The 57,671-nt window shown below is 54.4% G+C and carries 50 protein-coding genes and 2 pseudogenes (2 of these 52 cut by a window edge); 31 read left to right on the top strand and 21 right to left on the bottom strand.

Going from position 1 to position 57,671, the window contains the following annotated elements:
* The 5 genes in view from G9Q73_RS04935 to G9Q73_RS19455 are tightly spaced (at most 14 nt apart) and all read left to right on the top strand, a layout consistent with a single transcriptional unit that may run on beyond the window.
* Positions 1-586, top strand: partial view of a site-2 protease family protein gene (locus tag G9Q73_RS04935; RefSeq protein ID WP_177418806.1) — the 3' portion only. It extends 101 nt beyond the left edge of the window; only the last 586 of its 687 coding nucleotides appear in the window; the start codon falls outside the window, past its left edge; the stop codon is at positions 584-586.
* Positions 587-588: 2 nt separating this feature from the next.
* Positions 589-1,806, top strand: a complete 1,218-nt coding sequence (locus G9Q73_RS04940) for a tryptophan--tRNA ligase (RefSeq protein WP_177418807.1) — start codon at positions 589-591, stop codon at positions 1,804-1,806.
* Between the two features lie 14 nt (positions 1,807-1,820).
* Entirely contained in the window at positions 1,821-2,639 is an 819-nt protein-coding gene (locus tag G9Q73_RS04945) for a segregation and condensation protein A (RefSeq protein ID WP_177418808.1), read from the top strand.
* 14 nt (positions 2,640-2,653) lie between these two features.
* Positions 2,654-3,481, top strand: coding sequence for an SMC-Scp complex subunit ScpB (gene scpB / locus G9Q73_RS04950; RefSeq protein ID WP_177418809.1), 828 nt, complete (start codon positions 2,654-2,656; stop codon positions 3,479-3,481).
* Positions 3,474-3,689 carry a S4 domain-containing protein gene (locus G9Q73_RS19455; RefSeq protein ID WP_246345023.1) on the top strand — a complete coding sequence of 72 codons (216 nt, stop codon included), beginning with the start codon at positions 3,474-3,476 and terminating at the stop codon, positions 3,687-3,689. Before scpB ends, G9Q73_RS19455 begins: the two co-directional genes overlap by 8 nt.
* Before the next feature lie 252 nt (positions 3,690-3,941).
* Here G9Q73_RS19455 and ligA read toward each other — a convergent pair whose 3' ends face one another.
* The 3 genes from ligA to smc are packed head-to-tail and all read right to left on the bottom strand — an operon-like array spanning position 3,942 to position 9,524.
* Positions 3,942-5,222, bottom strand: coding sequence for an NAD-dependent DNA ligase LigA (gene ligA / locus G9Q73_RS04960; RefSeq protein ID WP_369408837.1), 1,281 nt, complete (start codon positions 5,220-5,222; stop codon positions 3,942-3,944).
* Positions 5,219-6,013 (bottom strand): cell division protein ZipA, encoded by a 795-nt coding sequence (locus tag G9Q73_RS04965; protein WP_177418810.1) that lies wholly within the window; start codon positions 6,011-6,013, stop codon positions 5,219-5,221. The genes ligA and G9Q73_RS04965 overlap by 4 nt, the downstream gene beginning before the upstream one ends.
* A gap of 4 nt (positions 6,014-6,017) precedes the next feature.
* Positions 6,018-9,524: a chromosome segregation protein SMC gene (gene smc, locus G9Q73_RS04970; protein WP_177418811.1), complete on the bottom strand. Its 3,507-nt coding sequence runs from the start codon at positions 9,522-9,524 to the stop codon at positions 6,018-6,020.
* A 175-nt stretch (positions 9,525-9,699) separates the two neighbouring features.
* Between smc and queF the strand changes: the two genes are divergently transcribed.
* Together queF and G9Q73_RS04980 are read left to right on the top strand one after the other, a co-directional pair.
* On the top strand, positions 9,700-10,089 hold the full coding sequence (queF, locus tag G9Q73_RS04975) for a preQ(1) synthase (protein ID WP_177418812.1): 390 nt from the start codon (positions 9,700-9,702) through the stop codon (positions 10,087-10,089).
* 4 nt (positions 10,090-10,093) lie between these two features.
* Positions 10,094-11,368, top strand: coding sequence for an FGGY-family carbohydrate kinase (locus G9Q73_RS04980; protein WP_177418813.1), 1,275 nt, complete (start codon positions 10,094-10,096; stop codon positions 11,366-11,368).
* Between the two features lie 73 nt (positions 11,369-11,441).
* On the opposite strand, the gene G9Q73_RS04985 is transcribed toward G9Q73_RS04980, so the two are convergent.
* The 5 genes from G9Q73_RS04985 to hypF form a co-directional block, all read right to left on the bottom strand.
* Positions 11,442-12,836, bottom strand: coding sequence for a TIGR03013 family XrtA/PEP-CTERM system glycosyltransferase (locus G9Q73_RS04985; RefSeq protein WP_177418814.1), 1,395 nt, complete (start codon positions 12,834-12,836; stop codon positions 11,442-11,444).
* Between the two features lie 206 nt (positions 12,837-13,042).
* The gene (locus G9Q73_RS04990) at positions 13,043-16,594 is read right to left on the bottom strand and encodes an EAL domain-containing protein (protein WP_177418815.1); all 3,552 of its coding nucleotides are present in this window, start codon (positions 16,592-16,594) and stop codon (positions 13,043-13,045) included.
* Positions 16,595-16,832: 238 nt separating this feature from the next.
* On the bottom strand, positions 16,833-17,618 hold the full coding sequence (gene amrB / locus G9Q73_RS04995) for an AmmeMemoRadiSam system protein B (RefSeq protein WP_177418816.1): 786 nt from the start codon (positions 17,616-17,618) through the stop codon (positions 16,833-16,835).
* Between the two features lie 21 nt (positions 17,619-17,639).
* On the bottom strand, positions 17,640-18,722 hold the full coding sequence (gene amrS / locus G9Q73_RS05000; protein ID WP_177418817.1) for an AmmeMemoRadiSam system radical SAM enzyme: 1,083 nt from the start codon (positions 18,720-18,722) through the stop codon (positions 17,640-17,642).
* A gap of 28 nt (positions 18,723-18,750) precedes the next feature.
* Positions 18,751-21,111: a carbamoyltransferase HypF gene (gene hypF, locus G9Q73_RS05005; RefSeq protein ID WP_369408838.1), complete on the bottom strand. Its 2,361-nt coding sequence runs from the start codon at positions 21,109-21,111 to the stop codon at positions 18,751-18,753.
* Between the two features lie 224 nt (positions 21,112-21,335).
* Between hypF and G9Q73_RS05010 the strand changes: the two genes are divergently transcribed.
* From G9Q73_RS05010 to G9Q73_RS05025, 4 genes are all read left to right on the top strand, one after another.
* Complete coding sequence (locus G9Q73_RS05010; protein WP_177418818.1) at positions 21,336-23,624, top strand: tRNA(Met) cytidine acetyltransferase TmcA; 2,289 nt, start codon at positions 21,336-21,338, stop codon at positions 23,622-23,624.
* Between the two features lie 473 nt (positions 23,625-24,097).
* The gene (locus G9Q73_RS05015) at positions 24,098-25,252 is read left to right on the top strand and encodes a toll/interleukin-1 receptor domain-containing protein (RefSeq protein WP_177418819.1); all 1,155 of its coding nucleotides are present in this window, start codon (positions 24,098-24,100) and stop codon (positions 25,250-25,252) included.
* A 448-nt stretch (positions 25,253-25,700) separates the two neighbouring features.
* A complete protein-coding gene (locus tag G9Q73_RS05020; protein WP_177418820.1) occupies positions 25,701-26,627 on the top strand; it encodes an SdiA-regulated/phytase-like domain-containing protein in 927 nt (308 codons plus the stop codon).
* Positions 26,628-26,781: 154 nt separating this feature from the next.
* Positions 26,782-27,171, top strand: coding sequence for an SRPBCC family protein (locus G9Q73_RS05025; protein ID WP_246345025.1), 390 nt, complete (start codon positions 26,782-26,784; stop codon positions 27,169-27,171).
* Between the two features lie 42 nt (positions 27,172-27,213).
* Here the strand turns inward: G9Q73_RS05025 and G9Q73_RS05030 are convergent, their stop codons facing one another.
* A complete protein-coding gene (locus G9Q73_RS05030; protein WP_304956556.1) occupies positions 27,214-28,971 on the bottom strand; it encodes a B12-binding domain-containing radical SAM protein in 1,758 nt (585 codons plus the stop codon).
* A 115-nt stretch (positions 28,972-29,086) separates the two neighbouring features.
* On the opposite strand from G9Q73_RS05030, the gene G9Q73_RS05035 reads away from it, so the two are divergent.
* The 11 genes and pseudogenes from G9Q73_RS05035 (at position 29,087) to G9Q73_RS05080 (ending at position 38,392) form a co-directional block, all read left to right on the top strand.
* Entirely contained in the window at positions 29,087-29,932 is an 846-nt protein-coding gene (locus tag G9Q73_RS05035; protein ID WP_246345027.1) for a hypothetical protein, read from the top strand.
* A 12-nt stretch (positions 29,933-29,944) separates the two neighbouring features.
* The gene (locus tag G9Q73_RS05040) at positions 29,945-30,490 is read left to right on the top strand and encodes a hypothetical protein (protein ID WP_177418822.1); all 546 of its coding nucleotides are present in this window, start codon (positions 29,945-29,947) and stop codon (positions 30,488-30,490) included.
* A 16-nt stretch (positions 30,491-30,506) separates the two neighbouring features.
* Complete coding sequence (locus G9Q73_RS05045) at positions 30,507-31,184, top strand: hypothetical protein (RefSeq protein WP_177418823.1); 678 nt, start codon at positions 30,507-30,509, stop codon at positions 31,182-31,184.
* The gene (locus tag G9Q73_RS05050) at positions 31,150-31,995 is read left to right on the top strand and encodes a hypothetical protein (protein ID WP_177418824.1); all 846 of its coding nucleotides are present in this window, start codon (positions 31,150-31,152) and stop codon (positions 31,993-31,995) included. The genes G9Q73_RS05045 and G9Q73_RS05050 overlap by 35 nt, the downstream gene beginning before the upstream one ends.
* Positions 31,988-33,514, top strand: a complete 1,527-nt coding sequence (locus tag G9Q73_RS05055) for a hypothetical protein (protein ID WP_177418825.1) — start codon at positions 31,988-31,990, stop codon at positions 33,512-33,514. Before G9Q73_RS05050 ends, G9Q73_RS05055 begins: the two co-directional genes overlap by 8 nt.
* A gap of 14 nt (positions 33,515-33,528) precedes the next feature.
* Complete coding sequence (locus G9Q73_RS05060; RefSeq protein WP_177418826.1) at positions 33,529-34,035, top strand: transglycosylase; 507 nt, start codon at positions 33,529-33,531, stop codon at positions 34,033-34,035.
* 37 nt (positions 34,036-34,072) lie between these two features.
* A pseudogene (locus G9Q73_RS20350) lies at positions 34,073-34,453 on the top strand (lytic transglycosylase domain-containing protein); the annotation flags it as partial.
* Positions 34,454-34,475: 22 nt separating this feature from the next.
* Complete coding sequence (locus G9Q73_RS19460) at positions 34,476-34,826, top strand: hypothetical protein (RefSeq protein WP_246345029.1); 351 nt, start codon at positions 34,476-34,478, stop codon at positions 34,824-34,826.
* Positions 34,827-35,013: 187 nt separating this feature from the next.
* Complete coding sequence (gene tviB / locus G9Q73_RS05070) at positions 35,014-36,288, top strand: Vi polysaccharide biosynthesis UDP-N-acetylglucosamine C-6 dehydrogenase TviB (protein ID WP_177418828.1); 1,275 nt, start codon at positions 35,014-35,016, stop codon at positions 36,286-36,288.
* 29 nt (positions 36,289-36,317) lie between these two features.
* Positions 36,318-37,346: an NAD-dependent epimerase/dehydratase family protein gene (locus G9Q73_RS05075; protein ID WP_177418829.1), complete on the top strand. Its 1,029-nt coding sequence runs from the start codon at positions 36,318-36,320 to the stop codon at positions 37,344-37,346.
* A 38-nt stretch (positions 37,347-37,384) separates the two neighbouring features.
* Positions 37,385-38,392 carry an NAD-dependent epimerase gene (locus G9Q73_RS05080; RefSeq protein ID WP_177418830.1) on the top strand — a complete coding sequence of 336 codons (1,008 nt, stop codon included), beginning with the start codon at positions 37,385-37,387 and terminating at the stop codon, positions 38,390-38,392.
* Between the two features lie 317 nt (positions 38,393-38,709).
* Here the strand turns inward: G9Q73_RS05080 and rdgC are convergent, their stop codons facing one another.
* Positions 38,710-39,621, bottom strand: coding sequence for a recombination-associated protein RdgC (gene rdgC, locus G9Q73_RS05085; RefSeq protein ID WP_177418831.1), 912 nt, complete (start codon positions 39,619-39,621; stop codon positions 38,710-38,712).
* 139 nt (positions 39,622-39,760) lie between these two features.
* On the opposite strand from rdgC, the gene amrA reads away from it, so the two are divergent.
* On the top strand, positions 39,761-40,339 hold the full coding sequence (gene amrA, locus G9Q73_RS05090) for an AmmeMemoRadiSam system protein A (RefSeq protein ID WP_177418832.1): 579 nt from the start codon (positions 39,761-39,763) through the stop codon (positions 40,337-40,339).
* Between the two features lie 89 nt (positions 40,340-40,428).
* Here the strand turns inward: amrA and G9Q73_RS05095 are convergent, their stop codons facing one another.
* A complete protein-coding gene (locus G9Q73_RS05095) occupies positions 40,429-41,211 on the bottom strand; it encodes a pentapeptide repeat-containing protein (protein ID WP_177418833.1) in 783 nt (260 codons plus the stop codon).
* Between the two features lie 128 nt (positions 41,212-41,339).
* Between G9Q73_RS05095 and fliK the strand changes: the two genes are divergently transcribed.
* Both fliK and G9Q73_RS05105 read left to right on the top strand, forming a co-directional pair.
* A complete protein-coding gene (gene fliK / locus G9Q73_RS05100) occupies positions 41,340-42,470 on the top strand; it encodes a flagellar hook-length control protein FliK (RefSeq protein ID WP_177418834.1) in 1,131 nt (376 codons plus the stop codon).
* On the top strand, positions 42,467-42,751 hold the full coding sequence (locus G9Q73_RS05105; protein WP_177418835.1) for an EscU/YscU/HrcU family type III secretion system export apparatus switch protein: 285 nt from the start codon (positions 42,467-42,469) through the stop codon (positions 42,749-42,751). The genes fliK and G9Q73_RS05105 overlap by 4 nt, the downstream gene beginning before the upstream one ends.
* A 136-nt stretch (positions 42,752-42,887) precedes the next feature.
* On the opposite strand, the pseudogene fliJ reads toward G9Q73_RS05105, so the two are convergent.
* Positions 42,888-43,256 (bottom strand): annotated as a pseudogene (gene fliJ / locus G9Q73_RS05110) (flagellar export protein FliJ); the annotation flags it as partial.
* Between the two features lie 94 nt (positions 43,257-43,350).
* Between fliJ and G9Q73_RS05115 the strand changes: the two are divergent.
* The 5 genes from G9Q73_RS05115 (at position 43,351) to G9Q73_RS05135 (ending at position 48,424) form a co-directional block, all read left to right on the top strand.
* A complete protein-coding gene (locus tag G9Q73_RS05115; RefSeq protein ID WP_177418836.1) occupies positions 43,351-44,025 on the top strand; it encodes a hypothetical protein in 675 nt (224 codons plus the stop codon).
* 67 nt (positions 44,026-44,092) lie between these two features.
* Complete coding sequence (locus tag G9Q73_RS05120) at positions 44,093-46,012, top strand: hypothetical protein (RefSeq protein ID WP_177418837.1); 1,920 nt, start codon at positions 44,093-44,095, stop codon at positions 46,010-46,012.
* Positions 46,013-46,200: 188 nt separating this feature from the next.
* On the top strand, positions 46,201-47,787 hold the full coding sequence (locus tag G9Q73_RS05125; protein WP_177418838.1) for a peptide chain release factor 3: 1,587 nt from the start codon (positions 46,201-46,203) through the stop codon (positions 47,785-47,787).
* An 89-nt stretch (positions 47,788-47,876) separates the two neighbouring features.
* Positions 47,877-48,119 carry a BolA family protein gene (locus tag G9Q73_RS05130; protein ID WP_177418839.1) on the top strand — a complete coding sequence of 81 codons (243 nt, stop codon included), beginning with the start codon at positions 47,877-47,879 and terminating at the stop codon, positions 48,117-48,119.
* A 95-nt stretch (positions 48,120-48,214) separates the two neighbouring features.
* Positions 48,215-48,424 (top strand): acetyltransferase, encoded by a 210-nt coding sequence (locus G9Q73_RS05135; RefSeq protein WP_177418840.1) that lies wholly within the window; start codon positions 48,215-48,217, stop codon positions 48,422-48,424.
* A 302-nt stretch (positions 48,425-48,726) separates the two neighbouring features.
* On the opposite strand, the gene G9Q73_RS05140 is transcribed toward G9Q73_RS05135, so the two are convergent.
* The 9 genes from G9Q73_RS05140 to G9Q73_RS20755 all read right to left on the bottom strand — a co-directional run bounded on the left by G9Q73_RS05140 (position 48,727) and on the right by G9Q73_RS20755 (position 57,464).
* Positions 48,727-49,563 (bottom strand): EndoU domain-containing protein, encoded by an 837-nt coding sequence (locus G9Q73_RS05140; RefSeq protein WP_177418841.1) that lies wholly within the window; start codon positions 49,561-49,563, stop codon positions 48,727-48,729.
* 87 nt (positions 49,564-49,650) lie between these two features.
* Positions 49,651-50,397, bottom strand: a complete 747-nt coding sequence (sdhB, locus tag G9Q73_RS05145) for a succinate dehydrogenase iron-sulfur subunit (protein ID WP_177418842.1) — start codon at positions 50,395-50,397, stop codon at positions 49,651-49,653.
* Positions 50,397-52,286 carry a succinate dehydrogenase (quinone) flavoprotein subunit gene (sdhA, locus tag G9Q73_RS05150; protein ID WP_177418843.1) on the bottom strand — a complete coding sequence of 630 codons (1,890 nt, stop codon included), beginning with the start codon at positions 52,284-52,286 and terminating at the stop codon, positions 50,397-50,399. The genes sdhB and sdhA overlap by 1 nt, the downstream gene beginning before the upstream one ends.
* The gene (locus G9Q73_RS05155) at positions 52,283-52,915 is read right to left on the bottom strand and encodes a succinate dehydrogenase/fumarate reductase transmembrane subunit (RefSeq protein WP_177418844.1); all 633 of its coding nucleotides are present in this window, start codon (positions 52,913-52,915) and stop codon (positions 52,283-52,285) included. Before G9Q73_RS05155 ends, sdhA begins: the two co-directional genes overlap by 4 nt.
* 213 nt (positions 52,916-53,128) lie before the next feature.
* A complete protein-coding gene (locus G9Q73_RS05160) occupies positions 53,129-53,500 on the bottom strand; it encodes a hypothetical protein (protein WP_177418845.1) in 372 nt (123 codons plus the stop codon).
* A 209-nt stretch (positions 53,501-53,709) separates the two neighbouring features.
* Positions 53,710-54,087: a response regulator gene (locus G9Q73_RS05165; protein WP_177418846.1), complete on the bottom strand. Its 378-nt coding sequence runs from the start codon at positions 54,085-54,087 to the stop codon at positions 53,710-53,712.
* Positions 54,087-55,772: a transporter substrate-binding domain-containing protein gene (locus G9Q73_RS05170; protein WP_177418847.1), complete on the bottom strand. Its 1,686-nt coding sequence runs from the start codon at positions 55,770-55,772 to the stop codon at positions 54,087-54,089. The genes G9Q73_RS05165 and G9Q73_RS05170 overlap by 1 nt, the downstream gene beginning before the upstream one ends.
* Positions 55,773-55,869: 97 nt before the next feature.
* Entirely contained in the window at positions 55,870-57,279 is a 1,410-nt protein-coding gene (gene gorA / locus G9Q73_RS05175) for a glutathione-disulfide reductase (protein ID WP_177418848.1), read from the bottom strand.
* 77 nt (positions 57,280-57,356) lie between these two features.
* Positions 57,357-57,464 carry a thioredoxin domain-containing protein gene (locus tag G9Q73_RS20755; RefSeq protein ID WP_500814661.1) on the bottom strand — a complete coding sequence of 36 codons (108 nt, stop codon included), beginning with the start codon at positions 57,462-57,464 and terminating at the stop codon, positions 57,357-57,359.
* Between the two features lie 146 nt (positions 57,465-57,610).
* Between G9Q73_RS20755 and G9Q73_RS05180 the strand changes: the two genes are divergently transcribed.
* Positions 57,611-57,671, top strand: the start of a protein-coding gene (locus tag G9Q73_RS05180) for a hypothetical protein (RefSeq protein ID WP_177418849.1). Its footprint extends 194 nt past the window's final position; 61 of the gene's 255 nt are visible here — the first part of the coding sequence; the start codon lies at positions 57,611-57,613; its stop codon lies off the right edge, out of view.

Below are 57,671 nucleotides of genomic sequence, written 5' to 3' on the forward strand. Positions count from 1 at the left end.
AGACGGCACCGCGCGTATGCTCGGGCGGGTAACGCTGAATCCTCTCCGGCACATCGATCCTGTCGGTACAGTGGTGGTGCCGATTGCAGTCTATCTGCTTAGCGGATTTATATTTGGTTGGGCCAAACCGGTGCCGGTCAACTGGAACAATCTGCGCAATACCCGGCGGGATGTGGCACTGGTGTCCCTGGCCGGGCCGGGAGCAAATTTCCTGATGGCCCTGATCTGGGCGCTGCTAATCTATCTGGGATTATGGATTTTTAATTCACTTGAATGGGTTGCGCGTCCATTGATCTACATGGGGGTGGCCGGTGTCCTTATCAACGCTATTCTGATGGCGCTGAACCTGCTGCCGGTGCCGCCTCTGGATGGTGGTCGCGTGGTCTATTCACTGTTACCGCCGAAGATGGCGCAGGTCTACTCCCGTCTTGAACCCTATGGCCTGTTTATCGTCGTCCTGCTGTTGGCCACTGGTCTGCTGGGGATGATTCTCTGGCCCCTGATCGGTTTGACCATCTCGATCCTGCCGGCAACAGATATCGTGACTCAACTGATCCCCGTCATCCTCAGTCCCGCAAGGAGTTGATCTTGAATTCTGTCTCCGCACAGCACTCGCGCGTGCTCTCCGGCATGCGCCCTACCGGCCGCCTTCATCTGGGCCACTACCACGGCGTGCTGAAAAACTGGGTGGAACTCCAGCACGAGCATGAGTGTTTCTTCTTCGTTGCCGACTGGCATGCATTGACCACTCACTATGATGACCCCTCAGTGGTTCCAGCGAGTGTCCGCGACATGGTGATCGACTGGCTGGCAGCCGGTGTCGATACTGAGAAGGCGACCCTGTTCGTGCAGTCCCATGTGCCGGAACATGCAGAATTGCATCTGCTGCTCTCCATGATTACCCCGCTGGGCTGGCTGGAGCGGGTGCCCAGTTACAAGGATCAGCAGGAGAAGCTGAAAGAGAAGGATCTGGCTACCTATGGTTTTCTCGGTTACCCACTGCTGCAGTCAGCGGATATCCTGATCTACAAGGCCGGATATGTTCCGGTGGGCGAGGATCAGGTGGCGCATGTGGAACTGACCCGTGAAGTGGCGCGCCGCTTCAACCATATATATGGGCGCGAGGCCGACTTCGAACAGAAGGCAGAGCAGGCGAAGAAGAAGATGGGCAAAAAGAGCGCCAAGGCGTTTGATCGATTCCGTCGCGCCTATCAGGAGCAAGGTGACCTGGAGGCACTGACCTCGGCCCGCGACTTGCTCGAATCCCAACAGAACATCACCGATAGTGACCGGGAACGGCTGTTCGGTTTCCTTGAGGGGGGCGGTAGGATCATCCTGGTGGAGCCTCAACCACTGCTGACCAAGGCCTCCAAGATGCCGGGGCTCGACGGCCAGAAGATGTCCAAGTCCTACGGCAACACCATCTCTCTGCGGGAGAGACCGGAGAAGCTGGAGACCATGCTCAAACGCATGCCCACCGACACCAACCGGGTACGGCGCACCGATCCTGGCGATCCGGCCAAATGTCCGGTCTGGCAGTTTCATGAGGTCTACTCCAACGATGAGATAAAGGCCTGGGTGCAGGAGGGGTGCCGCTCCGCAGGAATCGGCTGTCTCGATTGTAAGGCGCCGGTGATCGAATCGGTGCTGGCGGAACTCAGGCCGATGCAGGCGAGGGCGGAGGCGTTCGAGGCTCAGCCGGAATTGGTGGACGACATTATCACCGCAGGCTGTGAAAGGGCACGGGAAGTGGCGCAAGAGACCATGGCAGAGGTACGCCAGGTAATGTTTCTGGATCGCTTCTGAACCGGCATTCGAAAATGGAACCCACAGAAACGCATCCTCACCACCATCCTGAGCAGGAGGAGATGCCCTTCGCCGTGGTTCAGGGTGAACCTTTGGCAACGCCGCCGACGGATCTCTATATCCCGCCGGATGCGCTGGAGGTGTTTCTCGATGCTTTCGAGGGGCCATTGGATCTGCTGCTCTATCTGATCAAACGGCAGAACCTGGATATTCTCGACATCCCCGTCGCTGAGATTACCCTGCAGTATGTCCAGTACATCGAGATGATGGAGAATCTGCGGCTTGAACTGGCCGCGGAATATCTGGTGATGGCAGCGATGCTGGCAGAGATCAAATCCCGTATGCTGCTGCCGCGTCCGGTCAGTGAGGACGACGAAGGTGAAGACCCTCGGGCGGAACTGGTGCGCCGCCTGCAGGAGTATGAACGCTACAAGCAGGCCGCAGAGGATCTCGATGGCTTGGAGCACATGACCCGCGATAACTTCCAGGGGTATGCCGAACTGGTCGAACGCCATGTTGAGACGAGGGATCCTGATGTGGATCTGAAAGAGGTACTGTTGGCCTTTCGTGATGTGCTCCACCGGGCGGACATGTTTACCAGCCATCGAGTCGAAAAAGAGGCGCTCTCTGTCAGGGAGAAGATGTCTCTGGTGCTGGAAAAGATCAACGGCGAAAGTTTTACTGAATTTACCGATCTATTTGATTTCACCGAGGGCAGGCTGGGCGTAGTGGTCACTTTTTTGGCAGTTCTTGAGTTAATCAAGAGTTCGCTGGTTGAATTGGTGCAGTCGGGGTCCTTTGCCCCAATTCACATAAAAGCGGTGACATCCTGAGGAAATGAACCATCATGTCGTCTAACGAAACACTGAAGCAGATCATCGAGGCTGCGCTGCTGGCGGCAGGCAGACCCATGAGCCTGGATCAGATACAGGCCCTGTTCGAGAAAGAAGATGAGCCGGAAAAGAAGTGTCTGCGGGAGGTGCTCGCCGAACTGACGGAAGACTACCAGGGGCGTGGCATCGAAATCAGAGAGGTCGGCAATGGTTTTCGTATCCAGGTGCGCAGCGAATTCTCTCCCTGGGTCTCCAAACTATGGGATGAGCGTCCGCCAAAGTACTCCCGCGCACTGCTGGAGACCCTGGCGCTGATCGCCTACCGTCAACCGATCACTCGCGGAGAGATCGAGGATATTCGTGGCGTCAGTGTCAGCACCAACATCGTCAAGACCCTCACAGAACGGGAGTGGGTGCGCGTGGTGGGCCATCGTGACGTGCCGGGTAAACCGGCGCTATACGCCACCACCAAAGAGTTTCTCGATTACTTCAACCTGAAGGGTCTGAGTGAGTTGCCGACCCTGGCGGAGATTCGAGACCTCGATTCCATCAATCGCGAACTGGAATTGAAGGACCCCGATAAACTGGATGAAGCACCCGCCGAGTCTGAGCAGACGCCAGACGAAGTCGTGGATGCTCAACCGGTGATGGAGACAGATCAACTGGACGAGAATGAAATCCCGGCAGAAGCTGCCGACGGTATCGATCTCCAGGATGAGTCTGGGCAAAAGAGTGAGCATTCGACGGTATCGGAGACACAAGATACCCGTGTCGATGTAGAAGAAGATGAATTGGAGACTGATCAGATTGATCAGGCTGAAACCGGTCGTTTAGATGAGTGATAAAAAGATAAATTCAGGTGAGCGCCTGCAAAAAGTGCTGGCCAATGCCGGCATGGGATCCCGACGTGAGATCGAAGGCTGGAACAGTGCAGGCCGGATCGAGGTCAATGGGGAGATAGCACAGCTTGGGCAGCGGTGCAAGCCGCGACCGTATCGCGGATGGACGTCCGGTCTCCAGCAAACGGTTGGCAGCTCCCGAACGAAGTGATGGTCTACAACAAACCGGAAGGGAACTGGTTACGCGTAAGGATCCGGAGGGATGCCGCACGGTTTTGAACACCCGGGTTACGACTTAAACATGGCCGCTGGATTCCAGTGGGACGGCTGGACTAACTCATCCGGCCTGCTGCTGAGCTGACCACGGATGGCGAACTGGCCAACCGGCTGGATGCACCCGAGCCGCCAGGTGGAACGCGGGAGCAGTGGTGCGCGTCATGGGGTGGTCACTGGAGGATCAACCTCAAACGGTTGACTCATGGTGTCGAGCTGGAGCAATACGTACGGGGTAGACCGGGCAGTTTGCAGGCAGCGCCACCTTACGGGTTACTGCCGGATACCAACGAGAACACGCGCGACCTCGGAATACATCCCCGCTCCGGCGCACGAACACGGTATCGTCACCCGCATCCTGCGTTCGACCCTCATCCATGTTATGCAGCGTGGCATTGCTGACCGTCACGCCGCCAACAAAACAGGCTGCAGACGAGCCACCGCATTCGCACCGGTGCGCCCCACCTGAAACTCGGATCGGTTTTCTGACTCCGTCAGCACTCTGGGCAGGAAATTTGTAGGCAATGGCCCAGCGCGGCGCACGGGAAACAAAACCGAGAGTTTTCTGCCGGGAGAGGCGATCCACCTTATAGACCACACCGTCAATATCGTATTCAAGACCGTCCCGACGTACGGCGATCTTTTCATAGTAGTCGATACAGCCCTGAGCACCCTGCACTACCTGCAATTCCGGCGACACCGGCAACCCCCACTGTCGCAATCGTAGGATGCTGTCGCTCTGGGTCTCGCCGATAGGCGCCGGATCGATCTCGCCAAATCCATAACAGTAGAAGGTCAGGGGGCGTGTGGTGGTGATCCTGGGATCGAGTTGCCGCAGGCTGCCGGCAGCGGCATTGCGAGGGTTGACGAACGTTTTCCCATCTGCCTTGCGCGCCCTTTCATTGAGCTTCTCGAACCCCGCCTTCGGCATGAAGACCTCCCCTCTGACCTCGAGCACGGCCGGGTAGTCGGTTCCCAACAGACGCAGGGGAATGGCGGAGATGGTGCGAACATTGCTCGTCACATCCTCGCCGCTGGCACCATCACCCCGTGTGGCCGCCAGCACCAGTCTTCCCTGTTCGTATCTCAGGTTGACGGCCAGCCCATCCAGCTTGGGTTCGGCGACATAGGCAATCGACTCATCATCTGCCAGTTCGAGACGTTCACGAACCCGGCGATCGAAATCCTCCAGCTCAGCAGCATTGAAGGCGTTATCAAGAGAGAGCATGGGGAGACGATGTTTGACCGTATCAAAACCTTCCAGCGGCGCGCCGCCAACCCGTTGCGTGGGTGATTCAGGGGTAATCAGATCTGGAAAGTCGCTCTCCAGGGACTGGAGTTCCAGCATCAGCCGATCATACTCGCTGTCAGGAATCCGGGGCTCATCGTAGACGTGGTACTGCTGGTTATGAAAGTTGATTTCGTCTCGTAGCTTGTCGATCCGGCTGGCCGCTTCTTTAACAGATATCACCCACGGCTCCTGGCAAGCCGGAGCAGACGCCGATGTTCCAAAATCTGACTGCGCATGTTTTCGATGGTCTGTTTGGTCAATGAGCTATGTGTTTCATCCTGCAACTCGCCACCCAGGGTCTCTTTCAGACACTCTGCCGTGAACAGCATATCGGAGAAAACCGCCAGCCCATCCTCAGGCCCAGGCAGTTGCGCAAACAGCATCAGACCCGGCGTGGTGAAATCCTCCATCTTTTCGATGGGGAAGATACCGGGCTCCACCATGCTCACCACATTAAACAGAGTCTTCTGGCTGCCATCTTTGGTATAGCGATGAAATATCTTCATCTCACTCACTGCCAGACCACTGGCCTTGACCGCCTCCATGATTGCAGACCCGGTGAAATCATCCCCCTTGGCAGCAAGATTGATCTGCAATATCTTTATCGGCACATCCACAGGAGAGGCTTCGTCCGCACTGAAGCTGAAGAGCTCCTGTTGCGCTACGAAAGGCAGATTGGTTTTGACGAACGGAGTCTCCTCCGCAGATTCATCCAGCTGATCCCTGTCATCAGCGACTATCGTGTCGAGGTGCTCCAACTCCTGTTCGATATTCTCCGGATCACGCGACGCCATATCCCACGGTGCATCCTCAGATTCCTGATCGTCGGAAACTATGTCCATCTCCGGAGTGATACGTGGCTTTGCCTGGATAGTGTCCCGACTACGCCGGGTTCGATCCCAAAGGTAGATACCCACCAGGAAGGCGATACCCAAAAACAGCAGAATCAGTCGCAGTAGTCCACTTTCCATCGTCCTAAATGGCAGCCAGTTGAGCCGCCTCCTCCACATCGACGGTGACCAGTCGGGAGACACCCGGTTCGTGCATGGTGACACCGGAGAGCTGATTGGCGATCTCCATGGTGATCTTGTTATGGGTGATGAAGATAAACTGCACCCGGTCGGCCATCGACTTCACCAAATCGCAGAAACGGCCGACGTTGGCATCATCCAGGGGGGCATCCACCTCGTCGAGCATACAGAAGGGGGCCGGATTGAGCTGAAAGATGGCAAAGACCAACGCCACCGCAGTCAGGGCCTTCTCACCACCGGAGAGGAGATGGATAGTGGAGTTCCGCTTGCCCGGTGGACGCGCCATTACGGTGACGCCGGTATCCAGCAGATCCTCGCCGGTGAGCTCAAGATAGGCGTGGCCTCCGCCAAAGAGACGCGGAAACAGCTCCTTGATGCCGGAGTTGACCTGGTCGAAGGTCTCCTTGAAGCGGGTCCGGGTCTCCCGGTCGATCTTGCGGATGGCGTTCTCCAGCGTCTCCAGGGACTGGGTGATATCCGCATGCTGCTCATCCAGATACTTGATGCGTTCCGACTGCTCCTGAAACTCATCGATAGCCGCCAGATTGATCGGTCCCAAACGCTGGATTCTCATGCCCAGTCTTTCGACCCGCTGCTGCCAGGCCTGCTCAGTGGCATCCTCCGGCATCTCGCGGAAGAGCGCCTCCGCCTCCATACCGGTCTCCCGCAGTTGCTCTTCCAGGGTCTTGCAACGCACCAGCACTTCCTGGCGTTGCAAACGACTCTGATCGAGATGGCCGCGCCGTTCCAGCACCTGCTGTTCTGCCTTGTGGCGCTCCTGCTCAAGGGTACGTAGTTGCGTATCCACCCCTTCAAGTCCTCTACGTACATCGGCGAGCGCCTTCTCCACGATAACACGCTGCGCCAGCTTCTCTTCCAGTTCTGCAATCTGTAACTGCAATGGCTCATGACCGGCAGCAAGCAGCCCCTTGAGTTCATCCCGGCGTTCGGCCAGATGGCTCAGCTGACTGCGCATGCGGTCCAGATTCTGCACCAGGGAGCGCTGTGCGGTGCGCATCGATTCAATCTGCAGTGCCGCCTGATGGGTCTGGCTGCGCTGCTGATTGACCCGCTCCCGGACCTGGACAAGCTGATCCCGCAAGACATCCCGCCGTTGCACCAGCTCCTCACGTCGTTTGCCCAGGGTCTCCATCGCCTCCAGTGCAGCGTGCAGGTGTTGCCGCGTCTGCTCCATTAGTTCTCGATCCGACCCGATCTGTTCACGGATCTCAAGCTGTTCCTGCTGAAGTTGATCCCGGCGCTGGCGCAGATGATCGGCACGGGTGCGTTTGCCGCTGAGATTGGCCCTGATCTCGGAGAGTTTGCGATTGACATCGTTATAGGCGGATTGGGCCTGTTCCCTCGCCTGTTCAATCTGCTGCAGCGCGGCCCTGCCGTTTTCCACCGACTCCAGCAGACTCTCAGCCATCGTCTCCTGTGCCGCCAGTTCTACCTGCAGTCTTCGCAGATCTTCTTCCCTGGCCAGCACACCGGCGCTTTCATCACGCTCTCGGGTAACGCGCAGCCAGTTGGAACCGATCCAGTGGCCTTCCGGTGTGATGATTGAGGCGCCGGCGGGAAGGCTGCTGCGCATCGTCAACGCAGTGTCCAAATCCTCAGCAATGCGCACACTGCCAAGCAGACTCTCCATGGGATAGGGCGATTCGACCTGTGCCAGCAGACTCTCGTTGCCAAAACTCCCGGAAGAGGATGTGGTCAACCTTTCGACTAGCGTCAAGGCGCCTCTCTGCAACCCTTCCAGATGATCTTTCAATTCATCCAGTGTATCGACACAAACCGCCTGCAGATGAAAACCCAGTACGATCTCGACCGCACGCTGCCAGCGGGGCGCTACCTTGAGACTCTGGGCCAGTCTTGCCGCCTGCTGCAGATCGCGCTGCTCCAGCCACTGCGCCACCTCGTCGCCCTTCTTACCAAGCGCCGCCTGCTGCAAGGCTTCCAAGGAGGCCTGCCGCCCTTTTCCCGATTGTAGTTCGGCCCTTGCCTGATCGAGTCGGCGGGCCGACTGGCTGTTGGCTTCACGCTGGGCATTGATCTCCTCGACTTTGCCGGCAAGCTGCTCCTGCAGGGTTTCGACCCGCGCCTCCTGCTCCTGCTCCAGTGCCTCGAGTTCGTCGATCTCCGCCAGCAGTCGGGTATCATCGAGGCGCCCCAGCTCTTCGTCCAGACGCTGCAGGCGGCGCTGCAGGTTATCGCCCTGCTGCTCCAGGTGGTTGATGCGGGTTCGCTCGACCTGTGCGGTTTGCGCCGGTTCCGCCGCCTGTTGATTGAACTGATCCCACTCTGCCTGCCAGGTCTGCATCGCCTGCTCTGCCTGAAGCAGTGCTTCAGCAGTTTCGCTCTCCAGCGCCCGCGCCTCTTCAAGGCGAGGCTCCTCCAGCATCAGGTCGCCGTTAAGCTCCTCCAGTCGTGCCTCATCCTGGGAACGGTGGGCATCCGACTCCTGCCAGGTCTGCTCGACCTGTTCCAGATCCAACTCCTGCTGTCTCTTGGTATCGCGGGCAAACTGGATCGATTGCTCCAGTCCGGAGATCTCTGCGCCCAAGGCGTAGAATTGCCCCTGCACTTCATTGAAGCGATCATTGGCTTCCGTATGTTTTTCCCGGTCCGACTCGATCTCGGCCTCTAACCTGCGCTGACCGGCGAGTGCGGCTTCCAGCAGATTCTCCATCTCCGCCAATTTGCGTTCACTCTGTTGCAGATCCTCATCCAGAGTGCGCCAGCGCAGCGCCAGCAACTCCGCCTTTACCTGTCGCTCCTCCTGCTTGAGATGCTGGTATTTCTCTGCAGTGGCAGCCTGTCGTTGCAGATGTTGCAGCTGTTTCGCGACTTCGTCCCGCAGGTCTGTGAGGCGTTCAAGGTTTTCCCGGGTATGGCGGATGCGCTTCTCCGTCTCCCGGCGGCGCTCCTTATATTTGGATATGCCCGCCGCCTCTTCCAGAAAGGCGCGCAGATCTTCCGGGCGCGCCTCAATGAGACGGGAGATCATGCCCTGTTCGATAATCGAATAACTGCGCGGCCCGAGCCCTGTTCCAAGAAAGAGGTCGGTAATATCCCGGCGGCGACAGCGTATGCCGTTCAAAGAGTAGAGCGACTGACCGTCCCGGGATACCTGCCGCTTTACTGAGATCTGGCTGTACTTGGCGTACTGCCCACCCGCCCGGCCTTCGCTGTTGTCAAAAATCAGTTCGACAACTGCAGTGCCTACCGGTTTGCGAACGCTGGAGCCGTTGAAGATGACATCGGCCATCGATTCGCCACGCAGCATCTTGGCGGAACTCTCCCCCATCACCCAACGCACAGCGTCGATGACATTGGATTTTCCACAACCATTCGGGCCAACAACTCCCACCAGATTGCTGGGCATCGGAACCGTTGTCGGATCGACAAACGATTTGAATCCGGCGAGTTTGATTTTCTCCAGTCGCATGGGCCGCTAAGATACACGAAAAATCGCCGTTGATACAGGGCGAATTATAGAATAATTAGCTTTAATATATTAATTTATCTTATTGTTTTTTATTGTAATTAAGCCGTCACTTCTGAGTGAAGAGATACTCCCGTATAATCACCGCCAAATCAATCTATCCTGTGACGAAAAAAGCATGCCCAGTCAGCCCAGCAAAGAATTGGAAACCTTCGATAATCCACGGCCTGAGCGGGACTACACCATCCGCATCAGCATCCCCGAATTCACCTGTCTCTGCCCCAAAACAGGACAGCCGGATTTCGCGGAGATGACCCTTGAGTATGTACCCGACAAACAGTGCGTTGAACTCAAGGCGCTCAAGATGTACATCTGGTCGTTCCGTGACGTGGGGGCCTTCCACGAGGCAGTCACCAACGAGATTCTGAGCGATCTGGTAGCCGCCACTCAGCCTCGCTATATGCGCCTGACCGCAGAATTCAATGTGCGCGGCGGCATCTACACAACGGTGGTGGCCGACCACAAGGCCGACGACTGGACAGCGCCGGACGCCGTTACCCTGCCCTGACCCAATGGATTGCTGCATCGGCATCGACCTCGGCACCTCGGGCGTGCGGGCAATTGCCATTGATAGTGAAAAATCGATCGTTGCAGAGGCCGTTATCGACCTTCCGCCTCCCGAACGGGGGGGTGAAGGCAGCAGCGAACAACGCCCGGAATGCTGGTGGGATGCAGTGTTGGACGTGCTGTTATCGGTCGCCCAGCAGATCAAAGGGGTAGATATACAGGCCATCGCAGTCGATGGTACATCTTCCACCCTGTTGCTCTGCGACCCGCAGGGTTCACCGCTCACCACCGCCCTGATGTATAACGACAGCCGCAGCAAGGCTCTCCTGCCCGAGTTGGCTCGAGCGGCCCCTGCAAGCAGTCCGGTCAACAGCGCATTCTCCAGCCTTGCCAAACTGCTCTATCTGCGGCGGCAGATCGATAGCGAAAATTTCCTGGCACTGCATCAGGCAGATTGGATACTCGGCAGGCTCAGTGGCCATTTTGGCCTCAGTGACGAGAACAACTGTCTGAAACTGGGGTACGACCCGGTGCAACGCCGCTGGCCCACCTGGATGAAATCCCTGGTGCTGCCGTCGGGCTGCCTGCCCGACGTGCGACCGCCTGGGACGATCATCGGCAGATTAAGAGCTGAGGTGGCAAACGCAACAGGCGTGCCCGCCAGCACACGCATTGTCACGGGTACCACCGACAGCAATGCCGCGACACTTGCGACCGGCGCGGCGGAGATCGGTGATGCCGTTACCTCCCTGGGCAGTACACTGGTGTTGAAGATCCTCTCTGACCAGCCGGTATTTGCAGCGGAATTTGGCATCTACAGCCATCGGCTTGGAGAGCATTGGCTGGTTGGCGGTGCTTCCAACAGTGGCGGCGCCGTCTGTGCGGATCTATTCAGCAGGGAAGAGATGACCACTCTGACACAGCAGATAGAGCCGGATAATCCGACCGGGCTCGACTACTATCCGCTGTTACAGCCTGGTGAGCGTTTCCCGGTCAATGATCCCGGTTTTGCACCCCGTCTCAACCCCCGTCCTGAAGACGATGCGCGCTACTTTCAGGGCATTCTTGAGGGTATCGCCAATATCGAGCGGGAGGGTTACGCGCTTCTGCAACGTTTGGGTGCACCCGCACCCAGACGGGTTATCTCGATAGGAGGGGGTGCGGGCAATGAAGCCTGGCGCCGGATTCGGGAGCGGTTATTGGGTGTTCCGGTGGAGCGGGCAGTACAGCAACAGGCAGCCTATGGGACCGCTCTGTTGGCGCTGGCGGCGGTCAGCTGATCCAGTCGAGAATGCCTGATCCGCTGCGCTTGATCAGGCCTACATAGGATCCGGCGTTTGAGCGTAGACTAGTTTATCTCGCGCCCTTGGCCAGCAGCACGACTTCCACCGTTTCGAGCAGGATGATCAGGTCCAGAAAGAGGCCGGTATTTTTTACATAGTAGAGATCGTACTCCAGCTTCTTACGGGTATCCTCCCGGTTGGCGGCGTAGGCGTACATCAGCTGAGCCCAACCGGTCATCCCCGGTTTTACCCGGTGGCGCTCCGAATAGAATGGAATCTCCTGGCTCAGGCGCTGCACGAACTCAGGGCGTTCAGGCCGGGGACCGACCAGGCTCATATCCCCCTTGAGGACATTATAGAGTTGGGGCAGTTCATCGAGCCGCGCAAAACGCAGGAATCCGCCCAAACGGGTCACGCGGGTATCGTTCCTGCTCGCCCAGCGGGCACCATCCGCCTCGGCGTTCACCTTCATACTGCGAAATTTGTGGATACGGAACAGCTTGCCATCCTTACCGACACGGGTCTGGTGGTAAAATACCGGATGGCGCCCGGCTGAACTGATCAGACTGGTGATTGCGATAAGCAACATCACCGGCAAAAACAAGATCAACAATATGAGACTGGAGACGATATCCAAAACCCGTTTCAGATGGATTGATAATGCACCGCTGTAGAAGCCGGTTGAGAAGAATATCCAACTGGGATGCAACAGGTCGATCTTGATAATTGCATCTTCCTTTTCAAAAAAGGTCAGCAGGTCCAGTATCTCCACTCCACGCATCTTGCAATCAAGCAACTCATTGACTGGCAAGCCCTTTCGGCGGTCATCCACCGCAACCACAATCTCATCCACCGCCATGCGAATCGCAATGTCGTAGAGATCCTGCTCCTTGGGAATCTGCCGGTAGTCATCAATGAGACTGATGCTGTCCCCCAGGTTTACAAAACCGACGACAACAAATCCCAGGGTCGGGTTTTGAATATAGAGTTCTTCTATTCTGTCGGCATTGATGCCGGTTCCCAGAACCAATACACGCCGCTTTCGGGAATCAGCCCCTGTTACCCGGACAAAAATCGACCTCAAAATCAACACGCCCGCCATGGAGATCAGCAGGCTGAGACCGAACTCTTTTCGTGGAATCGAGATCTCGGGCCAGATATAGAAGATAAGACTCATCAGGACCGCGCCGATACCAAAGACGATCAGTAGCCGCAGCACGAACCCTGACGCACGCTCCAGGACACCGCGCTGGTAAAGTCCCAGAGCGATCATGGAACTCATCATCACCAGCGCATAGACGCTGGCTGACGGCAGCATCTCTTCGGGTAGTCCACCCGTGTTTTGGGAGGAGAAAAAGTGTTGGAGATAGAGGGCCAGCCAGACTGATCCTGCAAAGACAAGGATCTCAATCTCCCCCAAAATAAGAAATGACTTTGAAATGAAGTAGCCGAACAACCTGATCATCGAACAGTCGATTCACTCCAAAATATTGGATCAGCGAGTCATAGACACTCGTAATCAGAGCTGACTCTCAATAAAACCTACAGGCAAAACGTCCGTTGTTTCCCAACCTCGGAGGAGTATACACTATTCCATAGCCATTCCACCGGAAGGCGCTGCCTGTAAACCCTGTTCTTTGACTTGGTTGAGATCCATTCTCAATTTCCACTCTACGCCAGCCCCACCTCCTCTACATATCGAGCAAATGCTTCTGCAGGCACGGGCCGCTGGTAAAGAAAACCCTGCACTTGCTGACAACCCATTTGTTGCAGGCACTGCTTCTGCGACACCGTCTCCACGCCTTCGGCAATGACTACCAGCCCCAACGCTTTTGCCATCGCAATTATGGCCTCCGCGATCGCTTGATCATCAGCATTCTCCGCTACATCCCGCACGAAGACGCGATCGATTTTCAGTTTCGTGATCGGCAAACTTTTCAGCTGCCCCATGGATGAGTATCCCGTGCCGAAATCGTCAATCGAAATTCCGACGCCAAGATCACGCAGCTTGTCCAGCATCTGGATGGATCGTGGGGAATTATCCATGATCTGGCTCTCGGTGATCTCAAACTCGATCCTCTGCGCCGGGCAGCACGTTTCCTGGAGTATACCGGTCACCGTCTCCACCAGATCCAATGCTCTGAACTGTTTGGCGGAAAGATTGATCGCCATGCATCCCAACTCGATACCTGCGTCCTTCCACGCTTTCAGCTGCCGACAGGCCGTACGTGTCACCCACTCTCCGATCGGCAGAATCAAACCTGTCTCCTCAGCCAACGGGATAAACTTGGCGGGAGAAACAAGCCCCATATCGGGGTGCTCCCAACGCAATAACGCTTCGGCGCCAATGATTCTGCCGTTCTCAAGACTGATCTGCGGCTGATAGTAGAGGCGCAGTTGATCCTCTTCCAAAGCGCCACGAAGACTGGTCTCCATCAGCACATGTTCAAAGGCCTGGGCGGTCATTTCGTCCCTATAGAATTGAAAACTGTTTATGCCTTCGCCCTTGGCCTGAAACATTGCCGTATTGGCATCACGCAACAGCTCATCGGCATCGGTGCCATCTTGCGGATAGATACTGATACCGACACTCGCGGTCAGATAGAGCTGATGCTGTGCGACTTCAAACGGCTGGTCAAAACTGCGAAGAAGTTTCTGCGCCAGAACAGCGCTATGCTCCGGCTGTTTCAGGTAGCCGGTAATCACGACGAACTCATCCCCACTGAACCTGGCAAGTGTATCGTCCTCCCGTAAGGTACCCCGCAGGCGTAACGCCACATCGAGCAGTAACTGATCACCAACTTCATGACCAAAGCTCTCATTGATCTGCTTAAAACGATCAAGATCGATGTAGAGCACTGCCAGTGGATGGTTTTCACGATGGGCCGCGCTGATCCCCAAACGCAGACGATCCATGAACAACAGACGATTGGGAAGGTGGGTCAATTGATCCAAATAGGTCAACTGTTCGAGGTGACTCTCTTTCTCAAGCAGGCTCTGTTCCATCCCCAGGCGATCAGTGATATCCCGGCTCGTCTCAATGACGCCCTGCAACTCGCCTCCCAGCGTACGCAGAGGACTGAATGAGAGTTCATAGGTTCTCTTCTTACCGCTGCTGTCAGCCAGCGTTTCGGTGATAACCATCGGTTTGCCGGTAAAAAATACCGTTTTCATGGGACAGGGATGATCATAGAGCGGGGTTTCGAGTTCATCACAGGGACGCTCCAGTCCATGTCCCGCCTGATAGCACTTCAGACACTGCTTGTTATCGACCTTTTTAAACGCAGCGGCCTTGGCCGCACTGTTCATGAGTAGGACATTGTAATCGTGATCGATCACGCGCACCGGATCGGTAATACCATCGATAGTATTCTGCAGGAAGATACGTTGCTGTTCCGCTTTCTCTTCAGCCTCTTTCAGGTTGGTGATATCGAGAACCACGCCCAACATCTTGAGCGGATATCCCTCCTCATCCCTCTCCAGTTCCGCCTCTTCATGAACCCAACGGACATTTCCATCGTCAAGGACGATTCGATGATCGATGCTATAGGGTTCATCACTTTCAAGTGCCGTATTGACCGCATCCTTGACCCGTTCGCGGTCTTCAGCATGCACGGCATTCAGAAAAGTCTCATAGGTCTCCTGCACGCTTCCAGGCTCCTGCCCAAAGATGCGGAAGATTTCATCTGACCAAGTCAGTCTGTTACCGACAATATCCCAATCCCAGTGGCCAAGCTGGCCGATAGCCTCAGCCAGGGAAAGCCTGGCATCGTTGATGCGCAAATCGTTAAGGGTTTGGTCAAGAGCCGTGATATCCCTCGCAATACCGAGCACCCCGTAGATTTGGTCATTCGTGCCGTATAGGGGCATCTTATGTGTATCAAAGACGTGTAAGGAGCCATCCGCAAACGTTGCAGGATCATGGGGATTGTGGATGTGCTCTCCCTGTAAAGCCGCTCTATCATCCTGGCGAAACCCCATGATCCCCCTCTCCTCATCACCCTGGATCAGTTCCGTTGGGAATCCCAACTCCTCGTCAGTTTTACCGAGCATCGATTCGACCTGCGTCCCAATTGCACGGGCATAACTCTCGTTGGCAAACAGATAGCGATACTGGTGGTCCTTGATAAAGATCCAATCCGGCGTAGCATCAACGATTGCGCTTAAGATTCGCTCTGAGTCCGCCAGTTTTTGTTCTGCGGTTTTCTTTTCGGTGACATCCTCATAAATAGCGACAACTTCTCCAGAGTTGAGTTTGTAAATGTAGTTGTCCCGCCATCCAGAGATACGGTCATCCCGATAAAACGCCATGGGAAATTGTTCCGGTTTTCCTGTTTTCCATACCCGCTGCAGTACGTCAAAAAGACCAAATATCTTAACCTCAGGAAAAACTTTCGACACACGCTGGCCGATCAAGTCGGCTTTCACAATCCGTTCGGCACGTTCCCCCGCCTGATTGAAATCGCTGAAGATGAAGTCTTCACCATCATCAACCGCCTGATAGACGGCAACACAGTTAGGCATGTTATCCAGCAGGTTGCGATAGCGTGCATCAGAAGACTCCAGATTGCTGATTATCGGCTGCGTGACCCTCCGGACCAGCAGTGACCCCAACAAAACCAACAATACTGAAACCACTGCAACTAAAATGCCTGCGCGGAGATAGGGCGCTCTGACATCCGCCACATCCGTTTTGATGACGAGACCTATCCCGAGCTCTTTCACCGGTGCAAATGCCGCCATCACTTCTGCGCCCCGATAGTCCCACAACACCATGGTACCCTGTTTGCCAGCCAGGGCCTGACGCATGGGGGAACCTGCCTCACCGGGTTTTGCTGACCAAGGGAGTGTATTCGGGGGATCCGCCGCCACAAAATTTTTTGTTCGGCTGATGACTTTTATGGTATCTCCCAGACGCCGACCCACAATAAACTCTTCAGACCCCTTCAGGGACGATTGGGATCGTAAGGCATCATCAATCTGGGAGAGTGTGGCATTCACCGCATCCTGCGCGTAATAAACGGCATGTTTCCGATCAAAGCGGGCCACAGCTCCAATCAGCTGGGCCTGTTGATTGACGTTTATCGAAAGGTGGTGAAGATGCTGGCTGAATGCAGCCCTATAGAGCAGGATAAAGGTAGCAGCAGCCACCAAAGCTGCAATCAACATCAAAATCACGACCAGGAAAATGGTCGGCTTTCGGCTCTTCAGATCTTTCCGCATCTCTGATTACGCTGGATTCAGCGTCCCGCCTCGGCTTCGGTCGGGCACAAACCAATATGGATTTTTATTAGTAATCATGAAGTTCCCGCCAATAGTCAATAAATCCGATATTTTTTGACTCTTTTCCACTACGCAGGATAGCGGCCAGCAACATTTTTTCTTAAATCAGCAGAGCGGAAAGTGATCAAGTGGACAACACGGGGATCCGGCAGGAAGCCGCCTCTCAAGAAACAGCGCGTCAGGAAAAAGCATAAGCGCCATAACCCACCACCTGATCCCTCGATCCAGCCGTATCGCCGGAGTTTCGCAGATCGACGAGCTCCCCATCCAGTCCCTGCAATCGAACCTGATGCAGCAGCCCTTTGACAGGAATACGGCCACAGGCATCTTCATAACCGATCTCATCGGGATGTATGGCGACAATCGCCTCTGAGGTCGCTTTATCCATCTTCTGCGCCGTCAGATAGTCATGGTAGTGACTGAGATCCGAACTGATTACGATGAGCGTTTCCTCGCCACCCCAGAGCAGGGACAACACCTCTCCAACCTCATTAGCCGTCGCATCACCCACGACCAGTGGGATCAGACTGAACTGATCGAGCGTCAACTGCAGAAACGGCAACTGAACCTCAAGTGAGTGTTCCTGCACATGTGCCGAATCGAGCAGTTTGACTTGAGGCAGATCGGCGATCGACTGCATGGCTTCATGGTCCAGCGGAATGTCCCCAAGCGGGGTGCGAAAGGCATCTGCCGAACTCATTGCCAAACCATAAAACGGCACCCGATGTGAGGGACCCAGCAGCACCACCCGGCGAACGAACGCTCTGCCTGAAGCAAGCCTGGCATAGACACTGGCCGCGACAGGGCCGGAATAGATATAACCTGCATGGGGCGCGATGATGGCCTTTGGCCGTGTACCTTTTGGATCGGCACTATCCAGATAATCCTGGACCATGCCACGCAGCGTCCGGGCATCATCCGGATAGAAAAGTCCCGCCACAGCGGGCAATCTGATATTGCTCATAATCTCCTCCTCCAATCCCCGTCAATGCTTATAATCTGCCAGCCGCACAGGCTGACGCTTGGGACCCCAATCCCCCGGAGCGGCTTCGATAACCCCGGCGCAGGCAGAACCGCACGCCTTGCAGTTACCCTCAGGAGTCAGATTCCACTCACTGAGCTGGTACCAGTCCCGACCGATCAGCAGCTTGCCGCACTGGTGGCACCAGGTACTATCCCCTTCTGGATCATGGACGTTGCCGACATAGGCGTATCGCACCCCGTTTTTCATGGCGATACTGCGAGCCAGGGTCAGGGTCGCCAGAGGGGTGGATGGGGTGTCCATCATCTTCCAGCTGGGGTGGAAAGCCGTGAAATGCATCGGCACATCCGGACCCAGCTTGTCGACCACCCACTGAGTCATCTCCTCCAGTTCCGCCCCGGAATCGTTTTCACCGGGGATCAACAGAGTGGTGAGTTCAAACCAGACACCGGTCTCATGCTTGAGATATTGCAGGGTCTCCAGCACCGGCTGCAGATGGGCGCCGGTAAGCTTGTGATAGAACGATTCGGTAAAGGCCTTCAGATCGATATTGGCCGCATCCATGTGATGATAGAACGCCTCACGCGGTTCAGGGCAGACATAACCTGCGGTCACCGCTACCGACTGAACCCCAACTTCATGGCAGGCTTGAGCCACGTCGATGGCATATTCGTGGAAGATGACCGGATCGTTGTAGGTATAGGCGACACTACGGCAGCCCAGATCCAGGGCAGCCCTGGCAATCGTCTCCGGCGAGGCCTCATCCGCCAGGGTGTGGGTCTCCCTGGACTTGCTGATATCCCAGTTCTGGCAGAACTTACAGGCCAGATTACAACCGGCAGTGCCAAATGAGAGAACCGGAGTGCCCGGCAAGTAGTGGTTCAGCGGTTTTTTTTCAATGGGATCGACGCAGAAGCCGCTGGAACGGCCATAGGTGGTGAGGACCACCTCTCCCCCCCGGTTCTCCCGCACGAAACAGAACCCCTGTCTGCCCTCCTTGATATGACAGAAACGGGGGCAGAGATCGCACTGGACCCGGCCATCCTCCAGCGCATGCCAGTATTTTGTAGGAACGACTGTTTTCATGACGCACTCTCAAATCCATCTGCATCTACTAACAATCTAGCAGGCTTCTGCGCTTGATGTGGCGGGCCGCGCCTATGACTGCCTGACCGAGGGAGAGACCGCCGTCGTTCGACGGCACTTGCTGGTGACTCAAGACTTGCAGACCGGCCCGCTTTAGTCCAACCACCACCGCCTCGAAAAGTGTGCGATTCTGGAATACACCGCCGGAGAGCGCCACCGTCGTCAGCCCTTCTTCAAGTGCAAGCAAAGCGGCCATCGCAACCACCGCATCAGCCAATCCACGGTGGAAGCGTGCTGCGATCTTGTCTCGGGACACACCCTGAGTCAGATCTTCCAGCAGTGCCTGCCACATCGGCGTGGCATCCAGCATGCTTGCAGCGGTCTCGAATGGATACCCGGCAGTTTGCGCCATCTCAGCCGCGTCGATTAACGCCTCCAGTTCGATTGCCGCCTGTCCTTCGTAGCTCACCTCTTCCCGACAGATATTCAAAATGGCGGCCACCGCATCGAACAGTCGCCCGCAAGAACTGGTCAAGGGCGTGTTGAGTCCTTTTTCCATCATGTCCTGGAGTACTGCCAGGGGCTTCGTTTGCAAGTCGAGTATGGCTTCCAGCCTCCCCCACTCTTGCAGGCATTTATCCCATCCGAAACTGCTGTAAAGCTGGGCAAAGGCAGAACGCCAAGGCTGCTCGATTGCCTTTGTCCCACCAGGCAGGGGCACCGGTTTGAAGAAACCGGCCCTTCTATAATCCAGATAGTCGGCGATAAGAAACTCCCCGCCCCAGACGGTGCCATCGTCGCCATAACCGGATCCATCCAGCGCGATACCCACCACCTGCCCCCCATCCAGCGGCCATCCATTATCGGCCAGCGCACTGGCGATGTGGGCGTGGTGGTGCTGCACCTGTTGCAATGGGATCGATTCACGTTTTCCATACTGGCGGCCAAACCGGGTTGAGCGATAGCCTGGGTGAAGATCCGTCACCAGAGATTCCGACCGAAAATCGAAGATATGGCGATAGAGGTCGAGTGTCCTTTCGTAATCCCTGAATATCAGGTGATCCTCCAGATCCCCAAGATGTTGGGAGAGAATAACCTGGCCGTCCTGCAGCAGGCAGAAGCTACTCTTCAGCTCCCCTCCCAATGCCAAAATCGGTGGGGCATTTTTGAAACCTTCCGGCAGAACAATCGGACTGGGCGCATAACCCCGTGCCCGTCGCAGCAGCCGGGGTTTTCCATCCATAAAACGCGCCACCGAGTCATCCACCCGATTGACGATGGGACGATTATGCTGGAGATAGGCATCCGCCACTCCATGCAGCCGTGAGGCCGCATCGACATTGTCGGTACACTGTGGTTCGTCGCTGAGGTTACCACTGGTCATCACCAGCGGAACCTCCCAACCTGCGAGCAGCAGATGGTGCAACGGCGTGTAGGGCAGCATAAAACCCAGGGTGCTCTGTCCCGGCGCCAAGGCTTCCGGCAGGGTCAGGCCCGGTCTCCGATCCAACAAGAGAATCGGCGCGGCCGGACTGCCCAACACCCCGGCTTCGTCTTCATCCACCAGGGCATATTTTTGAATAACCGCAATATCCCTGGCCATCAACGCAAAGGGTTTGTGAAAACGGCCCTTGCGTTGCCGCAGTCTCGCCACTGCTGCACCGTTCGTGGCGTCACAGGCGAGGTGAAATCCTCCCACCCCCTTGATCGCAACGATCTCCCCGTTCTCCAGGCGCTGAATGACCTTTTCGATCGGGTCCGGCCTCTCCATCAAGGCAACTGCAATCTTCTGCCCGTCAGACGCCTCGACCCAAACCGCAGGACCACAGACCGGACAGGCATTCGGCTGGGCATGAAACCGCCGGTTTGCCGGATCGGCATACTCATGCTCGCAGGCGGGACACATCGGAAAGTGCCGCATACTGGTGTTTTTCCGGTCGTAGGGGATGCCTTCGACAATGGTCAGACGCGGGCCGCAATGGGTGCAGTTGGTGAAGGGATAGCGATATCGGCGATCAGCCGGATCAAAGATCTCTGCACGACAGGCGGGACAGGTGGCGGCGTCGGGTACTATGCCGGTATGGATATCCCCCCCCCGGCTCTCTGTGATGGTAAAACCTGCCGGTCTGTGGTCGGTGAGCGACGGCTCCCTCTCCAGGCTGTCGATCCGCGCCAATGGCGGAGACTCTTCCAGCAACTGGCGACAGAAGCGGTCACAGGCGCTCTGCTCCCCCAAAATCCGGATCAGAACACCCTCGCTATCGTTATATACATTGCCCGATAGCCCACACTCATTGGCAATGCGCCAGACGGTAGGGCGAAACCCCACACCCTGGACCAACCCTCTTACACGGATCGTTTCAGCAGAGATAGCTTGCTCCTTTGGCACTGTTCTGTGTCATCCAGAAACACTGCTTTTGACCACGAAGCGCACGAAGTACACGAAGAAAATTTATTGTTAATCGATTTGTTACCTTCGTGCGCTTCGTGTTCTTTGTGGTTAGATATGAGTTTCCGGACAGACAGTATTTAAAGTTAGCAGTCACGCAGCAATCCTGTCGATAGACTTCTGACTATAATAGTGGCCTGTTTAACTGGAATCACCCCCAACCCATGCCTGAACCTCTACTCCCGGATCCTGATGAACTTAACTCACTGGTATCCAGATTCATTGAGAACCGGCGTCGCTCCTCCCATCGGGGCATGCTGTTGCTCTCCGGTGAACCTCAATGGAGCCGGTTGGTTGCCGCAGAGCTGTTAAAAAGACTCACCTTCAATCGTTCGATATGGATCGGCCTGGACAGTCCCCCGGAGATCGACAGCATCCCTGCAAGCAAGGCGACCACCCTGCTCGGGCAGGAGATCGATGTACTGGTGTTCGACGCCTTCAGTGGACTCGATGTGGATGCATTGGGCGCATCCAGTGGTGCCATCCGAGCCGGGGGAGTGCTGCTGCTGCTATCTCCCCCACTGAGTGAGTGGCCTGGATTCGACGATCCGGAATATGCCCGTATCACCGTAGCAGGTTATGAATCCCGTGATATAAGCGGTCGTTTTCTCTCCCGTTTCGTCCATCTGCTTACGGATGATGCAACGATCCTGCAGATCGAACAGGATAAGCCCTTGCCCCCGCTTCCGGCAGCTCAACCGATAGACACCCCGCCCTCCGTTGAAGATTCGGATTGCCTGACAGCTGACCAGCATAGTGCGGTGCAAGCGGTGATCAAGGTCGTCACAGGACACCGCCGACGCCCGGCAGTATTGATCTCCGATCGGGGACGCGGCAAGTCAGCGTCTATGGGTATCGCTGCTGCCAGACTTCTGCAACAGGGCGTGTTACAGATCCTCGTCACCGCCCCCAGGCTGGCAGCGGTCGAGCCGCTGTTCCAAGGCGCTTGCAGTCTGCTGCCGGAAGCAGAATGCAGCAGGGACGCCATTCACCTCGGAGAGGCACAACTGCGTTTTGTCGCACCGGATGAACTGATCCACTTCCCGCTTCCCTGCGACCTGTTGTTGGTGGACGAGGCAGCCGCCATCCCCTCCCCCATGCTTGAGCGCCTGCTGGAGCACTATCCCCGCATCGCCTTTGCCTCCACCATTCACGGTTACGAAGGTACCGGCCGGGGTTTTGCAGTGCGTTTCCGCAAGATACTCGACCAGCGCCGCCCGCAATGGCGACAGATTTTCCTGGAGACCCCAATCCGCTGGGCCACCGGTGATCCACTGGAGAGATTCATCTTTCGCGCCCTTGCACTCGACGCCTCACCAGTGCCTGACGACGAACTGCAGCACATAGATCCGGCAGAGATAGTCCTGGAAACCCTGGACCGGGATCACCTTGCCGCCAATGAAAGCGATCTCTCCGATCTCTTTGGCCTGTTAGTGCTCGCCCACTACCGCACCACCCCTTTCGATCTGCGCCAACTCCTGGATGGCCCAAACCTCACTATCACGGTGCTGCGCTACCAGGGACGCATCGTTGCCACGGCACTGGTCGCCCGCGAGGGTGGATTCACCCCGGCCACCGCCCAAGCCATCTGGGCCGGGCACCGCCGTCCCCGGGGACATCTGCTCGCCCAGTCACTGAGCGCCCATCTTGGACTGGAAACTGCCGCCTGCCTGCTGGGCGCGCGCATCATGCGCATCGCAGTGCACCCTGTACTCCAGCTGCAGGGATTGGGCCGCCGCATGGTGGCTGCGATACGGCAGCAGACAGAAGCGGAAGGATTGGACTATGTCGGCGCAAGTTTTGGCGCCACCCAGGAGTTGATGCACTTCTGGCGGGCAGGCGGGCTGCTGCCCGTCCGGGTCGGCATACGTCGCGGCGCCAGCAGTGGCGTCCACTCCATAATCGTACTGCATCCAACTTCCACTGGCGGCAAGAAGATGTTTCAACAGGCTCGGACACGCTTCCTCAACCACTTCCCGCTATTGCTGGGAGATTCCCTGCAGGAGATGGAACCGTCACTGGCAATCACGCTGCTGCAGCAGAAGGAAGAACCCTCACTCCCAACCCTGGAATCGCAAGACTGGCTCGATCTTATCGCCTTCAGCTTTGCCAATCGCGGATTTGAGATCACCCTGCCCCCAATCACCACACTCTGCCTTCGGTTCTTTGCCAATGCCGAACACTCCTCACTGCTCTCCACCGATGAACAGCGGTTATTGATGATGAAGGTACTTCAACGTCATGACTGGCAATATCTGGCCAGAGCGATGGAGATGCCAGGCCGGGCAGCGGCAGAGCAAGCGATAAAAACTGCAGTAGGCAAGCTCATATTAGAAATGGGGGATCTGCCTATTAAAGAGAGAATCGAACAGCTTGGCTTCAAAACAAGCGAGCCTCAACCCGCCTCGTCCAAAGCAAAGGGGGGAATTGTAATCACCCCGAAAACCAGCTGACATCAGAAGTAGAATTTCCTCATGATAGCGTAATGCGTCAGCTCGCCCCAGGGAAACAGGCCTTACATGACGTTTCTGTTCGCCGGCTCGCCGCTTTGCGCTCAGGCTTCCTCCAGACCTCACCTCGCGGTGACGCCCTTGCCCTCGGCTGGTAGTTGGTGTCAAATAGACAGGAATAAAAGGAGTTACCCACAGAGCGGGGGTCCCATGCATCTCATTTCCGATCATCGACAGTGGTTCTCCTACAGGGGACTTTCACCCCATAAGTTCATGCCCATGCTGGGCGTACACAAGACAATTTTACGCAGACGGCAAAAAGCATGTTCGTGCATCACACCACTTTTTGCCTCTGGTGAATTGCGGCGTTAGGTAGCTGCGTCATACGTCGGGTTCTGATATGCAGGATTGATACTTTAGCTGGGACAGAATCTTGAGGACAATATCTACAAAGACGGATATCGTTACAGAGGCACATGTCAAATATTTTCATCAGTTATAACCGCCAGAGCGAAGCTATCGCCAGAACCTTGGCCGACGATATAGAAGCGCTAGGCCATACCGTGTGGTTTGATCAGGAGTTGAGCGGTGGTCAGGCCTGGTGGGATCAAATCCTTGCAAGGGTTCTGGACTGTCATGTATTCGTCTTCGTCTTGAGCCAGGAAGCGCTAAGCTCCATAGCCTGTAAACGCGAATACGGCTATGCTGCCGATCTCGGCAAACCTATCTTACCCGTCGTAGTCTCTGGAGGAGTATCAACAAACCTCTTGCCGCCCGCGCTAGCGCAGATTCAATTTGTAGACTACCGGGAGCAGGATCGTGATGCTGCTTTTCGCTTAGCTAGAGCCCTCACTTCCCTTCCGCCTCCCAAACCTCTCCCCGAGCCTTTGCCGATCCCACCGGAAGTTCCTATCTCTTATCTCGGGAGTCTCACCGAGCAGGTCGAGACGACATCCACCCTGAGTTATGAGGAGCAAAGTGCTCTGGTGGTTGATCTTAAAAGGAGTATGCGCGATCCCGAAACTGCTGATGATGCGCGCACGTTACTCGAACGGCTGAGAAAACGGCGTGATCTTCTTGCAACCATGGCCGAAGAGATTGGCGAGTTACTCGAAAGCACAGAAAAAACGCCGCTGGATCCGCTTCGGGCTTCCAGGCTCGGAAAGTCACCAGGGGATAACTCCAATGATATAACACCGCAGGCTGAAAAAAAGGATGGGGAAGAGGTGAAAAGGAAACAACCTGCATCCCGATCTAAGGTACTCGGTCTCCTGACTATGCTGCTCATCATCGGGCTGCATGCCGGAATCGGCACCCTGCTGGCGATCGGTGCCAGTGATATTACTTATTGGTATTACCCATCTAAAAACTCCGGCCGCTATATCCTGAGCGAGGATGCCCTGACCATAGTTCTCGCTGGATGGGTCATGGCCTTCGGCATATCGGCATGGCTCTGGAATACCGCCCGGCGGGCTTTCAAGGGCCAAGAGAAGGCAACACGGCGTTTCCAGTTCATCTTCAGGGGCAGTGTCTCACCGAAGGTCGCCTTACTGGTACTGACCCTAGTCGTGGCCGCGTTCAATATCTTGGTGGGAATTGTCGTCTTCGAAGAATGGATGCGCGTCTGGTAGCCAGCGATTTCTCGACTGTAAAATAGAAAAACGGGTGCGCACCACTAGTGTCGGGTAGTCCTGAAGTCATAAGAACGTACTTGAAAAAAGGGGCTACAAACAAGTGTCATTGTTGTGACAGCTAATCGGGATAGGGAGCCGCTCTAACGGCACCCTCCCACAGCACCTTTTATACGGCGCCTGACCTGCTATTCACAGAGATGCTTCATCGGGCTAATCAAATCCACATCAAGTGCCTATCGGGCCGTAGCCGGATGATGAATCTTGCACCATAACGTTCGCAAGGAAATGAGTCCTGTTTCTTCAAAATATCTTCCGGTGAATCCAGCACTTTCAAACGATCGCATACTGTAAGTTAAGGAGATTTTTTCTAACAATGTTTCTTTCTGCAGGCTCATTGAGCATCAATAAGATATCAACTCAGCCAATCAATATGAGGCGAGCGAACATGACGACAGAAAGATTTCTAGTATGCTTGTTGAGCATTTTTACGACATTCGGCTGTCCCGCAGAAGAATATATAATCAGAAGCAGTGCGTTGAATGTTGTGAATGAAAAAAATTTACATGAACTTCTGGGAGATACAAGCAAAGAAAAACACCATGAGCCAAGTGGCGTGGTATTTGCAAATAATTCATTCTATATTGCTTTTGATAACCATAGCAGGGTTGCTCGAATTGATATTGACCTCCACGAAGCAAAACTATTAGGCACAGCAAAAAATGGAATCGGTTATGAAGGGATAACATATGATCGTGTAAACAGTAAGTTTTATCTGATCGAGGAATCAAATGATAATGATGGCGCGATGAATGCGCGAATAAACATTGTAAATAATGAGTTGGCATTAGAAAAGAAAAAATGGCTTAAATATAACTTCCAGGGAAAAAATAAAGGATTTGAAGGCATTACTACGGTAGTAAAGGATAATAATTTATATCTTCTTGCCTTATGCGAAGGCAATGATTGTGACGCAGGAGCAGCAAGTAAGATTTATGGAGCAGGGAGAATCAAGGTATTCGAGAAGAAACGAAAGAAATGGAAATATGTTGCATCTATAAGGCTACCGCAAACATTGGAATTTATTGATTATTCTGGAATAGATATCAATAGTGATAATATGTTGGCAATCACTTCGCAAGAATCATCTGCCATTTTTGTTGCAGGATTAGATCTAAATAACTGGAAAGTTATTGATGATGGTGTGGTTTACAGGTTTCCAAAGGATATGAATGGAAACGTTCTTTATTGCAATATAGAAGGTGTTTCTTGGATTGCAACAGATCGGCTTGTAACAGTGAGTGATGCAAAAAAGGGCTATCAGCATGAACAATGTAAGAAAAAAGAACAGTCGATACACATCGTTTCCATATGAATTACACTGAACACATCGGTAAACGAAGAAAGTAATGAGAGTAACCAATATTCATAGTCGCACATACCAAGTGTCATCAGACAAAATTGGTGCTTTAATGGATACGTTATCCTCAAACAATGACTTACTGTGGCCCCACAAACTTTGGCCTAGAATGAAGTTCGATAAGCCTCTGTCCGTATCTGCAAATGGCGGCCACGGTCCGATTCACTATTTTGTGGAAGAGTATGTGACTGGGAAAAGTATTGTATTCCGCTTTACTGGACCCAATGGATTTGATGGTTATCATGGTTACGATGTAGTTGAACTCGACAATAATACAACTGATCTGCGTGAAACACTCAAAATGAAAACTCATGGGATGGCACGACTATCATGGCCACTGATCTTTTGTCCATTGCATGATGCATTAATAGAAGATTCACTCAGTTTTGCTGAACTGCGGTTAAATCTTACGCCTACAGTCACAGAATGGTCTTTGTGGGTTAAATTATTGCGCTGGCTGATTTCCGGCGGAAAAAGTCGCGCACAAAAAATCGTCTGAAGGCCAATTAATACGGACCCACAGGAGTGGGTTCCTACGCGCCTAACCATAAATCTTCTTAGGCACCTCAAAGATTTCCACTGGTTTGCCTTTTTTGTGCTGTCGCGGCCAGACTGCATAACGACCTGCTGCAATCGGTTCCAGGGCACGGCGGCTGATGATCTCTGCCGCCTCGCTGGAGAGTGACAGTATCGGCAGCTGGCGTCGACTACCCTGCACCACGAACTTTCCACACTCATGCAGATGCTCAGCAATCCAGGATGGTGTCTTGCCATTGACCAGACTGAATCGACTGTAGTCCCAAAGCAGCAACTCCCGTAAGAGCAGGTCTCCTTCCAGCGTGGGCTCGAGGTAATCTGCGACCAGACCGAATAACCGGTCAGGCTGCAGATTTTCACGCGCCAGTCGCTCACCCGTCGCGGCTAACAATGCATTGAAACAGGCGACTATCTCATCGTCAAAATAACGCGGTACCAGCCACATCAAAGTATGGATCAGATAGCCGCTGTTCCAGAGACGTTCCAGCAGTTCCGCATAGAGCTTGAACCGCGACAATTCCTGGAAAGTGAGCAATGGATGTGAGAGCACTTCATAGGGCGGCTCCCTGTCCCAACGATAACCCAGTGGCCCCGCCTGCATCTGTAAGGGTGTACCGGGAAGCATTTTCAAGGTGCCAAGCTGAAGATGACCCGGATAGAGCCGAAACACCCGGTTCAGGGAGTCACTGCATTGCACTGCATCCTCTCCCGGCAGCCCGATGATCAGGTCGAGATGAACCGGGTGTTTCTTCAGTTCAACCAACTCACTAATATTCGCCAATGCCTTGGGGATATCCATCTGCCTGTCGATGGCATCGAGCACCGGCGCGCTCAGGGTCTGCAGTCCGATCTCAAACTGAAACTTCCCCGGTGCTGCCTGGCGAAATACCGCCATTGCCTCAGGGGAGATCCGGTCCGGATTCAGCTCAAGATGGAAACGCAGACTCTCAGGTGTCTGCGCGAATCGGTGCAGAAGCTCTACTGTGCGCTTTTTTCCGAGATGGAAACTGCGATCGAGCAGTTTCACTGTTTTGGCCGCTAGCCCCTCCAATATCTGGAGTTCGGCTTCCACTCTCTCCACAGGAAATGCGCGCAGCCGATCGGTGGCACTGGTGCAGAAGGTACAGCGATAGGGACAACCTCGGGAGGTCTCCCAGTAGACCAGTGGCTTGGTGAAATCAGTCAAACCTAAAGTAATCGGTGAGGGAATCTCCTCCACTGGCAGCATCCGGATCGGATTGGTCACTATCATTCCGTCTTTGCGCCAGATCAGCCCCGATGTATCTGAAAGATCACCTTGACCGTAAAGGCGCCACCGCACCAGATCACGAAAAGCGGCTTCACCCTCCCCGTCCACAATGAAATCGATTGCATCCACTCTGCCCAGCAACTCAGCGCCTCGCGGTCCCGCTTCGGGACCGCCGAAAACAAAAAGCGACTCCGGCAGAAGCTGTTTCAGTAACCGTGTCAGTCTAAGGGATGCCTGGATATTCCAGAGATAGGTTGAGAATCCGATCACCGCCGGCGCCAACGCCACCAGTGATTCGATCAGCTGCTGGTGATTCACATTGACCAGCGGTTCGAACAGGTGGATATCGTCGTAGAAAAGCTCATCGCGACAGAAAGCGGCAATCGACTGCAGCGCCAGTGAGGAGTGGCTGTAGCCTGCATGCAGAGTCACCAGTGCAATCGCTGACGTCTCGGATCGGGTTGTGATTTCCAGGTTTGGCATAGTGCGGTGAAATATACGTGACCGCGCCATTTCTGAACACCGTTCAGGCTCCGTTCAGTTAACAGCCTCCACAATCTCCAACAGAGATCCTAAATCGCCATTCGATGATGACAAGGGTCACCGCTCAATCAGGAGGGATAAAACCATGAGCACCCCAAGCAAATTCAACCTATCAGATTCAACCGGCCTGCAGCCATTTTCGGCACTTGTTATTGCCTGGATGTTGCTGTTCGCCATTCCGACCCAGGCGGCCAACAGCCCTACCCTCAAGCTCTTTCCCACCACGGTACTCGAGGACATTCGCCACACCGGCAGCGTTGCCAAAGAGATGGAGAGTGGGTTGCAGGAGGTGATATCCCGTCTGGATCAACAGCAGCAACTGATCATCGACAGTAAATGCGAAGAGGCGGATGAAGATCCCGGCTGTGCCCAGTTGAACAAGCAACTTGGGGCAACCTATCTCGAAATGTTGAACATCATGGAGAGCAACCTGCCCACCATGGAGCAGGCGGTGGAGACGACCCGCAAGAGTCTGGCGAAACGTCTTCGCAAGGAGTTGGGGAATGGCATGACACCCTGGTCCCTGCAGGAGAACCTGCTCGGCGGGCAGTCCGGCAAGCAGGCAGCGCAGACCCGGCCCAGCCTGCGCGGGCGCTCCGGTATGCGACTCAGCGACCGCTTCAGCCAATACTACAAACTGGTCTCCAACAGCTCTTCGTCACAAGGTTCATCCATGGCGGTCATCGCCTCCGACATCTACCTGGATATGGAAGAGACCGCTGATCTTATCGCCCGTACCCGCCAGGAGATCAGCCGAGCCACCCTCATGGGTCAGCTCAACCAATCCTTTGGGGTCATCACCCCTGAAATGCAGGAGGTTGTGAGCGGAGTCAAGGCCATCCTGTTCGGTGATCCGGAGAGTGAAATGCCCCTTGCGGCGCCTCCAACCACTGCTGACAGCACAGCGTACCAGAGTCCACTCAGCCTCTAAGGGAGAAACATCATGAATAGCACGAAAACACTTATCTCAGCGGCACTTTTTGCCACCGTTTCATTCACTGCAGGTTGCGACACTCAACCGGTGAAGGCCAACGCCTGCATCCCGCCACAGGGTCACGATCTGGATGTCGCCGTGAGCCAGTCGAAGAGTGATTTGAGTGATGTTTGCAGCTTCCAGTTCGATGCCTATCTTGAGCGTCTGATGAATATTGCCGAGAGCGATCCAAAACCTGCAAACAAAGAGAAGTTCAGCGAATTTCTGCTCTGGTCAAATCAGGCCGGTCTGTTGAGCAAGCAGCAGGCAAAATCGATCTACAACCGCTATTTCAATGTCAAATATGTCTCCCTGATGGGGGACTACAACAACTGCAGCCTGACCTGTCCGAGACAGCAGGAGGTGCTGGCAAACATGGAACGGGAGCTACTCGACAAAGAGCGCGGCCTGGTAAAAATCAGCCGGGACACCCGCAGTTATCAGCGCGCGGACCGGTTGTTGAAAGAGACGGAACTGGTGCTGGAAGCCACTTGCACCGCCTGTGGCGCCAATTAGCGCGGGAAGTGAAGCGATGAAAAGGGGGTATTTCAATCGCTTTCTGAGGGGATTTCTGCTCGGTATGTCTATCACCCTGAGTCTTGGCGGCCTGCTATTGTGGCTGTTGTCGGCCCAGAGCCTGGTGACAATCTCAGCCGAATCTCTGGAAGGCTTGCAAAACCTGCTTGGCTGGAGCAGCCGCAATATGGGCATGGCCATTTGGCCCTTCACCCTCGTATTGCTGCTGTTTCTGCTAACTCTTCGCACCCTGCGGCAACGCATTGCCGCAGAACAATCCATCGACAGGATTGTCCAGGCTGCACACCTGACCGATATCTGGATCGGGCTCTTTTTCGGCATCGGCGTGATCTGGACCGCCATCGGAATGCGTAGCGCCCTACTCTCCGCGCTTGGCGATCCTGAGAGCGCAGCGAAACTCGGCGCCTTCGTCATTCTGCAACGGTTGGTCGATGGAGGGATCCTGCTCGCCCTCTCCACCACCATATTCGGCGGCATTGGCGGCTATCTGATGCGTGTCATCAAGGCAGTTGCCGTTGGTGGTGAGCTACAGCGCTACTACAGCCGTCTGGCCGAGCAGCACAACACGGCGGTACAGTCTTCATTGGATCGCATCGACAGCCACCTGCAACAGATCAGTCACCACCAAGAGAATCGGGATGAACCTCTGGCACTCACAAATTTACAGCGCTGACCCCCACGCAGGATCAGGTGGCACAGATGAACTGCAGACCGATGTGATGCGCTTTATGGCAATTCTCGGCTTTTGTCTGATGGCAATCTTTGCCTTGGTACAGTCACTGCCGCAAGCCGCTTCGGAAGAACCCAAAGTCGTTGAAGAGAAAGCCGACAACAGTCGATTGAAGCAGGAACAGGAGGCCCTCATCGCCTCTCTGGAGCAACTCCATGCAGATCTCAAGCAACAGCAGCAAAAACAGCGCCGGATTTCTGACGAACAGAAAGTGCTGACGACACAGTCTCAACAGAAACAGCGACAACTCTCTGCATTGAATTTGAAGATCAAACAGCGTCGGAAATATCTGTCTGCCCTGGATCAACAGTTAAAGAAAAAACCTCAAGCAGTCACTCCTATCGAGGCGCAGGAGCCAAACGCCGCTAAAGATGAAGAACCAGGATTTGAACTCAGATTCTCCTCAGATCAGGCTTTGAAACACCTTGTTCAAAACAAGAGAATTCAACTCTATGCGCTAGGCTCTGAGACAACCTGGAAACTTATTGTTACCAATGGAAAAACGGTGTTTCATGTTACACCCTCTCCTCTGCGCTACCATGAAATGACGCCTGAAACAGTACCCGGTGATGTTCTACAGGCCTATCGACAACTGCCCGTCACGACATCGGGCACACCGGTCATCTGGGGCGTGGAACTACCCCATCCGCTGCAGGAAAAAATTCAACAGTTGATGCAGGAGTCCAGTGGCGGTCTGCTCATTATCGATGCCCTGGGCCATGTCAAACTGGAAAGGAGACAAGGGAATGTTTAGATCAATCTGTCTTACTCTGCTGCTGATAGGTCTGAGTGGATGTGTCACCCAACAGACCAGACCCGCATCACAATCCACGCTTGACCAGTGGGTCGAGCAGGATCTTATCCCTTATCTCAAAACACAGCTCAGCCAGCATCCCCGTTTCCAGGGAGAATCCATACTGCTGGGCAGACTCAAAGACGGTGCGATTCAACCAAAAATGGATCGGCTGACGCGTGATATCCGTGACAAAATAAACGCCGAGCTACTGGCGACTCCGGGGATTCATCTGGCCCGACAGCAACGGGACAAACGCTGGAGTCATCGGGATAGACCCACTAAACCCTGCGATGGTGAACAGCCGATCCACTATTTCATCGGCCTGGATCTCAGGCTCGACAGCAGCCGGCAGTTGAATCTGACCCTCAGGGCATTGGATCTGCAACAGAACAGTTGGGTCTCCGGGTTCAGCCGACAGTGGCAGGGAGAGGCATCCCGTCAGCAGGCGGAACTGCTGCACACTGTGCATCTGGATGAGTCACTGCGGGGTCTGCGAATGCTGCCTTTCGTTCAAGGCCAGCCGGATCTTATGGCCAGACAACTGGCTGATGACCTCTACTGCCGTCTTAAACAGTTGCCTGTGCAAAACCCAAAACTTCATATTCAGCCTTATGAGAGTGATGAAGCACAGGCCCGTACAACCATGGAACTGCTTACCCACAATCTCGCCCGTTTTGGCGATGTTCATATTGAAAAAAATCAGGCTGATGCCGATCTGACGATAAAAGGAAAAACTCACCGAATCTCAGGAAATCTGCAACAGTTCTGGGTTCTGGTCCAACCTGCCGAGGCTGCTTCAGCATTGCCGGATATCAGTGTCAGCACCTATCTTCTATCTGACCCTGCACAGACCACAACCACCGGGGCCGTCCCTGCCCAAAAAGAGAGGCCGGTGAGAGTGGCAAAAAGCGCCGGTGTCCTCCAAATCATCACACCGAGAAAACTCTCGCTCTGTGGCACACGCCATCCCTGGCGCTCTGGAGAGCGCGTACTTAACGGGCAGGCGGCCATTCCCAGGCAGGGGTGCTTTGCCCTGGAGATAGCTGCGCCTGCAGAGAGCCGGGGGTTCTTCTTCAAAAAGCGTGACGACGGCGCACTGTTTCGTCTCGCCCCATCAGAGTGCCGGCATCTCGGAGTGAGGTCTTCCCGGAATTCCAATGGAAAGACCCTGCGTCTACCTTCACGACATCGGCGAGGCGTGGAGGGCGTGCTGCATAGTGATGATAAATCCGAACGGGAGACCTACTACGCGATAATCACCAATGACGATCGCAGCGCAGGGGTAGTCGCCGCCCATCTCGCCCTCCTGCCGGAGAGTTGTCACGGTTACGAAGATCCACAACTCAACGCTGAAGAGCTGATGGGTTGGTTGCAGAAACTTGATCAATTGATGTTGGAACATGCTTCAAATGTGGCATGGACATCTAGAGATATTACATTAATTAATACTCGTAAATCATTGATTAATATTTATTAGTAATGAGGGCTATCATGGTAAGACTCATTGGACTTATTGCAGGTTTCGGGGTGGCTGTTCTCCTCCTGGGCATGGTTTTCAATCCGAGACCGATTCAGCGGGTCTCCAGTAGTCCCCAACCCACTCAAATACCATCACAAAGTGTTCCAGCAACACCCAACCAATCGGTCGAGATATCACACACCACCTCAACGGCAGACGACCGCCTATTGGAAGATCCGCCAATCCCGGTCGACCAACCCACGATTGAAGAGCCACCCATAGCCAATATCGAACTTCAGGCAATCGAACAACAATGGCAGCCGTTCTGGAGTCCATTCCGCAGTGAACGCTCCGCCAGCGGATTTGCCACTCGTATTGAACATCTGACGGGGCGCCAAATGCGTGTCCAACAGGAAGAATCGGGCAGATATCAGGTTGTTTTTGCGCACTGGGGCGAAGCAGACCGATCCATCGCCCTCACACAAATTGCTGCCGCCAGCGGCCTCAAAATTGAGCAGGCACCCCATGACCCGGACTAACAGGAAAAAAATTTCCCTACTCTGCCTGCTGGCGGGAATGATCTTTTCCCAGCTCGCCAGTAGCGCAACGGAAAACAGCACAAAAGCCATTTCAGAGACCTGGAAAAACTACCTGTCCACAGCAGACAGCAAAGAACCGAGCAAACGCTTTCCCTATCTGCACTGCTTTCGCCGGGCTGCGGCTAACCACGATCTGCCATTGACCCTGCTGCTGGCGGTCTCACGGGGTGAAAGCGATTTCGATCCTGCGGCCCGTTCCCACGCAAATGCCCATGGTCTGATGCAGATCCAATGGCCAGGCACCGCGAAACATCTCGGAATCAACAGGGTTGCAGACCTCTACAACCCGTGCCGGAATGTGGATGCGGGCACCCGATATCTCAAAGAACTGTTGGCACGATATAACAACGACCTGCACCGGGCACTGGCTGCCTACAATTATGGCCCCGGCCGGATATCCAAAACCGGGGGGGGAAATACCAGACGGCGCAGAGTGGTACAGCCGCTATATCTATCGTCACCTCACCTATGTGACGGATATCAACCGCCGCGAATCCACCGAATCACAACAGCCCTATTCAGCGGAAAAGAGACGGGCGCTCATCGAATTCAACCGCCCCTACCGGGTCGAGGCCTATGTGAAATCGCTGCAAAAGCGTTTTCCCGACCTGCGGTTTGACTGGTTCAAACTGCCTGAACAGCGTTTCAGGGTCGTTGTCCTCTATGCAGATGAGCGTGAGCAGGCTAAGACACTCTCGCAGCTGCGACACTCTGGAATAATCACCGACTGACCAATCAAAGAAGCAAAACTTGTGAGGAAGGCAAGGAGTTGTTAACCGTTTTGAAAATCCCGGACAAAACACTCGCGTTTCCCGATTTCTCGCGCTATGATTCAGCTGTTTTGTTGTGCGCTTGGCACACAGATAAAATTGCTAAATCACTCTTTGTTTTCAACAGCTTAAATCATAGGGATTCAACATGTTCGACCTCAGGAAGACACGTATCGGCGTGCTTGGCCTCGGTTATGTAGGGCTGCCACTGGCAGTGGAGTTCGGAAAGAAATTTCCCACCATTGGCCTCGACATCAACGAGGCCCGGGTTCAGGAACTGAAAGAGGGCCGCGACAGCTCTCTGGAAGTAGAGCCCGAAGAGCTGGTAAAGGTGCCTCATCTTACCTTCACCAGTAATCTTGATGATATCAAAGAGTGCAACGTCTATATCGTCACGGTTCCCACCCCGATCAATGAGCATAAACAGCCCGATCTTTCGCCACTGATCGGCGCCAGCCATGCGCTGGGCAAGGTGATCAAACCCGGCGACATCGCCATCTTCGAATCCACCGTCTATCCAGGTGCCACCGAAGAGGATTGCGTACCGATCATGGAAGCGGACTCCGGCCTGACCTTCAACAAGGACTTCTTTGTCGGCTACAGCCCCGAGCGCATCAATCCCGGCGACAAGGAACACCGCCTGCCCACTATCAAGAAAGTGACCTCAGGCTCTACACCCGAAGTGGCGGATTTCGTCGATGAACTCTACCGCAGCATCATTACTGCCGGCACCCACAAGGCCAGCAGCATCAAGGTTGCCGAGGCGGCAAAGGTCATCGAGAATACCCAGCGCGATGTCAATATTGCCCTGATCAACGAACTGGCGCTGATCTTCAATCGTCTCGGCATCGATACCCTGGAGGTACTTGAGGCCGCCGGCAGCAAGTGGAACTTTCTCCCCTTTCGCCCCGGCTTGGTTGGCGGTCACTGCATCGGCGTCGACCCTTACTACCTGACACACAAGGCGCAATCGATCGGCTACCAGCCGGAGATCATCCTTGCCGGTCGCCGACTCAATGACGGCATGGGCGCCTATGTGGTCCACTCCGTCATCAAGATGATGATGAAACGCGGCATCGCCTCCAACAGCAAAGCGCTGGTTCTGGGCCTCACCTTCAAGGAGAACTGTCCGGATCTTCGCAATACCCGCGTAGTGGATATCGTTGCAGAGTTCCAGGACTACGGCACCACAGTGGACGTCTATGATCCCTGGGTCAGTGCCGACGATGCTGAGCATGAATATGGCATTCGCACCATCGATACGCTAAAGGAAGGGCACTATGATGCCGTTATATTGGCCGTGTCACACAGAGAGTTTGCCGAGATGGGCAGTAAAAAGATCCGCGCCCTGTGCAAACCTGACGGTGTGCTCTTCGATGTTAAGAACCTTCTGCCTGTGGATGATGTCGACGGTCGTCTGTAAGCAGTAATACGACCTGGAATACAGACTTTATGAATAGCTACGATAAGCTCAAACAACACCTGGAAAGCAACCAGTCCACTTGGCTCATAACGGGTGTTGCCGGTTTCATCGGCTCTAACCTGTTGGAAACCCTGTTGAAACTCAACCAGTCCGTTGTCGGCCTGGATAACTTCTGTACTGGGCACCGCTACAATTTCGACAAGGTGCAGGAACAGGTTTCGGAAACTCAGTGGAACAACTTCGCCTTCATCGAAGGTGATATCCGTTCTCTGGATGACTGCAAAAAAGCCTGCGACGGCATCGATTACGTGCTGCATCAGGCGGCCCTCGGTTCGGTACCCCGTTCCCTGGACGATCCGATCACCACCAATGAGAACAACATCACCGGCTATCTGAACATGCTGGTGGCGGCTCGTGATGCCGGTGTCAAACGGTTTGTCTACGCAGCCTCCAGTTCCACCTATGGCGACCACCCAGGTCTGCCGAAGGTTGAAGGTGAGATCGGCAACCCGCTCTCTCCCTATGCGGTCACCAAGGTAGTCAACGAACAATATGCCAGCGTATTTGCCCGTTGCTACGATTTCAAGACCATCGGCCTGCGCTATTTCAATATCTTTGGGCAACGTCAGGATCCGAACGGCGCTTACGCAGCTGTCATACCAAAATGGGTCGATGCCATGATCAAGGATGAAGAGGTCTTCATCAATGGTGACGGTAAAACGAGCCGGGATTTCTGCTATATCGACAATGCCGTGCAGGCCAATCTTCTGGGCGCAACCACAGAAAACCCTGATGCGGTCGACCAGGTTTATAATGTTGCCGTTGGCGACCGCACTACATTGACCGATTTGTACGAAGAGATCCGTATACTGCTGGAAAAGCGCTTTCCTCATCTCAAAGGGTCCTCTCCAACCTACAGGGATTTCCGCGCCGGGGATGTTCTGCACTCTCTGGCCGATATTTCCAAATCAGAAACATTGCTGGGATATGAGCCGACTCACAAGATCGGACCCGGTCTTGATGAAGCGATGGGCTGGTACGTCGACGATCTGACCTGATCCCAATTTAGCGCTAGTTTACGAAAAGGAACTCCCCAATGAAGGTATTGATAACTGGCAGCGCCGGTTTCATCGGTTCAGCTCTGGCACTGCGACTGCTGGAGCGTGGTGACGAGGTCATCGGCATCGACTGCCTCAACGACTATTATGATGTTGAACTGAAGAAGGCGCGTCTGGCTCGTACTCAAGACCATCCAAAGTACACCGACCTGCGGCTCGAACTGGAAGACCGTCAGGGTATTGCAGACTGTTTTGCAAAATACAAACCCAACCGGGTCGTCAATCTAGCGGCCCAGGCAGGTGTACGCTACTCCATCGAAAATCCGCTGGCCTATATCGATTCAAACCTGATGGGTTTCGGGCATATTCTCGAAGGGTGCCGTCATAATGGCGTCGAGCACCTGGTCTACGCCTCCAGCAGCTCCGTTTACGGCGCCAACACCTCCATGCCCTTTTCGGTTCACGACAATGTGAATCACCCGGTGAGTCTCTATGCAGCCACCAAAAAGGCCAATGAGTTGATGGCTCACACTTACAGCCATCTCTATCGCCTGCCCACCACCGGCTTGCGTTTCTTCACGGTTTATGGACCCTGGAGCCGTCCCGACATGGCGATGCTCAAATTTGCCCAGAAGATCATGAAGGGCGAGCCCATCGATGTCTTCAACTACGGCAAACACCAACGGGATTTCACCTACATCGACGATATCGTTGAAGGTGTGATTCAGGTGCTGGACCGTCCGGCGCAGCCCAATCCCGACTGGGACAGCGATCACCCGGACACCGCCAGCAGCACCGCACCCTATCGGCTCTATAATATCGGCAGTAACAACCCAACAGAGCTAATGCGCTACATTGAGCTGCTGGAAGAGAGCTTGGGCAAGAAGGCAGAGTTAAACATGTTGCCACTGCAGGACGGCGACGTGGTTGCCACTTATGCCGATGTGGACAGCCTTATTAAAGACACGGGTTATAAACCCAGCACCAAACTTGAAGATGGTGTAGCGGCCTTCGCCAAGTGGTTCAAGGAGTACTATGGGCACTAGCCTGATCCGCTACGCTTGATCAGGCCTACGAGAAGCCGGCTGGAATCCGGGAGATTGTAATCTGGGAAGAGCGGAATCTGGCAGTTATGCCGGGTTCCGTTTTTTTATGCGCAAAAAAAAGCGGGTGAGAACCGATCCAGGAGGCTGAAAGGATCGAGTTTGCTCACCCGCAGACTAGCGCTTATCCACGGAAACGACCAATCCGCGTGTAGCTGTGCGGAATATTAGCCATTCTTAATTAACTTCAATATGACACAGATCAATAAACCCTGCATTTCGCTAAGGAATTACTCTGGGCGAAACGTCATCAAAATCCCTTAATTTTCGTCCTGTACGCCGCCGAAGAGTTCCAGCAGACGGGGCAGAAAACGGCGAAACTCCAGGGCCATCAGGGAAAAATCGACATCGAACCGCGCAATATCATCCTCAGCCACACTATCAGCGGCCTCCTCCTGAATGATATCCAGGAACTTTATTCGCTTTAGCGCAAGATCTGATTCAATCGTGCAGGAGAGCCGCTCATTCCACTCTACAGCCAATTTGACCACCTGTTTTCCCGCATCCAGGTGGTTGAGCACTTCCTGTGCGCCCAGGTCATGTCCCTTGCAGCGCACAATCGCCTTCTCGTCTGAAGCATCCTGGAGTTCACAGCTGTCCTGCAGGACAAAGTCACCATACTGCTCCGGGCGGCGTATCCACTCGGTCATCACGGAAGGGGGAGCGACTGCAACATCCAGGGGGCGGACCGGCAGGGTTCCCAAGGTCTCACGGAGCAGTCCCAGCAGTGCTTCCGCCTTGTTGGCCGAGGCAGCGTCGACTAGAATCCAACCGCTGGTCCGATCGATCATGGCATAGATCCGTGCCGATTTGGTAAACGCTCTGGGCATCAAATCCTGGATGATCTCATCCCGAATCTCACCTTTCTCCCGCCGGGAGACCTGGCGTGCTTCCGCCTCTTCTATCATTACGGTTTTCTCTTCAACCATCTCCCGGACCACCGACGCGGGCAGTACCTTCTCCTCCTGTCGCAGGCAGAGCATGATGCTACCGTTCACTTCATGGGCCAAGCGGTCCGATCGCCTGCCCAGCGGTGATGTCCAGCCGAGTGTGGCAGGCTCCATGCTGCCGCAACTTCGAAACTCCCGTTCCGCCAGCTGTATCTGCAGCTCCTCCTCCGACAGCGCGAAGGGTTTAAGAAGTTGGTAGATACGAAGATTTTTGAACCACATGTGAGCACGCCAGACTGGTGAATGGGGAGGCGGATTATGGCGGATGTTCTCAGGCTTATCCAGCCTTGCTTTTTGAAAAAAAACGACCCATGGTTCTATATAGAGATCAGAGAAGATCGCACCTTATGGGAAAACCAGAATGTCTATCGAAGCGAAAAAAAACCTCAGCGACAATGGCTGGAAAACACTGTTGGAGATCGCCCGTGCATCGATCCGAAATGGTTTGGAGAAAGGCAGATCATTGCCTGTCGAGGCTGCAGATTACGCCGCCGAGTTGCAGGCCATACGCGCCAGCTTTGTGACCTTGAACAAACGTGGCCGGCTGCGCGGCTGCATTGGCCACCTGGAGGCAATCAAGCCACTCATCGAGGATGTGGCGGAAAACGCCTATTCTGCCGCCTTCCGTGATCCCCGATTTCCACCGCTGTCGCCCCATGAATATGACGAACTCGACATCCACCTCTCTGTGCTTACACCGGCTGAACCTCTCCCCTTCGAATCCGAGAGCGACCTGATTCAACAGCTGCGCCCCGGGATCGACGGACTCATCCTGGTGGACGGGGTGGCCAGAGGCACCTTTCTTCCTTCTGTCTGGGAGTCACTGCCGAAAGCCGAGGATTTTCTTCGGCATCTGAAACGCAAGGCCGGTCTGCCCGAAAACCACTGGTCGGAGACGTTGGAGATCTATCGCTACGAAACCGAGGTGTTTCCTGATTGAAGCATTGGCCGGTTCAAGTTTGCGGAACCGGCTGTGCAGTCCTTCGTTTCAATCTCTGATCGCCCGATCCACAAGCTTGAGCGGGCCTCCTAGCGTAGACACTTGCCGACAGAACCGGCGCCACAGGTCACCCCGTCGACCCAAATCGCTTCATCAAGCCTTGCACCGTCCAGTGCCGCACCCTGCATTCGGGCGCCGCGCAGATCGGCAAAACGCAGATCCGCGTTGATGAGGTCGGCCTCTGTCAGATCAGCACCCTGAAGATTTGCGCCCATCAGAGAGACTTTCTCCATCAGCGCATAACTGAGATCCGCGTAACGAAGATCGGCATAACGCATATCGGCCTCACGGAGATCCGTAGCAGTCAGTTTGGCCTTTCGCAGCACCGCACTGTTCAGCGTCGCCCCTCTCAGGCTGGCCGACCCCACATCCACAGCAACCAAGAGGCAACTACGCCAATTAACCCCAGGCGCAGCGGGTGAATCACACTGGGGATCATCCATCCTCTTGGGCATCCCGGACCAAAGTGACAGGCCGACAACAGCTCCCAAGACCAGCAGACTGACAATCATAGCCAATAAGGGAAATTTTCGTGTCGGTCTATCAGCAGATAAAACATCAGTTTGGTCACGCGCTTCCAGTGTTTTTTGTGCTGAGGCATCACCGCTTGCTGCCCGCAGTTGCAGGGGAATAACCTCCGGGACCTCTCCTATGGGTTTCCAGTTGCGGCGGTCCGCACTGATCTCCACATCCAGCCCGACCTCCTCCTGAAGCAGCATCCGCCGGATACGGCCGCTCGGGTAGGGGCCTCGTTTGATGCCCTCACTGCGCAGGAACCAGAGGCGGGTATTGTCTACTGTCTGATCTGTCATAGCGTTCAATTTTTCCGGGTATTTCGTAGGATTATCGGCAACAATCCTGATGAGTTGAATAGTTTTCACTGCCAGAAACATTCGTGTGGCATATACTTTTCCCAACTACGCTTCCAACAGAATCGCAAATGCGCATACCTGGTTCCAACATTGTCCTGCCTCTACCCAACGCACTGCCGCAGGAGAACCCGATACAGAACCTCAAACCGGGGCAGATACTGCAGGCGACGGCACTGAGCGACACTCAGAACAGCCAGCTCAAACTTCAGATCGGTGTGACCCGTTTGATCGCCCAAACCCAGGTGGCGATAAAAAGCGGACAACAACTTACACTGAGCGTTGAAAAGGGCGGTAAGTTTCCAGAGTTACGCCTGCTCACGACCTTCAGCCGGGAGCAGCTGCAGGCCAATGCGCTGAAGATGCTTCTCCCCCGCCAGCAGCCACTGGCTCAACTCTTTGACAAAATTGCCGCCCAACTGTCGAATACCAGCAGCAACCCGGCGCCCGGAAATGTACGCCAAGCAATCGATGGATTGGTCGGCCGCCTGCTCTCCATCGACCAGCCTCAGTTCCAGCAGCAATTGCGCACAGCATTACAAAACAGCGGTCTCTTTACTGAAGCCCATCTGTTGCAGGGCAGCGGCAACCCCGCTGACCTCAAACTCAACCTGCTCAGACTATTTGAACTGATCAACACTCTGCTACCCGGGAAGGGCCTGAATCCCCAACAATCCGCCGCCGCATTAATAGCTTCCGATAGTAGCGGCACTCCATTACCAGCCGATTCCCCGCTTCGATTTCTACTGGATCTGCTGAAACAACTCGACGGCGGTCTGGCACGTATCCAATCCAATCAACTCGCCTCTCTGCCGCAAGAAGACCCGACACGACAGACCTGGCAGTTTGAACTACCTGTCCGACATATCGAACAACTGGATGTTTTCCGAATTCGGTTACAGAAGGAACCCGGGAAGAGCGGAGAAAAAGAGGATGCTGTCTGGAGTCTGACCCTGCGCATGAATCTGGAACCACTGGGCCCCATGCGTGTACAACTTCGCCTGCAGGGAGAGGCAATCTCAAGCGTACTCTGGGCTGAGCAGGCGGAAACAACCTCGCTGATTAAAAACAATCTGGAAAAACTGCGCTCCGCCCTGGAAAAAGCCGGTTTGGATGTCACAAAACTGGAAGCCTACCAAGGCAAAAGTGACAGTGATGAGCAACTGCCGCGCGGTCTCTCCCTGCTGGATGAAAAAGCATGAAGGAAGAGAAAAACAGCAAACCTGATCTGGCCATTGCCCTCAATTACGATGGTGAGAATACCCCAAAACTTACTGCCAAGGGACGTGGTGAACTTGCTGAACGCATCATGGCACTGGCGGAGGAACACGATGTACCGCTCTATGAAGATGCGGAACTGGCCGCCCTGCTCTCCCAGATCCCATTGGGAGACGAAATTCCAGAAGCGCTCTATCGTGCTATTGCAGAGGTAATCACCTTCGCCTATATCCTGTCGGGAAAGCGACCGCCGGGTTATGAGTAAACCTTTTCAAAGTTTGGGGTCAGAGTAAAAATACTCGAAGACTGTCACAGACATGGACAGGTACAAATATGAAAATCTTCCAACCAAAGTACATCATTCGAAAATAAATCGTGAAGAACCGACTAATGGAGAGTTTTTACTCTGACCCCAAACTCCCAGGCCGTCTCTGGCTGCGATCATCACTCTCTTTCTGTTCTGAACGCTCCTCCTCTTTTTTTTCGGCCCGCTCATACCGATCCACAACCTTGGAAAGCGCTTCGGTGCGGGTATGTTTACTGCGCCAGGTATCCTTTTTCACCGAGTGGTTCTGCTTGCTGGCAGCCACAACCGATTCCTGCTGTTTGATCGCCCCATCGAGTTTGGCGATAAAGGCACGGTACTCCTGCAGATGGACAGCAGAAATGCCCTTGCTGGACGCCTGTTCAAAACGCGTCAGATACTCCTGGTGATACTGCTTCAACTGCGTCAGCTTTGTCTCCTCTTCGTGCAGTGACTTTTTCGATCGGCGGTAATGTTGTCGTTGTGATAATCCTTATGATAAGTCCAGAGGCTGTGATACCTATTTTAATCCTCAAGGTTTTGCCAAAGGGAAGGCTCTATTGGCACTTCATGACGGGGATTCTAAAGCACTAAGCAAACTTAACACATTTGAGTTTACTATTTACCTCATTCAGCTTAATAAATATTATGCAGGCGATTATGTGATGCTGGATGAATACTGCACAGGGTTGAATGATCCCTCGCTTCCAGAAGCCTTGATGCGTAAAGGGGGTGGTTCTGTTGGTTTTGATATTACCAAGGGTATTGGTGGAATGAATGCAAACCGGTCTATGGAAATATTTTTTGCAGGAATAAAAGATTATATAAATACTGGTGGAGCAAATATTATTCGTGCGGGGCTTGATATAGATGTGGCAAAGGCAGCTGATCTAAAGGATGGAAAGCTTCTAGCTAAAAATTATGACTGTAAAAGTGAGGTTTTTACAAATCTTTATCAAAATATTATTGCCTACGCCAATAATAATCCGCCACGACACTATAGCGGTCTACCTGCCTTAAAAAGAAGCTGTCAAATCCATTCTGTGTCTAAAGGAGGTGAAGCAATGAAATCACAGTTCGTTTGCGAGTGTTTTGCTGCTGAATTTGACAAGATTGGAGTGGCTCGGGACGAGATTAACTGGCTAGGTGAGAATTATGATCAGGGGAAAAACTTCATGCAGCTAACGCAGAAATATGACGGTCTTCATGAGAAGATTGCCAGCTGTCTTTTTTAGAATTATTTACGGAATAGTCTACATACCTTGTAAATAGAGTAGGGCTCTTCATTGGAGGAATGGTTGAATGTGTACGAAACCATCTAGTGTTTCTTTTATGGGTAGAATTGGCATTAGTGTGATTTTACTGGGGTGTCTTTCTCTGCCTGTTTTTGCATTTGCCAGCGAATCTAATGAAAGGGTTCAATTAGCAGCTGTAGATGAGAGTACGATGACCAAAAAAGAGGAGCGTGAAGCAAAAAGAGCTAAGAAAAAAGCTGAGCGTGAAGCAAAAAGAGCCAAGAAAAAAGCTGAGCGTGAAGCAAAAAAGGCTAAGAAACAAGAGGCGAAACGAATTGCTCGGGAGGAGCAAAAGGCTAATAACAAGGCAGCAAGGGACAAAAAAATGGAAGGATACTATGCGGGGCTTGCATCCGTGAGTCCATCTACCGAGTTTCAAGGTGATCCTTGGCGTTTCCAGATGAGCTGTGGGCGTGAAAAATATTTTGGATTTCTTTTTCTTAATATCGATGGGGCAAACACCATGGGTGTGCTGAAGGGTTTTGCAAAATCATCCTATCGGAAATATGGTGTTCTCCGTGCAGATGGTAAATATAATAGTGCATCACGTAAACTTGAATTGCGGTCTTCAGGCTACGTAGAAGATAGGTTTGGACGCGATCTTCCACCTACTGATATTAACGCGATATTAGCAGAGGATGGCTCCTATATGGAAGGAAGTGCGGCGAACGCCAGTAATTGCACGACCTTTCAGGCCTGGAAAACTGAATTTGATACAAGAGTGAATCAGGAAGGCCTTGTTGCGAGCTTCCAGCCTCGCTCAAGGGCGAGTATTGAACAATGTGAGCAGTACTTAGAGTGGTATCTTGCTGCCAGTGAAGTGCTGGAAACACCTGGTGGGAAGGTCAGTTCTTCGGCTGTTGAGTCGAATTTGGCTTTTGATATGCTGGGTGTTGCTTACGATGGGTTGACTGCAAAAGATGCAAGCGTGCTTCAAAGTCTGGGGCAACAATGCTCGGGTCTTTTAGAAAACACTGGTGATACTAAACACGCAGCCCTATTGGATTCCTTGCGGAAGATCAGTGGGCAGTCTGCGGATTATGCGCCTTATATTTTTCAAAATACCGTTAAAAGTATCGGGTGGCATCGCAATATGTATTTTGCAACCTCTATCCGCGATGCGCGGAAACTTTTGCCGAAAATGGTTGAACAATTGAATGCATTGCCTGTGAATTTGGAAAGCTTGAAAAAAATTCAGGCTGATATTGATGAGACTGACGCTAAAGGCGGGCTATTCGCGACTTTGCCAGAAAGTGACAGGCAGAAATTCCTATCAGAGTTGGCCAGAGTGCAAAAAATCGTAGCAATTGGAATTGCAGATGAAAGTCTAGCGGCTGTTAATTGGGAAAGCTTTTCGGCATCCAAGGAAGGTATTTTGAAGCTGAAGACGACAAACGAGAATATGAAGTTATCTTATAGGAGTATTATGCCTTCGTTTGGCCTGTCTCGTATTGATCGTGAATTTGATAAAGTGAGCTTGAAACTGTCTCGTGAGTTGACTGACAAATTGATAGCGAAATACCAAACGGTCGATCACTCTCTTAATGGTTTGCGTGAATATCAAGTTGCGATCAGACGTGTTGGTAAAGAATATAGTGCTGTACTTACGCCAAAGCACCATAAGGAGCTGTTAAACCAACATATGAAACCGCTGTTAAAAAAAGCAAGGACTGCTTCTGTCAGCAAGATGCCAGAGTGGCTTGATCAACAAATTACTTCCAATCGCGCAGGCCTTGCAGAGCTTGATCAGATAGCTATGGATTTTTATGAGCGAGATATTGATGGATTGAAAAACCCTTCTGAAGCCGCAAAGGTTTCAACTGGTGTATTTGCTCCATTTTTGATTGCCAAGTCACGGCAGATCAAGCGTAGCGAATGTATTCTTCCATCGGGTTTTGAAGATATGGCTAAAGCATTTTGCCTGTGAGCGCATAAAGTCTGCCAACCATATCGAGTTCATCCGTCCATAGATTGTTTTCTTTGTCTAAATCTCAATTCTACCTGACATTAGACCCTGTTCAGGGCTAAAATAGCGGGTTATTTGGTGCCCTATGTCTGGGCATGAGTAGATTTAGAAGTGTGTACATATCTGTGTGCATATTCGGAGAATAGAGTTTGTCAGACAGTAATTATATCAATGAAATCAAACGGAGACGCACTTTTGCTATCATCTCCCACCCGGATGCGGGTAAGACCACATTGACCGAAAAACTGCTGCTCTACGGCGGTGCTATCCAGATGGCGGGCACGGTCAAGGGGCGCAAGGCGGCGCGTCACGCCACTTCCGACTGGATGGATATGGAGAAGGAACGAGGCATCTCGGTGACCTCGTCGGTGATGCAGTTCCCCTATCGGGATGAGATCGTCAACCTGCTCGATACACCTGGCCATGAGGATTTTTCCGAGGATACCTACCGCACGCTCACTGCGGTGGACTCCGCCCTGATGGTGATCGATGTGGCCAAGGGTGTCGAAGCGCGGACCATCAAGTTGATGGAGGTCTGCCGCATGCGCGATACGCCGATCCTCACCTTCGTCAACAAACTTGACCGTGAAGGACGCGATCCCATCGATATCATGGATGAGATCGAAAAGGTGCTGAAAATAGAGTGCGCCCCGGTCACCTGGCCTATCGGCATGGGCAAGCGTCTGAAGGGGGTCTTTGATCTGCGCACCGATACCACCCATCTCTTCAGCGCCACCCACGGAGGTAAGATCCAAATGGGTGAGATGATCGAGGGACTGGACAACCCCCATCTCGACGAGGTGTTGGGGGAGATGGCCCAAGAGTTGCGCGATGAGATAGAGCTGGTGCGTGGCGCCAGCAACGAACTCGATCTGGAGGCCTATGCGCGCGGTGAGCAGACGCCGGTCTTCTTTGGCTCAGCGATCAATAACTTCGGCGTCAGGGAGTTGTTGGACGCCTTCGTCGAGTACAGTCCTGCGCCCCTCTCCCGTCAGACCCAGCAGCGTCTGGTGGAGCCGTCGGAGAAGAAGTTCACTGGCTTCGTCTTCAAGATCCAGGCCAATATGGACCGGCAGCATCGGGATCGCATCGCCTTTCTCAGGGTCTGCTCCGGCAGTTATCGCAAGGGGATGAAGATGAAACATGTCCGCATCGGAAAGACGGTGCAGATAAGCAATGCCATCACCTTCCAGGCGGATGAGCGCAGGCATGTGGAGGAGGCCTGGCCCGGCGATATCATCGGCCTGCACAATCACGGCACCATCCAGATCGGCGATACCTTCACCGAGGGGGAGGAGCTGAAATATGAGGGCATCCCCTACTTTGCCCCGGAACTCTTTCGCCGGGTGGTGCTGAAGGATCCGCTCAAGCAGAAAGCGCTGTTGAAGGGGATTCTGCAACTCAGTGAAGAGGGGGCGACCCAGGTCTTTCGGCCAGAGAAAAACAACGATCTGATCCTTGGGGCGGTGGGTGTGCTTCAGTTCGATGTCGCCGTCGAACGTCTGAAGAGCGAATACAAGGTGGAGGCCATCATAGAGGCGGCCAGCGTCGTCACCGCCCGCTGGGTCGAGTGCGACGATGAAAAGATGCTGCAGCGTTTCAAAGATAAAAACCACGTTAATCTGGCGTTGGATGGGGATAACCAGTTGGTCTATCTTGCTCCTACCCGGGTCAATCTGAGTCTGGCCGAGGAGCGCTGGCCTGAAGTGCGCTTCCTGGCGACGCGAGAACTGTAGAAGGCCGGTTCAAGCGCAGCGGATCGGGCCTGCGGCAACGAAGCGTTAGTGGGCGCCGCTTCCACAATTCAATCAATCGAGGGGTTTCGATGGAAAACGAAAAAGTAGAAGCACTGATTTGTGCCGGAATGCCCGGCGCGAAAGTCACAGTGACTGGTGACGGCCGCCATTTTGAGGCGCTGGTCATCAGCGAGGACTTTGTCGGCAAGTCGCTGATCCAGAAGCACCGGATGGTGATGGCGACCGTAACGGAGCAGATTGCCAGCGATGAACTGCATGCGCTCTCCATCAAGGCTTTTTCTCCTGAAGATTGGGCGGCAAAGCAGGGCTGATCGCTATCGAAAAACTGTAGTTTTTCCATTTGTAATTCTCCCCCGGCATTCCATAATTAAGATAGAAAGTGGTGGATATTAAATGGAGGTATCCCATGTTCGTGATGCAGAAAAACACGAAAAAGATGGTTGAAGTCCTGAGTCTGGCCGATCTATTTGATCCTATGCATGGCGAAGTGGTCGGGCGGTTTCACGCGGGTGAGGAGATGCAGGATCCGGAAAAGTTCACCAAGGGCGATCTGCAGTTTCCTTCGGGTGAGGCTCTTCCCCGATGCTGGCTCGATTCGCACTATCGCGAAGGCTGAGCCACTTCATTTTCTTGGGTACATGAGAACATCGGTGGGGTTCGCCGCCGGTGCCGTCATCTGTAGTGAAGTAGGCCGGTTCAAGCGTAGCGGAACCGGCAGCATTCCTTGTGTTCCATCAAGCTTGGATTGCCCGATCCGCTACGCTTGATCGTGCCTACGCCTCGAGCAGCGGCAGATTTTCATTTCGGCCTGGATCTCGATGGCCGTGAGGATCAGATTGCCTTTGTGCGCCCGACAAGTGCTGTGAATACGACTTTTTTGGATGATCCGTCCATAGCGCTTTCCTGCCTCAGGCAGGGTCAAAGATTGGAACAGAGACAGGCCCTATAGTTTTTTCTGTTCTTCTTGCAGTAGGGTTTTTTGTCTGTCATTTGGTAGAAGGTGCGCAGGGCGCGCTGTTTGATCACCATGGTGCTGAAATGGCGTTTTTTTCCGGCTGGACGGGTATCGAACAGACAGGCATCTTTGGTGTTTTTACCCACCCGTTTATTGGCTTGCTTAAAGGCCCTTGTACCGGCGATCAGAATGTCTTCAGCGTTCATCTCACGGTTGTAGCCGCTGAGACACTTAATATTATTCCTCGGTTCATACGGGTTTTTGAACTGGAGGCTGATGGTGTAGATCGGCGGTTTGATCGACTCCTTCAGATAGAACGCCCGACACTTTTCGACCGGGCGTTTCCTATAGTTTGATTTCAGTTTTCTGTATCCGGCCCAGTTGTTGTCCTGTGCCTGCCAGTAGCGGGCAGCGTAGTGCAGGCCGCCGAGGTCCCGACCGGATCCAGGTTCACCGCAGAAGACATGCTTAAAGCCCTTCTGCTCAAACCAGACACGGCGCAGCTCATGGGCAAACTGTTTGTTGTCCCTGGCCTTGCTGAAGATACGCCCTCCGACGGCCTTGCGAATGCGCTGCAAAACCGCTGTATTGGATTTATCCAGCATCATCTGTTCAAAATCGACCGCCTCGACCTCATCTCCCCAGTTGCCACACAACGCCAGTACCTCAAGATCAAAGCCGGTCAGGTCGGGGTCTTCGGGGGCATGGCGGGTTCTGGGATCATTATCAAAAAAGGGCTGAAAGGCGAGCGCCGGCAGCGACAGGATCAATAGAAAAAATAACAGGGCTGTTTGTTTCATGGCTGTTTGACTCATTGATGATCTGCCTTGGTCTCTTTGGGTGCCAGAGTTCCAGGGGCGTTCCGGATAGACACTATCAGAGTGTACTCAACCCAATATGTCTTTGACCAGCTGTCGGCTCACCTGACGTCCCAGTTCGCCGATGGCGGTGGTGAGGGGGATCTCCTTGGGACAGACCTGCACACAGTTTTGCGCATTGCCGCAGTCGCTCAGGCCACCGTCTCCCATGATGGCGTGCAGCCTTGCCTCCCGGTCGTAGGCGCCTGTCGGATGGCTGTTCATGAGCCGCACCTGAGCCAAAACTGCAGGCCCCAGGAAGTCGCTGTCCGGCCCGAACTGGGGGCAGGCCTCCATGCAGCAGCCACAGCTCATGCAGCGGCTGAAGAGATGGTTTTCGCTCCACACCTGAGGCGATATGCGGGGGGCGCCCTGATGTACGTCCCAGGCGCCGTCGATCTCGACCCATGCCTTGACCTGTTTGAGTCCCTCGAATATCCGTGAACGGTTCACAAGCAGATCCCGCACCACCGGAAATTTGCCGAGGGGTTCCAGCACGATGGGCTGTGCCAACTCATCCACCAGCGCAGAGCAGGCCTGCTGTGGCCTGCCGTTGATGATCATGGAGCAGGCGCCGCAGACCTCCTCCATGCAGTTGAACTCCCAGACGACCGGTTCGACTCGTTCTCCGTCCGGGGTCACCGGCTCGTTGCGAATCATCATCAGGGCGGAGACAATGTTGTGCCCCTGTTTATGGGGGATGCGGAACGTCTGCCAATAGGGCTGGCTTTTCGGCCGGTCCTGTCGGCGTATGCGTAGCTCTATCGAATCGTTCATCAGCGATAGTCCCTCGGTTGCTCCGGCGGAATAATCGAGGTATCCACCGTTTCGTAGGATATACGTGGCCCATCCCCGTTATGTTCTGCCAGAGTGGTCTTCAGCCACTGGTCGTTTTTACGTTTCCACGCTTCACGATAGGCCTCAAACTCAGGATCGCCGGGAAACTTGCCCTCTGGAATCGTCAGCTTGAATTCGGCTTTGTAGTGGGCGCCCCGGCACTCATCCCTGGCACGGGCGCAGCGGGTGATGACCGCGCTGAGGCGAATCATCTCCTGCACCTGCCGGGTCTCTGCGAGGCTCTGGTTACTCCAGCCACTGCGGTCTCCGAGACTGATGTTGCGGGATCGCTGCTCCAATGCCAGTAACTCGTCATAGGCGAGATCGAGGGTTGGGTTGTCTCTCACCACGCCCACCTTTCCCGTCATCAGCGCCCCCAGCTCGTCATGCAGCTGGTAGGGGTTTTCATGCCCGTTGGATTTGAGCAGAGCCTCGTTGATTGCCTGCTCCCGGGCGACTCCCTCTGCGAAAAAACGGGACGGGGTCTCATCGCTGCTCTGTTCCAGCCCCCGCAGGTAGGTGGCTACCGACTCACCCGTCACCCGGCCGCTGAAGGAGGCGGAGAGCAGCGAGTTGGCCCCCAGCCGGTTGGCCCCGTGGTAGCCGCTGTCGCACTCGCCACAGGCGTAGAGACCGGGAATATTGGTGGCGTGGTTGCGCGGGCTGCCGTACTTGAGGCCGCCGCTCTGTTCATCCTTTTCATAGTCGATCCAGAGGCCCCCCATGGCGTAGTGGGCGGAGGGGAAGATCTCCATGGGAGACTCCAGTGGATCGCTGCCGTGAAACTTGCGGTAGATGTCGAGGATTGCGCCCAGCCGGGCGGTGACAAACTTTTTGTCCAGATGAGTGAGGTCGAGATAGACTTTGTCCGTGCCGCCGACCCCCTGTCCCAGTTCCCGCACGATCTTCCAGATAGCCCGTGAGGCCACATCCCGTGGCACAGTATTGCCGTAGCTCGGATACCACTCCTCCAGGAAATAGAAGCGTTCGTTTTCCGGGATGGAGCGGGGATTGCGGCTGTCCCCCGGCCGTTTCGGCACCCAGAGGCGTCCTCCCTCGCCCCGTGCGGCCTCGCTCATGAGACGTGTCTTGTCGTCCCCCAGCATGGCGGTGGGGTGGAACTGGAAGAACTCCGCATTGGCGAACCGGGCGCCCTGCAGGTAACAACGAAAGGCAGCAGCTCCGGTGGAGTTGGTCGAGTTGGTGGTGCGGTGCCCATAGACCTTGCCCATGCCGCCGGTGGCCATCACCACCGCGTCGGCGCGAAAGGCGCGCACCTCCAGCGAGTGCAGATTGAAGGCGATGATGCCTTTGCAGTGGCCGTCGTTGTCGAGCACCAGGGAGAGAAACTCCCACCACTCCCGTTTGTTGACCCTGCCCTGGGCTTCGTGGCGCCGCACCTGCTCATCCACCCCATACATCAACTGCTGGCCGGTGCTGGCACCGGCAAAACAGGTACGCTTGTTCTTCACGCCGCCGAACAGGCGCAGATCCATCAATCCCTCCGGGGTGCGGGAGAAGGTGACGCCCATGCGCTCGAAGGTGCGGATCAGTCCCGGCGCCTCTTCACACATCGACTGGATCGGTGGCTGGTTGGCGAGATAGGAGCCGCCCTTGACGGTGTCGATGAGGTGCTGCCTTACTGAATCCCGTTGACCTTTGGTGTCGAGCACCGCATTGATCCCTCCCTGGGCACAGACAGAGTGGGATCGTTTCACCTCGAACAGTGAGAACAGCTCGACACTGAAACCGGCCTCGACGATACGCAGGGTGGTCCAGAGTCCTGCCAGTCCGCCGCCGATGACAATGACACGAGGCATATTTTTCATCTGATAAACCCTAAAAGACCCTGCAGACCCACGGCACAGAGCAGGAGGGTAAATCCCATGCAGAGCAGGAAACTGAGCTGTTGCGCACGTGGTGTAACCGTGACGCCCCAGCTGATCCCCATGGTCCAGAGGCCGTTGCCCAGATGGAGTAATGAAAGCAGTAGTCCCAGCAGATAGAGCAGGAAGATCAGTGGATGTGAAAGCAGTTGCTGCATATGGCCAAACAGATCGGCCTTCACGGCGGGTTCCCAAATTCCCCAGAAGCGGGTCATGCCGACATGGGCGAGCAGAAAAAGCAGAATGGCGACCCCGGAGAGCCGTTGTAGCCAGTAGAAGCGATTGTGCAGCCAGGGGTAGCGGCGCAGTTCTGCCCTGCTGGAGCGTAGGATCACCAGGCCGTATCCGGCATGAAACAGGATCGGCAGGGCGATGACGAAGATCTCCAGCAACGGCAGGTAGTTCATGCGCTGCAAGGCGGCCACCACCTGTTCATTGTAGTGTGCCATGCCGAAACGTGACTGTGAGTTCTCCCAGAGATGGAAGATCAGAAAAGCACCCACCGGCAGCAGCCCGGACAGGGAGTGCAGTCGGCGCAGGAGAAAGTGGGGATTTTGTATGGATGCCTTCATGCAGGTAAACGTCACCGGGTCGTCTCATCATAACTTACCGTGTGATCGTGTTACCTGAACTGATCTGTCTCAGGAAAAAGTCATCTTCCCGCGCTCAGCTATTTTTAGAATGTTGTCGTCTGACCTGTGATTGAACCGGGGGGAAGGGAGGCAGCTGTTTTTAAGGGTGAACTATTCCTGCCGTCCCATCCCTCCATGTTTTGCAAGGCTTTCTCATAGATCGGGGTTACCCTTTTCGAAACCATGGTAGATGAAATGGTTGGAAGCGCTGCTGTGCAGGCCCGTTCCTTCGCCGATTCCGGGCGCATTTGCTGTCCTCATTGAGGGTGTCAGGTCAGTGGACAGATCAGAGTTGCCGCTGGCGAAACCGCGATAGATATCGAAATCCGTCATTGGAGAGTGGCTTCTTGTTCCTGCGGGACTACCTATTCCGGGTTGAACTGCGCTTGCTACTGATTTATAGGTGCTGCCCGTGGATAGATCAGGGTTGCCTGGGGCAAATCCGCGATAGATCTCCCAGTCGGAAGCTGCGCCCGCAGCCCCGGTAAAAAGGAGTGCGCTGATTGCGATGATTGATTTCTTCATGATTGAATCCTCAAGCATTGTATGGGGTGTCGGCATTGGGGTTTGTTGCCGCTTTCTAATATTCATACGTTTAACCCTGCTGTTCTGGATTCAATCGATGTGCAGTGGTGGAGTTTCTGGTCTATGGCTGAGGGTTATTCCTCCAAATATCAGTTTGTTGGAACAAGCCAAGATTTTCAGGGATTCGACCCTCATGAGAGTCGACTGACCTATTCTCCTGCCAGGACCCTCTCAATCGTTGCAATCAACTCTTCGGTCTTTACCGGTTTGGCAAGAAATTCATTGCCGCCAATATTGCTGCCCATCGACTCGGTTTCATCCTTGGTTACGATGGCGGTCATGAAAATGAATCTGATTTTGCATAGATCCTCGTCTTCTTTGAGCTGGCTGGCAACCTCTTCACCACCCATGTCCGGCATCATGATGTCCAGCAGAATGAGATCGGGCTGGAACTCCCTGGCGGTGGCAATCGCCTGACCTCCGAGGTTTTCGGTACGTACTTCGTAGTTTCCCGTACGTTCCAGATTGAGTTTGACCATGCGGGTGATCGCAGGCTCGTCATCAACCACCAAGATACGTTTTGTCATCACTTCTCTCCCTTATTCAGTTTAAACAGTACGACGACTGATGCCCCGCCTTCCGGCCGGTTGGTGATGTCGATAGCGCCATGATGCATGTTGATGATGTTGCGCGATACCGACAGGCCCAGTCCTGTGCCTTTTCCCACCGCCTTGGTGGTGTAAAACAGCTCGAAGATCTTTGTTCTGTCCTGCTCCCGGATACCGGGTCCGGTATCCGCCACTTCAACCCGGATGACCCGCTCTCCGATCCTGAAAATCGCTTTGCTGGCCGGTAGCAGGTCGGCCTCGTCTTCAATCCGTTTTACCTCACTGGAGATCTGCAGCACCCCATTATGCCCCATCGCATGCACTGCATTCATGAACAGGTTGATGAAAACCTGTTGCAGCTTGTTGCTGTCAAGTTCCAATGGGGGTAACGCTTTCGCCAGAAATAGCTGCACGGTGATATTGTGCTGGCGTAGTTCGTGGTCGACCAGATGCAGAGCGCTGGAGATTACCTCATTGAAATTACCCTGTTTCATCTCCAGTTTCTTGTCACGTGAGAAATCGAGCAGGCCATAGATTACCGTGTCCGCACGGTGTACGGCATCGTTTATGTCCTTGATGACGGCAACTGAAATCTCATCATTCGATATCTCCTGGGATAGATAGTCGACCCCCATCTGGATGATGGCCAATGGGTTTTTGACTTCATGGGCCACCCCGGCGGCCAGGCGTCCAATGGACTCCATCTTTTCCGCCTGCATCAGCTGCGTCTGTGCGGTCTGCAGCTCATGGGTGCGCAGTGCCACCTGTTTTCCCAGCATTCGGTTCCAGATGATAAAAGCAGAAAAGAGCAACAGAACGACGGCCAGACTCGCCAGCAGGCTGTACCAGAAGTTGCGGTCGCGCCAGAAGGCGGGTTCCTTGAATTTGATCCAGTGGGAGTGGATGGCCTGGATTTCGTCCTGCCTGAGGCTTGCCAGAACCTTGTCGAGAATAGACCGGAGCAACGGCCAATCGCTGCGCACGCCAATCGCCAGTTCCAGCCTGCCCAACCTGTGTTCAGGATCACTGACGATGTGCAGGTTGTTGATGCCTGCCTGATCGATCACGCTGGTGGCTGAGGCCAGATCAGTAATCATCGCATCCACCGCGCCCAGTGCAGTCAGTTCCAGACCGAACTTCACGTCATCCACCCGTTTGATCTGAATCTCCGGTTTGGCGGCAGAGATAAGCTCATCCCACAGGTAGCCGCGTACCACCGCCAGCTTATGACCCCGCAGCTCTTTGATGGTCTTGAAATGACGGTTTGAAACCAGCACCCCTGGCACGCTGATGTAGGGACGGGTAAACAGCAGGTAGTCACGGCGCTGGTCGGTTTTGGCGATTGCCGGCAGCAGATCTACCTTGCGTTGCTGTGCGATGGCCATGATATCTGGCCAGTTGCGCACCTGGATGATTTCAAATCTTACCCCCAGTCTCTTTTCGATCAGGCGTATATAGTCAGCTGCCATGCCGCTGTATGAACCGTTTTCGTCCAGCCTTTCGAAGGGCAGAAAATCCGGATCCGGGGCGATCCTGATAACCGGATGCTCTGTGAGCCACTGGCGTTCAGATACGGTCAGGGTCAGGCTTCCGGCCAGTCCAGTTCCGCCATGGATTAAACCAAGCAGCAGGCAGGCGTAACGGAATATTTTTGAACCGGTCATAGCACCCTGTAAGGTCTGATCTTCCAAAGTCCAGACATAGTATAGGAAGAACAAAGATCCTTTTCACTCGATCCCCTCATGAAAGATCCTGATTGGCTCAGCCTGCCTCCCTCCACTCGATCCCGCTGTCGATGCCGTGGTGCATCGCAGCATCGGGTTCCGGTTCTTTCATGGTCACCAGCTCCTCGGCGCTGATTGGGTGGATGGCGATGGTGCTGTCGAAGTCCGCCTTGGTTGCCCCCATCTTTACCGCCACGGCAAACCCCTGCAGCATCTCATCCACGTTGTCGCCGATGAGGTGGATGCCCACCACCCGTTGTTCCGGGCCTGCACAGACCAGTTTCATTGCGGTGGTGACGCCGTGGCTGGAGAGTGCATGGCGCATGGGCGTGAAATCGGTCTGGTAGATGGTGATCTTTTCATGCCGCTCACGGGCCTCGGGTTCGGTCAGGCCGACTGTCGCCACCGGCGGATGGGTGAAGACCAAGCTTGGAATATTGTCGTAGTCCACTCTCCGTTCGGGTTGGTCGTTGAAAAGCCTTTCTGCCAGGCGTCGACCTGCAGCTATGGCTACTGGGGTTAACGGTGTGCGACCGGTAATATCGCCGATGGCGTAGATGCCGGGGATGTTGGTGTTCTGGTATTCATCGGTGATGACGATGCCGTTGCTGCGTGTTTCGACGCCTGCGGCCTCCAGATTGAGCTTCCGGGTGTTGGGTGTGCGGCCGACCGCCCAGATCACGCAGTCGAAACCGTCGAGACGTCCGCCGTTTATGGAGTCGAGGGCGATGCCGGAGTCACTCCTGGCCAACCCTGCGACCTGAAAGCCCATCCTCAGACCGATCGACTGTTTCTTCATCTCTGCCATCAGAACATCGCTGATCATCGGGTCGAAGGCTTCGAGCAGGCGCTCCTCCAAAGCGGCTATGGTGACCTCTGAACCCAGTGCCCGCAGTACGCCCGCGAGCTCCACGCCGATATATCCGCCACCGATCACCGCCACTCGCTTTGGCTGCTCTGTGAGTTGGAAGAAACCGTCGGAGGTGATGCCCAATTCGGCGCCAGGCACGTGCGGTACGATGGGACGGCCACCGGTGGCGATAACGATGTGGTCGGCGCGGTAGATCTCGCCATCCACTTCGATGCGGTGGCTGTCGATGAAGCGTGCGTAACCCTGGATGTGGGTAATGCCGCTGTCTGCCACATGGCCGTCCCAGTAGCTGTTGATGTTTTGGATATAGTCCTCCCGCCTCGCAACCAGCTTGCCCCAGTCAGTTGCACCACGATGGGCGGGGATGCCGAAGCTGTCGGCATCGTCCACCGCATGGGCCAGGTTGGCGGCGTACCACATGATCTTTTTTGGTACGCAGCCGTTGTTGACACAGGTGCCACCCATCTTGTGGGCTTCCACGACCGCTACCCGTTTGCCGTACTGGGCGGCCATTTCCGCCACTGCAAGACCGCCGCTGCCGCCGCCAATTGCAATTAAATCGTATGCTCTGCTCATCTTTCTATTCCTGCATGTGGTGCTGTTGGTTTCATTGGGGATCGGAGCCGGATTTGACTCCGATCCCTTTGCAACGATCAGGCTGCCGCTTTGCCCTGTCCGGCGAGGTACTGTTCCAGTTCGTCGGATCCGCCGATGCGCTCGCCGTTGATGAAGACCTGGGGCACCATGGAGATTCCAGCCACCGCAGGTTTGCCTGCTGTGGAACCTGGTTCAATACCAGTTCTTCGAACTTGATGCCTGCGTCATGCAGCATTCCTTTGGCGCGGCACAGAAAGGGCAGCCTTCACGGCGAAGAGAGTGATATCCAACGGTTTTGCCGCATCCGGTGATGTTGAACAGTACAGGGTGTTTCGCGCCGGAGACCTCGGAAGGGTCGCTGGGAACGTCCG

The sequence above is a fragment of the endosymbiont of Lamellibrachia barhami genome, assembly GCF_011947365.2.
In the GTDB taxonomy this organism is placed as follows: domain Bacteria; phylum Pseudomonadota; class Gammaproteobacteria; order Chromatiales; family Chromatiaceae; genus QGON01.

What these genes read in the sequence shown, in the direction of transcription:
- G9Q73_RS05105 (WP_177418835.1), top strand. Translation starts at nt 42,467, where the DNA reads ATGAAGGAAGAGAAAAACAGCAAACCTGATCTGGCCATTGCCCTCAAT.
- G9Q73_RS05035 (WP_246345027.1), top strand. Translation starts at nt 29,087, where the DNA reads ATGAGCACCCCAAGCAAATTCAACCTATCAGATTCAACCGGCCTGCAG.
- G9Q73_RS19460 (WP_246345029.1), top strand. Translation starts at nt 34,476, where the DNA reads ATGGCCCCGGCCGGATATCCAAAACCGGGGGGGGAAATACCAGACGGC.
- G9Q73_RS05015 (WP_177418819.1), top strand. Translation starts at nt 24,098, where the DNA reads ATGTCAAATATTTTCATCAGTTATAACCGCCAGAGCGAAGCTATCGCC.
- G9Q73_RS05155 (WP_177418844.1), bottom strand. Translation starts at nt 52,915, where the DNA reads ATGAAGGCATCCATACAAAATCCCCACTTTCTCCTGCGCCGACTGCAC.
- G9Q73_RS05080 (WP_177418830.1), top strand. Translation starts at nt 37,385, where the DNA reads ATGAAGGTATTGATAACTGGCAGCGCCGGTTTCATCGGTTCAGCTCTG.
- sdhB (WP_177418842.1), bottom strand. Translation starts at nt 50,397, where the DNA reads ATGAACGATTCGATAGAGCTACGCATACGCCGACAGGACCGGCCGAAA.
- G9Q73_RS05130 (WP_177418839.1), top strand. Translation starts at nt 47,877, where the DNA reads ATGGAAAACGAAAAAGTAGAAGCACTGATTTGTGCCGGAATGCCCGGC.
- G9Q73_RS04945 (WP_177418808.1), top strand. Translation starts at nt 1,821, where the DNA reads ATGGAACCCACAGAAACGCATCCTCACCACCATCCTGAGCAGGAGGAG.
- G9Q73_RS05095 (WP_177418833.1), bottom strand. Translation starts at nt 41,211, where the DNA reads ATGACAGATCAGACAGTAGACAATACCCGCCTCTGGTTCCTGCGCAGT.
- rdgC (WP_177418831.1), bottom strand. Translation starts at nt 39,621, where the DNA reads ATGTGGTTCAAAAATCTTCGTATCTACCAACTTCTTAAACCCTTCGCG.
- amrA (WP_177418832.1), top strand. Translation starts at nt 39,761, where the DNA reads ATGTCTATCGAAGCGAAAAAAAACCTCAGCGACAATGGCTGGAAAACA.
- G9Q73_RS05040 (WP_177418822.1), top strand. Translation starts at nt 29,945, where the DNA reads ATGAATAGCACGAAAACACTTATCTCAGCGGCACTTTTTGCCACCGTT.
- tviB (WP_177418828.1), top strand. Translation starts at nt 35,014, where the DNA reads ATGTTCGACCTCAGGAAGACACGTATCGGCGTGCTTGGCCTCGGTTAT.
- G9Q73_RS05140 (WP_177418841.1), bottom strand. Translation starts at nt 49,563, where the DNA reads ATGAAACAAACAGCCCTGTTATTTTTTCTATTGATCCTGTCGCTGCCG.
- G9Q73_RS05060 (WP_177418826.1), top strand. Translation starts at nt 33,529, where the DNA reads ATGGTAAGACTCATTGGACTTATTGCAGGTTTCGGGGTGGCTGTTCTC.
- G9Q73_RS05170 (WP_177418847.1), bottom strand. Translation starts at nt 55,772, where the DNA reads ATGACCGGTTCAAAAATATTCCGTTACGCCTGCCTGCTGCTTGGTTTA.
- G9Q73_RS04985 (WP_177418814.1), bottom strand. Translation starts at nt 12,836, where the DNA reads ATGATCAGGTTGTTCGGCTACTTCATTTCAAAGTCATTTCTTATTTTG.
- amrB (WP_177418816.1), bottom strand. Translation starts at nt 17,618, where the DNA reads ATGAGCAATATCAGATTGCCCGCTGTGGCGGGACTTTTCTATCCGGAT.
- G9Q73_RS05135 (WP_177418840.1), top strand. Translation starts at nt 48,215, where the DNA reads ATGTTCGTGATGCAGAAAAACACGAAAAAGATGGTTGAAGTCCTGAGT.
- G9Q73_RS05165 (WP_177418846.1), bottom strand. Translation starts at nt 54,087, where the DNA reads ATGACAAAACGTATCTTGGTGGTTGATGACGAGCCTGCGATCACCCGC.
- sdhA (WP_177418843.1), bottom strand. Translation starts at nt 52,286, where the DNA reads ATGAAAAATATGCCTCGTGTCATTGTCATCGGCGGCGGACTGGCAGGA.
- G9Q73_RS04990 (WP_177418815.1), bottom strand. Translation starts at nt 16,594, where the DNA reads ATGCGGAAAGATCTGAAGAGCCGAAAGCCGACCATTTTCCTGGTCGTG.
- fliK (WP_177418834.1), top strand. Translation starts at nt 41,340, where the DNA reads ATGCGCATACCTGGTTCCAACATTGTCCTGCCTCTACCCAACGCACTG.
- G9Q73_RS05045 (WP_177418823.1), top strand. Translation starts at nt 30,507, where the DNA reads ATGAAAAGGGGGTATTTCAATCGCTTTCTGAGGGGATTTCTGCTCGGT.
- G9Q73_RS05160 (WP_177418845.1), bottom strand. Translation starts at nt 53,500, where the DNA reads ATGAAGAAATCAATCATCGCAATCAGCGCACTCCTTTTTACCGGGGCT.
- amrS (WP_177418817.1), bottom strand. Translation starts at nt 18,722, where the DNA reads ATGAAAACAGTCGTTCCTACAAAATACTGGCATGCGCTGGAGGATGGC.
- G9Q73_RS05075 (WP_177418829.1), top strand. Translation starts at nt 36,318, where the DNA reads ATGAATAGCTACGATAAGCTCAAACAACACCTGGAAAGCAACCAGTCC.
- G9Q73_RS19455 (WP_246345023.1), top strand. Translation starts at nt 3,474, where the DNA reads ATGAGTGATAAAAAGATAAATTCAGGTGAGCGCCTGCAAAAAGTGCTG.
- G9Q73_RS05055 (WP_177418825.1), top strand. Translation starts at nt 31,988, where the DNA reads ATGTTTAGATCAATCTGTCTTACTCTGCTGCTGATAGGTCTGAGTGGA.
- G9Q73_RS04980 (WP_177418813.1), top strand. Translation starts at nt 10,094, where the DNA reads ATGGATTGCTGCATCGGCATCGACCTCGGCACCTCGGGCGTGCGGGCA.
- smc (WP_177418811.1), bottom strand. Translation starts at nt 9,524, where the DNA reads ATGCGACTGGAGAAAATCAAACTCGCCGGATTCAAATCGTTTGTCGAT.
- scpB (WP_177418809.1), top strand. Translation starts at nt 2,654, where the DNA reads ATGTCGTCTAACGAAACACTGAAGCAGATCATCGAGGCTGCGCTGCTG.
- G9Q73_RS05025 (WP_246345025.1), top strand. Translation starts at nt 26,782, where the DNA reads ATGAAGTTCGATAAGCCTCTGTCCGTATCTGCAAATGGCGGCCACGGT.
- G9Q73_RS05030 (WP_304956556.1), bottom strand. Translation starts at nt 28,971, where the DNA reads ATGGCGCGGTCACGTATATTTCACCGCACTATGCCAAACCTGGAAATC.
- G9Q73_RS05010 (WP_177418818.1), top strand. Translation starts at nt 21,336, where the DNA reads ATGCCTGAACCTCTACTCCCGGATCCTGATGAACTTAACTCACTGGTA.
- G9Q73_RS05050 (WP_177418824.1), top strand. Translation starts at nt 31,150, where the DNA reads ATGAACCTCTGGCACTCACAAATTTACAGCGCTGACCCCCACGCAGGA.
- G9Q73_RS05020 (WP_177418820.1), top strand. Translation starts at nt 25,701, where the DNA reads ATGACGACAGAAAGATTTCTAGTATGCTTGTTGAGCATTTTTACGACA.
- G9Q73_RS05120 (WP_177418837.1), top strand. Translation starts at nt 44,093, where the DNA reads ATGTGTACGAAACCATCTAGTGTTTCTTTTATGGGTAGAATTGGCATT.
- G9Q73_RS04965 (WP_177418810.1), bottom strand. Translation starts at nt 6,013, where the DNA reads ATGGAAAGTGGACTACTGCGACTGATTCTGCTGTTTTTGGGTATCGCC.
- gorA (WP_177418848.1), bottom strand. Translation starts at nt 57,279, where the DNA reads ATGAGCAGAGCATACGATTTAATTGCAATTGGCGGCGGCAGCGGCGGT.
- queF (WP_177418812.1), top strand. Translation starts at nt 9,700, where the DNA reads ATGCCCAGTCAGCCCAGCAAAGAATTGGAAACCTTCGATAATCCACGG.